The following is a 57,671-nucleotide window of genomic DNA, read 5'->3' as shown; positions in this document are numbered from 1 at the left end:
AACTCTGTAAATTGTCAGATTCACTTGGTGTCTTCAACAGGAAAACACCTAACAACTATTTCAGTTGGTAAAGGGACAGCATCCATAAAAATTGCAACAGCAATGGAAAATGGAGTTCCAGGAGGTTTTGTAGAAGGAACACCACAAGTAACTTTAATTAAGGATACAGATTACAAGATTTCAACTAAAATAGATTTTACAACACAAAAAGTAAATTTTTATAATGATGGCGCATTGGTTTATGAAGGTGCTCCTTTCTTAGAAGCGGCAGAAGATATTGCCAAATTAGATATTCAATTATTGTATATGTATTCTAATACTGGACAATTCTATTTCGATAATATTACTTTTTTTACAAGTGAAGCTCATCAATTATTGTCAGAAGAAATAATTATAGCGAATGCTATGCTAGATACTGCTGTTATTGGTACCAACAGTAGAGAATATTCACAGAATGATTATGATGTTTTTAAAACAGCTATAAATACCGCAATTTCGGTAGAGCAAAACTGTTCTGCTAGTCAATCTGAAGTAAACCAAGCTCTTGAAAATTTAAAAGGTGCAATGGTAAATTTTAAAGCTTCTGCTGTTCCATTTGACGGAACAATAGATATTGATGCTTTAGACATTGAACAAAAAATTGTAATGATGGGTGGAGATATGGAGCGTAATGCTCCTGCCTTATTAGATGCTCCCGATCCACAAGAAATAGTAGACTGGTATTTTAAGGATATTCCATTAAATACTTTTAGAGTTAAATATGATAAAAAACAAGAAATGACTGAGGGTGTTGTTGATATGGATGGTACTTATGCAGAACAAGTTATGAGTATGAAACTGATACTTAAAACAAATCCTAATATTAAATTTTTTGCTACCATGAAATCAGATTATAATGGGTATAGCCAAGGAAACAGAAATAATTTACCAACATTTATTTATGATTATGATGTTACAGAAGGAGTTACTACAGGAACAAAATCATTTGATGGGGTTAAATATGGTCGTTTTTTAGCAGATTATATAGAGTATATGAGTGATAATGAAGTACCGATAAGCTATTTATCAACCTCTAAAGAATGGACACAAGTAATGACGGCAGCTAGAGCTAAAATGGCAATTGAATCTTTAATTAGTAATTTGGCTGCTAGAGGTATTGCTATGCCATTGATTGTAGATTCTGGTGCTTGGTCACTAAATCAAGGTATTCAAACAGTTAATACATATATTTCTAATAATGTAGATCAATATGCTTATGCCTATTCAGCACATAAATATGGAGGAAATAATACATGGTCTCAATATGGCAATGCCGTAAAAAAAACAGGAAAAATGTTTTTTAATGATGAAGCATCTCACGGTGCAGGTGGTCAAATTACAGAATGGGAGGTGCCAATAGCTGGTACTTTAGATAAGTATGCAGACAAATGTGATGGCTATGCAAGTGGTCTTAATGGTGAAATGCTTTTTGAAGTTTGGATGAAAAACACCAACTTTAATCAGTATTACTCAAGGCCAGTAGTTTTTACAGCAACAGAAAGTAGACGTATGAGATCTTATTTTATCTTTAAAAAATTTGCAGAAAATGCTGTTGATGCTAACTATGTAAATCAAGCACTTAATAAATTCGAAGATGTGTCTTCTATGGCTTTTGTTAAAGACAATAAAATGGCACTGTGGATTGTAAATTCTAGCGAATCAGATTATGCTGGTTTTTCAATAAACGTTAGTAATTTAGGGTTAAAAGAAGGAATGATTATTCAGCAAGTTTATTGGGACGATGCTACAGCAATTGAAGGAGCTGAGATTAATATTACCTCGAATGCAAATAACCAGTTTAAAGCAAATATAGCACCTCGTAGTATTAGTTGTTTTGTTATCGATATAAATTCAGAACTGTCTTTAGATAACCATCAAATTAGCAATGTAAATATTTATCCAAACCCTGTTGCAGATAAATTAATGATTTCAGACCCAAATGCTGTATTTAAACAGTATACAATTTACAATCTTAACGGACAGGTAATGAGTAGTAGTAAAATAAATACCAAAGAAAGTGAGGTTAATCTAGCTAATTTTTCAACAGGAATTTACCTTTTAAAATTAGATGGAGATCGTACTTCTGAAACACACAAAATTATTAAAAAGTAACATCCACTCTTATAGAATATTGGAGGCTGTCTATAAAGGTTTACATCTTGTCATACTGAACTTGTTTCAGTATCTCAACTTACTGGAGTTTAATCTTCATAAGAATCTGAAATAAATTAAGATTGACAAATATCTTCCTTTTTAGACAACTTCTTTTTTTGGAATAGAGAAAGAGATATTTTTATTAAAATTGAGAATACTTCCCTCTTTTAGCACTACTTGCAACATTTACATCTCTTAAAAGATAACTTTAAAACTAATAATTAAAATAACTTTGAAGATATAACCTCCAACTAATACTAAAAAATGAAAACAAAAATTACTTTTCTCTTTTTTCTGGTTTTTACACTTACTCAATTTGGGCAATCCAATACTTGTAACAGTGTTGTTAATGATATGTTTGATGAAGCCGGAGCTATACCTACAGAATGGACAGAGTACAATACTACTGGCAATGTAACTGTAGATTCGGGGCAATTAAAGTTTGATTTTAATGCAACACTACCAGCTGCCTATAGAACTTTTACAGCTGTTTCAGAAAATGTAATTTTCTCTTTTGATGTATCGGCAAGTAAAACCTATTCTCGTTGTCATGTAAATTTAATTTCTGCTACAGGTAAGTATTTGTCAACAATAGATGTTGGCGCTAAATCATCAAGTATAAAATTTGCAACTACCATGTCAGAAGGTGTTCCTAGTAGTTTTTCTGATGGTTCATCCAAAATAACTTTAATTAAAAATACTATTTATACACTTTCTGCCAGCGTAAACTTTACCACACAAACAGTAGATTATTATGCGGACGGTGCATTAATAATGTTAGATGTTCCGTTTTTAGAAACGGCTAATGATGTAACTAAAGTAGATATTCAATCATTATTTATGTATAACAATAATGGTAATTTCAATTTTGATAATATTACAGTTTCTATCAGTAATGAAGGCCGATTATTACTTTCAAATGCAGTAAGAAATTCGGAATCTATTCTTAATGCTGCCGTAATTGGTACTGAAGGAGGAGAATATGCTCAAAGTGATTATGATATATTTCAGACTGCTATAAACACAGCTGTTGAGGTAGAAAATAACTGTGCTGCTAATCAATCAGAATTAAGTAAGTCACTTGAAGATTTAAACACAGCACTTACAAATTTTGAAGCTTCTAGTGTTCCGTTTGTACAATCTGTTAGTATAAACGCATTAGATACCAAGCAAAAAGTATTAATGATGGGTGGAGATATGGTTCGTAATGCACATAACATTCAAGAAGCCCCAAATAAAGAAGAAATAGTAGATTGGTTAATTAAAGACATTCCTTTTAATACGTACAGAGTTAAGTATGATAAAACACAAGAATTGGTTGAAGGAAATAAAAAATTAGACAGCGTTTATGGCGATATGATTTTAACCATGAAAATGATGTTAAAAGTAAATCCAGAGCTTAAGTTTTTTGCTCACATGAGATCTGATTATCATGGTTACGGACAAGGGAATAAAAACAATTTACCAACTTTTATTTATGATTATGAATACGTTAGTGCTACAGATAGTTTTTTAGGAACAAAATATTTTGATGCCGTTAAATACGGACTCTTTTTAGCAGATTATGTAGCATATATGAGTGATAATGGAGTGCCTATAACTTATTTGGCAACTTCTAAAGAATGGTCTGTAGTAACCGCAGAAATTGCAAAAACTACTATAGAAACTTTAATTAGCACTTTAGCTGAAAGAGGTGTTGCTATGCCTTTGATAATAGACCCAGGCTCATGGTCTTTAAGTAAAGGAGTTAGTACCGTTAATGCTTATGTTGCTAAGGATGTTAATAAATATGTGTACGGTTATAGTAGCCATAATTATAACGGAGGAGATACTACAACATGGACCGATTTTGGTGATGCCGTAAAAAGTGCTGGGAAGCTTTCTTTTGATGATGAATCTTCCCATGGAGGTGGCGGACAAACCACAGAAGCAGAAGTGCCAATTACAAAAGTATTGTTTCAATATACAGATCGTGCTAATATGTATGCAGGCGGAATTCAAGGAGAATGTTTTTTTGATTTAAGTGTAAAAGCCAATAATTTTAATAAGTATTTTGCCAGACCAATTGTTTATACGGCGTCTCAAAACGGTAGACGAATGAGATCGTATTACATCATGAAAAAATTTGCAGAAAATGCAGTTGATGCAACGTATGTAAGTCAAACCCTTAATAATTTTGAAGATGTTGTTTCCATGGCATTTCTTAAAGATGATAAAATGGTGTTTTGGATAGTGAATTCCAGTGAAACTGCATATTCAGATTTTTCAATAAACATCAATAATTTGGGGTTGAAAGCAGGTATGAATATTCAACAAATTTATTGGGATGATACAGCATTAATTACAGGTAATGAAAATAGTATAGAAGCAAATTCAGACAATCAATTTAAAGCAAATATAGCACCGCTTAGTATTAGTTGTTTTATGATAGACCCAAAAGCGGCGTTATCTACAGAAAATCATCAGATTAGCAATGTAAATATATATCCAAATCCAGTTGCAGATAAATTAATGGTTTCAGATCCAGATGCTGTATTTAACCAATTTACAGTTTATAATATAAATGGACAGGTAATTAAAAGCGGTGAAATTTCATCAGAAAAAGTTGAAATAAATACCAGTAAACTTTCTAAAGGAATTTATTTTCTAAAATTAGAAGGCATAAAAACTTCTGAAACACATAAGATAATTAAAAAGTAACATCCATTCTTATAGAATATTGGAGGCTGTCTAAAAAGGTTTTAATCTTGTCATACTGAACTTACTGGAGTTCAATCTTCATAAGAATCTGAAATAAATTCAGATTGACAAATAACTTCCTTTTTAGACAACCTCTTTTTTTGAAATAGAGAAAGAGATATTTTTATTAAAATTGAGAATATTTCCCTCTTTTAGTACTACTTGCAACATTTGTGCCTCCCATGTGATAATTGTAAAGCTTAGATTTTAATTAATTTTGAAAATATAACTCACTAATATTCAAAATATGAAAGCAAAAATTACTTTTCTCTTTTTCCTTCTTTTTACACTAACTCATTTTGCGCAATCTAATACTTGTGATAGTGCAGTAAATGATACGTTTGATGGTACAGGAGCTTTACCAACCGAATGGACAGAATACAATACTTCTGGAGATGTAACTGTTGTTTCTGGAGAGTTAAAATTCAATCATAGTCAAACAATGCCTTCTGCGTATAGAACATTTTCAGTTATTTCAAACAATGTAACTTTTTCTTTTGATGTTTCTGCCTCTCGTTCTTATTCAAGTTGTCAGGTAACATTACTTTCATCTACTGGTAAGTATGTATCTACCATAGATATTGGTTCTAAGTCATCTAGTATAAAATATGCAACAAGCATTTCTGCAGGTGGTGTTCCTAGTGGTTTTACAGATGGAGCTTCAAAGGTTACTTTACAAACAAATACTATTTATGTAATTACTGCTAATATTAATTTTACTTCCAAAACAATAGATTACTATGCAAATGGTGTATTAATGGCGGCAGATGTAGCGTTTTTAGAAACTGCAACGAATGTATCTAAATTAGATATCCAGTCTTTGTTTATGTATAACAATAACGGTAATTTTAATTTTGATAATATTACTTTATCTACAACAGATGAAAACCGTTTATCCTTATCTAATGCAGTAATCAATGCTCAGAATTTATTAAATTCTGCCGTAATTGGTAGTGCTGGTGGAGAGTATTCACAAAATGATTATGATGTATTTTCAACGACTATAGAGGCAGCAGTTGTAATAGAAAATAATTGTGCTGCAAGTGAATCAGAAATAAACCAGGCAACCGCAGACTTACAAACAGCAATTTCAAATTTTGAAGCTTCTAGTAACCCGTTTGTGCAATCTGTAAGTATTAATGCACAAGATACCAAACAAGAAATTCTAATGATAGGTGCAGATATGGAACGTAATGCTGCTGCCTTACAAGATGCTCCAAATAAAGAAGAAATAGTAGATTGGCTAATAAAAGATATTCCGTTTAATACATTTAGAGTGAAGTATGATAAAACTCAAGAAATGACGGAAGGAAATGTAGATATGTTTGGTGCTTATGGAGAGCAAGTAAAAAGTATGAAAATGATTTTAGAAGTAAATCCTGAAATAAAGTTTTTTGCTACCATGAAATCAGATTATCATGGGTATAGCCAAGGAAACAGAAATAATTTACCAACATTTATTTATGATTATGATAATACAGGAGGTAATGAGTCTGGCTCAAAAGCGTATGATGGTGTTAAGTACGGAAGATTTTTAGCCGATTATGTAGAGTATATGAGCAATAATGGTGTGCCAATTACATATTTATCAACTTCTAAAGAGTGGACAGGTGTAATGACAGCTTCTAGAGCTAAAACAGCTATTGAAAGTTTAATAAGCAATTTAGCTGCTAGAAATATTGAGATGCCATTAATAATTGATTCTGGAGCATGGTCTTTAACAGGAGGTATTAAAACCATTAATACGTATGTTTCTAATAATGTAGACCAATATGTACATGCTTATTCTGCACATAAATATGGAGGAAATAATACTTGGGCTCAATATGGAAATGCTTTAAACGGTGTTGGCAAAATGGGAATTAACGATGAGAGTTCTCATGGTGGTGGTGGCCAAACTACAGAAGCAGAAGTGCCAATTACAAAAGCGCTTTCTTGGTATAAAGACAAGTGTAATAGTTATTCAGGTGGTATACAAGGAGAATTGTTTTTTGAAGTTTTTATGAAAAATAACAACCTTAATAAATACTATGCCAGACCAATTGTTTTTACATCGTCTATAGACGGAAGACGTATGAGATCGTATTATATCATGAAAAAATTTGCAGAAAGTGTACATGACGCTACGTATGTGAAGCAAACGCTTAATAACTTTGGTGATGTAAATTCTATGGCGTTTATTAAAGGCAATAAATTAACCTTGTGGCTAATTAATTCTAGTGAAACTGCTTATTCAGATTTTTCTATAAACATCAATAATTTCGGGTTGAAACAAGGCATGACTGTTAAACAAACAAATTGGCACGAAGCAGCAGTAATTACCGGTGATGAAAAAGATGTTGTTGCAAATGCAGATAATCAATTTAATGTAGATATTGCTCCATTAAGTCTTACTAGTTTTGAGATAGATTTAGACGCTGCATTGTCTACAGAAAATGTTATTGTTAACAGGTTAAATATATACCCAAATCCAGCTTCAGATAAATTAACAATTTCAGATCCAGATGCTTTGTTTAAGCAATACATTATTTATAATATGAATGGACAGGTAATGAGAAGTGGTAAAATGACAACGAATAAAGTTGATGTTACTTTACATAATTTATCAACAGGGATTTACCTATTAAAGTTAGACGGAGACACAACTTCTGAAACACATAAAATAATTAAAAAATAAATTCAAGTTTTTTTTTAAATATAGAGCACCTTTTTTAAGGTGCTTTTTTTGTAAAAACACAAATCGTAACCAATTCAATTGTATTGCCATTTTGCTATGTCTCAATCTTATTTTGGTTAGTTTGCAACATTTTCATCTCTAATTCGAGAATTATAAACTGAATACTTTTAATAATTTTGATGAAATCAATTAGCAACATTTTTTCTTCAATAAAAATAAAACGAAACAAAATGAAAAAACAAAATTACATTCTTCTTCTTCTTTGTCTAATAAATATACAATTTGCCTTTGGACAATATCCAAATCTAATAGAAAATATTCAATTTGAAGATAATATTGATGGGACTTGGACTTTAGGGCTTAACTCAGAATCAGAAGCAACTCTTGCAAGTATTGTAGAGCCTAACTGGCAAAATGTAGATATGCCTAGAGGGAAGGTTTCTGTATCTATTGCAAATGGAATGGAGTCCGTTTATATTACAAGTGACAATAAATTTGTATTACACGCAGGCGATATATGTACTGTTAGATATTACTGTAAATCAACAGTAGCCGGATCTGTATTAAAATCTGTATTACATCGTATAGATTCTCCTGAAGGGGAGGAAACTTCTATTGATATTAGTGAGATGGATTTAAAAACATCTTGGAAAAACGAGCAATTAAATGTTACAATTCAAGAGTCTGGTACTTATGAGCTTAGGTTAAATACGGGTGCAACGGTGGCAGATTATACCTATAATAATATCTCTCTTAAAGTAAAAGATTATGAGGCTGTTGGTGCCCCTAAAATAAATTCATTTTCTATTGCAATAGAACAACAAGGAGGAGAAGGAGAACAAGGAGTTAACCAAATTATAGGACGAGTAGATGCTTATGATGCTGAAGGTGATGATTTTACTTATGAGTATAATCTTATTTATGGAAAAGGAAGCATTACACCAATTGATGAGACTTCATTTATTTACAATAAAGATGGTTTTGGCGTTGTTTATATAAAAGTAACCGTTAAAGATGTCCATGGAAATATTAGAAGTAAAATTCAAGAATATATTGTACAAGGTTTTGAAATTAGCGAACTTTATTTTAATGAAGACGTTTGGGATTTAGTAATGGAAATAAATGGATACAGTAATCATGCTTCCTTTGATTTTCCGGAGAACAATCCAGAATTACCAAATGTATTATTAATGGGGAATTCAGTATCTATAGGATATACACCTTTTGTTAGAGAACAATTAGAAGGCGTAGCCAATGTGTACAGAATTCCTGATAATGGAGGAAGCACTTTAGATATGTTTGAAAACCAAGAACTTTGGTTAGGAGATACACATTGGGATGTAATACATTTTAACTGGGGTCTTCATGATTTAAAATACTTACTTAATAATAATCTTAATTTAAACGGAACGCAAGTTGTTCCGGTAGATGAGTATGCTGTTAATATGGATTCAATTGTAAAAATATTACAACCCACAGCAGATAACCTTATTTTTGCAACTACTTCTTATGTACCATCAGGAGCAGGTGGTAGAAAACGTGGTGATGAAGTAACATACAATACAGCTGCCTTATCTGTAATGGCTAATTACCCAGAAATTCTTATTGATGACCAGTTTACAACAACATTAAACAACTTATCTGAACAAAACACAAATGATGTGCATTTTAATTTAGCAGGTCGTGAACGTCAGGGAATACAGGCTGCAGAAAAAATTAAAGAAGCATTGGCAAGTTTATCAACTAAATCAATAACAAGTGATGCCTCTAATAATTTTTATTATGTAAAAACTAAAGAGGCATTATTGGTAAAAACTAAAACAGAAATTGCAGAATTATTGATTTATAATATCAATGGTAGCGTGGTTAAAACAATAAAAAGTCCAAACAATCAAATAAGTCTTTCTGGTTTGCCTCAAGGGATATTTATTATTGTTGCAACATCTGTTGAAGGGGATGCTATCACTCAAAAAATATTAAAATACTAGTATTTGTTTTTCAAAAAATTATAAGTAAGTAAAAAAAACAGGTTGTATAGCCTGTTTTTTTTTGATATTGATACTTGCTAAATATACAACCAGCTCATTTTTAGCAGGTTTATAGGCTTTTTGTAACGCTGTTTTTAATTATTTGCTACATTTTAATCTCTTATATGAGAATTATAAACAGAAAAGTTTTGATAGTTTTGATGAAATCAATTAACAATATTTTTCTATTGATGATAAATTGTTAGCAGCATTTTTTCTGTTTTTTAAGAAGTCGATAGAGAAGTAAAATAACATATTAACATTATAAAATGTAAACTTATGAAAACAAAAATTACTTTTTTTCTACTACTTTTTTCACTGACTTATTTTGCACAAACCGACCCTTGTGGAAGTATACTAAATGACACTTTTGATACAGCAGGCGCTTTACCAACTGAATGGACAGAATACAGTACCACAGGAAGCGTAACAGTTGCAAATGGTAAACTAAAATTTGAGCATAGTACAGCACTACCAGGAGCGTTTAGAACACTTACTCCAATAACAAATGATGCTACTTTTTCTTTTGAGGTAAATGCTTCTCGTAACTCGGTAAACGGTCAGGTGCATTTAGTTTCATCTACAGGTAAATACCTAACGGGTTTTTCAGTAGGTAAAGGTACAGCATCTATAAAAATTGCTACTACTTTAGAAGATGGTGTTCCTGGTGGTTTTGCAGAAGGAACTCCGGTAGTAACATTAAATAAGGATACAGATTACAATATTTCTGCTAAAATAGATTTTACTACAAAAAAAGTAAATCTTTATAATGGAGGTGAGTTAGTTTATGAGGATGCTCCTTTTTTAGACGAAGCTACAGACATCGCCAAAATAGATATTCAGATATTTTATATGTATAATAATAATGGACAATTCTATTTCGATAATATTTCTTTTTTAAACGCAGCAGAAAACCGTTTAAGCTTAATGAGTAATGTAGGTTCTGCCGAAACGCAAATTTCTTCTGTAAAGGTTGGTGATAAGTATGGTCAATATAGACAATCTGATATAGATACATTTCAGGCAGCAATAAACAATGCTAAAGTAGTACTTGAAAATTGTGCTGCTAACGTTGCAGCAATAGATCAGGCTATAGCAGATATAGAAGCTGCAAAAGTAGCTTTTGAAGCTGTAAAAGTAAATGATCCTGTTTTAAAAATGTATTCAGGTTATGGTTTTTCAGGCGAAGAACACCAAATTTATTGTGGGTATTATAATGGAGGGCTAGGAGTATACGAAGATTGGGCGGTATCTTTTAAATTAGAAAAAGGATATATGGCAACTTTTGCACAAGACGTTAATGGTTTAGGTGTTAGTAAAGTATATGTTGCACAAGATAATGATTTAGCTATTAATTTACCAGAAGCGCTACAGAAATCAATTTCATTTATACGTGTGAGCCCTTGGTTTCCAGTTGGTAAAAAAGGAAGTTTAGGAAATACAAAATGGACTACTGCAGATACCTATAATGTGACCTGGCATTATAACTGGACCTTAGCGGCATCTGATAAAAATTCAGGAACGCAATTTGTGCCAATGTCTTGGACTAAATCTAATAATAATGCCTATATAGAAAAGATGGAAGAGATTGGAAAAGATATGACCTTAAATCACCACATGGCATTTAATGAACCCGATAACTCAGATCAATCTAACTTAACGGTAGCACAAGCTTTAGAAGCCTATCCAAAACTATTGGCTTCTGGTCTTAGAATTGGTGCTCCAGGTGTAGAGAATATACAATATAGTGCAAATAACGATTCATTTAATGATGATGCTTGGATTAAAGAATTTATGGATTCTTGTGTAGTACGTGGTTATCGTGTAGATTTTATTCCAGCACATGATTATGTTCGTCGTTCAAAATCTACTTTTATAGAGCGATTTAAAGCGCTTCATGATAGATATAATCTTCCAATATGGGTAACAGAATACAACTATGGAAACCCAAATATGGGATCTGCAAATATTACCCAAGAAAAGGGGTATAATAATATAAAAAGCTTAACAGAAGCTCTAGAAGAGACAGACTTTATAGAGCGTTACAATTGGTATTATTTCTTCGGGCAAGCTACTGGTATAGGTGGTATGACGGATGGTCAACTAAATATTACAGGACAATTTTATAGAGATCTAGAATCTCCTGCACCTTCATACATTCAAGAAGTATATGAGCAAGGGGTAAACTTAGCAGTAAGCAATTTCGAGAAATCTAATGTTGGTCTTTATCCAAACCCAGTAACAGGTCGTTTATTAACTATTAAGTACACAGAACCTTCTTTATATACAAATGCAATTGTTACGATATATAATGTGTACGGTAAAGAAGTTTTAACCAAATCAAATGGAGCTAATCAAGTAGATGTTTCTCATTTAAGCAGTGGTGTTTATTTAGTTCAAATTGTATCTGGTGATATAAAAACGACTAAAAAAATTATCATTTCTAGTCAAAACTAAAACTTAATAAAATGAGAAATTTACTAAAGTTAATAGTCTTTTTATTCACTTTCTATGGATTTTCACAAACAAATCCATGTGGAACAATACTAAATGATACGTTTGATGAAGCAGGTGCATTACCAACCGAATGGACAGAATATAATACTACAGGTAGTGCAACTTTTGCTAGTGGTCCAACCGAATGGACAGAATATAATACTACAGGTAGTGCAACTTTTGCTAGTGGTAAGTTAAAATTTGAACATAGTACAGATCAGCCATCAGCATACAGAACTTTTAACGCTATTTCAAATAAAGTAACGCTTTCTTTTGATGTATCTGCCAGTCGTTCTTATGCAAGTTGTCAGGTAAATTTAATCTCGGAAACAGGGCAATATTTAGCTACGCTTGATGTTGGTTCTAAATCTGCAAGTATACAATATGCAACAACCATTTTAGAAGGTGTTCCTGGTGGTTTTACTAATGGATCTCCAGAGATAACTTTACAAACAAACACCTTTTATGCAATTAATGCAAACATCAATTTTACTACCAAAACAATAGATTATTATGTAGATGGTGTATTAATGGCGGCAGATGTTCCGTTTCTAGAACCAGCAAATAATATTGCTAAAGTAGATATTCAATCATTATTTATGTATAATGATAATGGACAATTCCAATTCGATAATATTTATTTTTTAAGTGTAGATGAAAACCGTTTAAACTTAATGAGTAGTGTTAGTGTATCAGAAACCTTGCTTTCTGCAGTTTCTATTGGAGTTAATTACGGGCAATATCCGCAAACAGCAGTAGCTACTTTTCAAACAGTATTAAATGAAGTAAAAACAGTACTTGCAAATTGTGAGGCGACTTCTGCAGCAGTAGATCAAGCTTTGGCAGATTTACAAGCAGCAAAAGTAGTTTTTGAGGCTACAAAAAAAGATGATCCTGTTCTTAAAATTTATTCAGAATATGATTTTTCTGGTGATATGCACGAAATATATTGTGGTTTCTACAACGGTACTTTAGCTGCATACGATAACTGGGCAGTTTCATTTACCTTAGATAAAGGATATATGGCAACTTTTGCAGAAGATGTAAACGGCACCGGTGTAAGTAAGGTATATGTAGCGGCAGACCACGATTTAAGAATTAATCTTCCTGCAGAATTACAAAAGAAAGCTTCATTTATTCGTGTTTCTCCTTGGAGAGATGTTCATAAAAAAGGACTTGCAGGTGGAGGTACTGATGTTGCTGTTGCTTTAAATAACTCTTGGTATTACAATTGGAGCAATACTGGTGAAAATTTAGGAGAAATTGAATTTGTACCCAACCAATGGTCTGGTGGTTCCATCTCAAAATCGGTTAGTTTAGGTGAAAGAATGGATATTTCGCATCATATGGCTTTTAACGAACCAGATAATGATGACCAATCTAATATGACAACAGATAAGGCTATAGAAAAATATGAGTTGTTGCTAGCATCTGGTTTACGTTTGGGCTCTCCTGCAAATACAGATGGAGCAAAAGGAGCTACTTGGCGTAATGAATTTATGGAGAAAGCAGAAGCAAAAGGTTTACGTGTAGATTATATAGTAGTACATTATTATAAAAAAACATCTCCAGCTAATTTTTACAATTGGCTAAAAGCAATTCATGACAAATGGCAACGTCCAGTTTGGATTAAAGAATTTAATTATGGCGCTCCATGGGTGTCTAATAAACCAGCAGACATTCAAGCTTCTAGTGATGGGTTAGAATCTTATATAAATATGTTAGATGATACTAGCTTTGTAGAGCGTTATTCTGTATTTACTTGGCAACCAGATAATGCAGAGCGTTTTACCTTTTTTACAGTACGTAGACCTATAGAATTAAATGTTTCTGGCATTATGTATAGAGACCATGTTTCACCTGTTGCGTATACCCAAGAAGTATATGAACAAGGTGTAAACTTAGCGGTAACAAGTTTTGAGAAATCTAATATTAGACTTTATCCAAACCCAATAACAGGTAAAGAGCTTACTATTAATTATGCAGCATCTTCAATAACAAACAATGTTGTTGTAAAAATATTTAATGTCTACGGAAAAGAGGTTTTTAAGAAAACAAATACTCCAAAGCAAATAGATGTTTCTAGTTTAAGTAATGGCGTTTATTTGGTTCAGATGATTTCTGGAGATAAAAAAATTAACAAAAAAATTATAATAACCAATCAATAATAAAACCTAACAAGATGAAAAATTTACTAAAATTTATAGTCATTTTATTTAGTTTCTATGGATTTGCACAAACAGATCCTTGTGGAAGTGTTATAAATGATACTTTTGATACTGCAGGTGCATTACCAACCGAATGGACAGAATACAATACTTCAGGAAGCGTTACAGTTGCTAATGGTAAACTAAAGTTTGAACATAGTACAACAATGCCATCTGCATACAGAACACTTACTCCTGTAACAAGTAATGCTGCTTTTTCTTTTGATGTAAATGCTTCGCGTAACTCTGTAAATGGGCAGGTTCATTTAGTTTCATCAACAGGTAAACATCTTACAAGTATATCAGTAGGTAAAGGTACGGCATCCATTAAAATTGCAACTGTAATGGAAAATGGAGTTCCAGGTGGTTTTGCAGATGGAACACCTGTAGTAACCTTAAATAAGGATACAGATTACAGTATTTCTGCTCAAATTAATTTTACAACTAAAAAAGTAAATCTTTATAATAAAGGAGAATTGGTTTATGAAGGAGCTCCTTTTTTAGAAGAAGCAGAAGACATTGCTAAAATAGATATTCAATTATTGTATATGTATGCAAACAATGGGCAATTCTATTTCGATAATATTGCCATACTTAATGCCAGTGAAAACCGCATACTTTTACAAGGAACTGTAGGTGCTGCAGAAACTTTAATTTCTACTGCAGTTGTAGGTGAAAAGTATAATCAATACTCTCAATCTGGGGTAGATGCTTTTCAAACAGCAATAACCAACGCTAATATAGCACTTGCAAACTGTGAAGCTACTTCTGCAACATTAGATGCTGCTTTGGCAGATTTACAAGCAGCAGAAGTTGCTTTTGAAGCAACTAGAGTAAATGATCCTGTACTTAAAATTTATTCTGAATATGATTTTTCTGGTACAGAGCATCAAATGTATTGTGGTTATTATAATGGTACTTTAGGAGATTACGACAATTGGGCGGTTTCTTTTACATTAGATAAAGGCTATATGGTAACTTTTGCTGAAGATGTAAATGGTACTGGAGTAAGTAAAGTATATGTTGCTCAAGACAATAATTTAAGAATTAATCTTCCGGCAGTATTACAAAAAACGGCTTCTTTTATTCGTGTTTCTCCATGGAAAGATGTACTTAAAAAAGGAATGGGCGCTAAAGGAGATGCTGTTGTTGCAGCATTAAATACTTCTTGGCATTACAACTGGGGTAATGATGGTGAAGCAATTGGAGATGCAGAGTTTGTACCAAACCAATGGGGCGGAGGCTCTATTGATAAACCTATAAGCCTTGGGAAAAGAATGGATATTTCACATCACATGGCTTTTAACGAGCCAGATAATGATGATCAATCTAATATGACTACTGATAAAGCTATTGAAAAATATGAGCTTTTATTAGCTTCTGGTTTACGTTTAGGTTCTCCTGCAAATACAGATGGTGCAAGAGGAGAAACTTGGCGAAATGAGTTTATGACCAAGGCGGAAGCAGCAGGGTTACGTGTAGATTATATGGTGGTTCATTATTATAAAAAAACAACACCAGCCAATTTTTACAATTGGTTAAAAAAGATTTATGATAAATGGCAACGTCCAATTTGGATTAAAGAATTTAATTATGGTGCAACTTGGGTTTCTAATAAGCCAACTACAAACCAAGCAGCTAGCGATGGTTTAGAATCGTATCTTAATAAATTAGATGAAACAGATTTTATAGAGCGTTACGCAGTATTTACTTGGCAACCAGATAGCGAAGTATACTCATTAATGTCAGTAAGATATCCTGTAACATTAAGTATTTCTGGAGAAATGTATAGAGACCATGTTTCGCCTGTAGCATACACACAGGAAGTGTATGAGCAAGGTGCAAATTTAGCGGTAGGAGATGCTGAGGTTGATGCTAAAGTTTTAGTATACCCAACAATTGTAGATAACGGAATCTTAAACATAAAGTATTCAGAAGAGTTTGCTCAAAATAATGTAGCATTAACTTTTTACAATACCATGGGGCAGCAAGTTAAAAAAGTTACTGGTTTAAAGTCTAGAATAAATGTGAGTGAATTGTCTAATGGATTATATATTATTAAGATAAAATCTGATTTAGGAACAAGTACAAAGAAAATTATTATTCAATAAAACCTAAAATAAATAGCTAAAAAGTTTCAGAAAAGCTATTAAGATATAGTCTAAAAAGAGGCGAAATTAACGACTAAAAATGTTATTAATTTTGCCTCTTTTGTTTTGAAAATATACCTTTTAAAAGGTCAGAATAAAATTCTAGTAACTTTTTGTAATCATAAATTAGAAGTGTTTACTATTTGTTTAAACCTTAAGTGAATTAGACAAAAGTGTCTTGTAACCTCTTGTAATCACTACAATTTACCAAAATGCAACATTTGTAGTTATTTGATGCAACAATAGTCTCCAACATTAGAATCTAATATTTTTATATTTGAATTTAGTTCTAGAAATAACCACTCTAGAAAACTTGAATATAAAACTAGCAAAATGAAACGATCGCTTATAGGTGAAATCATACCCCTTATTTTTTTGATAAGTGTCTTTTCCTGTAAAAAAGTAGACCAAAAAATTACTATTCAGTCGTTGTTAAATGAAATGGTAAGTAGAGAGCATATTGCTCAGTTTCCAGAAACTAATTTTAGATTAAAACAAGAAAGTAGTTATAATAGAGCTTCTGTAAATCCTACAGATTCTGTTGGATGGTTCAACAATAAAGATCATAATAACAATAACAAAGACCATAATTTTATTCGTGTTGAAGAAATAAACGGACAAAAAGAATGGGTACTAATGGATCACAAAGGTGCTGGCGCAATAGTGCGTACTTGGATGCCTTTTAAAAATGCTCAAAAACCAAGCACAAACAGTATTATTAAATTTTATTTAGACGGTTCAGACACTCCAGCCTTAGAAGGAAATATGTTAGATTTATTAAACGGAGACGGATTAATTCCTTTTCCGTTAGCGCATAAATCATTGCGTTCTGCAGTTTCTTTTTTCCCAATTCCGTATGCAAAGAGTTGTAAAATTACAGTTACAGAACGTCCTTTTTTCTATCAATTTACCTACAGAGAATACCCTGCTGAAACAGCTATAAAAACGTTTACATTAGAAGATTATCAACAAGCAAAATCAGCAATAGAAGAAGTTGCAACAACACTTTTGCAATCAGAAAATAAAAATGAGTTTGAAAACGCTACAGATTTTCATCAACTAAAACCAAATGAAGAAAAAGTTTTTGAGCTTCAAAAAGGAACAGCTGCTATAAAAAACCTTGCTTTAAAATTAAAAAGTTATCAAGATTCTACAGTTACACGTGGGGTTGTTATCAAAATAAATTTTGATGGAAAAGAAACAGTTTGGTCGCCAATTGGCGATTTTTTCGGAACAGGAGTTGGTTTACATCCTTTTAAAGGTTGGTACAGAACAGTAGCAGAAGATGGTACGTTGTCTAGTAGATGGGTAATGCCCTATCAAAAAGAAGCAAAAATTACCATTCTTAATTTGGGTACAACAGCTATCGATTTTAAGCTAAAAACCAAAGTAGAAACTTGGCAATGGGATGAGAACTCTATGTATTTCCATGCAGGTTTTCGTCAGCAATATCCTGTAGCAACACGTCCTTTTTCAGATTGGAATTACATCACCATAAAAGGTAGAGGAGTTTATGTAGGAGATGCACTTACGGTAATGAATCCGGTTAAAAAATGGTGGGGAGAAGGAGATGAAAAAATTTATGTAGATGGAGAAAAGTTTCCATCTATTTTTGGTACCGGAACCGAAGATTATTATGCGTATTCATGGGGAGGAATCAGTACAGATTTCTATGAACATCCATTTCATGCACAACCTCGTAGCAATGTGTACAACAAGTTCAACAGAAAAACTACCAACGAAAGAAACACTCAAGGCTATAGCACAGAAACAAGAACGAGAGCTTTAGACGGAATGCCTTTTAGTAGTTCTTTAAAACTAGATATGGAAGTGTGGAGTTGGGCAGATTGCGATATGCAATACACATTGGGAATGTATTGGTATGGAGATGCAAATTCTACAGCCAACGTAAAACCTGTGCCAGAACAAGTTTTAATATTACCAAGTTGGTAATCTTTAATAATGCTTAAAAACGAATTTTATATAAATAAATTTTAGAATGAAAAATAGGGTAAAGTTTCTATTGATAATTGCAATTGCTGCCGTTTCTTTTACAAGTTGTAAAACCGTAAAAGAAAATAAAACGGCTTCTATAACTGAAAATAAGGAAGTAGCAAAAAAGCCGAATATCATTTATATTTTAGCTGATGATTTGGGTTATGCAGATATCGGACCTTACGGTCAGACTAAAATTAAAACACCAAATTTAGATAAAATGGCGGCTGAGGGAATGATTTTTACTAATCATTACTCGGGTTCTACAGTGTGCATGCCATCTCGAGCAAGTTTGTTAACGGGTTATGATCAAGGACATGCAACAGTAAGAGGAAATCCAGTTTGGACCAATAGTGGGGAACCTGTCAATTTAAAAAGACATGAAAAAACAGTTGCCAACGAGCTTAAAAAAGTAGGGTATAAAACGGCTATTTTAGGTAAATGGGGTTTATCCGAAGGAAATACCAATGGTAATTTTCCATCAGAACATGGGTTCGATTATTTCTTAGGATACAAAAAACATGCACAAGCGCATCATTATTATGCAGACACGCTTTATTTGAATAATGATCCTTATGTTTTGGAAGGAAACAAGCCTTTATTAAAACAAGGAAAATATACACACGATATATTTGCAAACGAAGCACTAAGTTATATTGAAAGAGAAAAAGACAATCCGTTTTTTCTTTATATGGCATTAACATTACCACATTTAGAAATTACAGTTCCAGAAGATTCTAAAAAACAATATCTAGACTTAGGATGGCCAAAACGTAAAATGAATACAACAGGGCATTACAAAAATGACCCCGAAGGAAATACTAGTTATGCAGGTATGGTTTCTCGAATGGATAGAGATATTGGACGATTATTAGACAAGTTAAAAGAATTAGGAATTGATGATAATACCATTGTTTTCTTTTCTAGTGATAATGGCCCAGAATTTGAAAAAAGAGACAAATTTTTTAACAGTAATGGAGATTTAAGAGGTGGTAAACGCGAGTTGTATGAAGGCGGAATTAGAGTTCCTTTAATTGCGAGATATCCTGGTAAAGTTGCTCCATCAACTAAAAGTGAACACATTTCTGCTTTTTGGGATTTCTTACCAACAGTTTGCGATATTGCAGGTGTTACACCAGAAAATAAAGACATCAACGGGATTTCTTTTGCACCAGAATTGTTAGGGAAAAGAAAAGATCAAAAAGAACACGAATATTTATATTGGGAGTTTAACGAGCGTCAAGGACCAATTCAAGCTATCAGACAAGGAGATTGGAAATTAGTTTGGTTGTTAGAAAAAGAACCAGAATTATACAATTTGTCAACAGACCTTGGCGAACAGAATAATCTGGCAAAACAAGAACCAGAGAAGTTAAAGGAAATGCTTTCAATATTAAAAAATGTAAGAACAGAAAATGCAGAGTTTCCTTTAGAAACAAGAGCATTAGCAATTAAAAAAAGAGAAAATAAAAAATAAAATTATAGATAAAATGAGTAAATATAGCTATCAATTATTAGTAGTTTCGATATTAATTTTTTCCGCTTGTAGTTCTTCTAAAGTAAAAAAAGAAGAAGGAAATGTAGTTGCTAAAAAGCCTAATATCATTTACATTTTGGCAGATGATTTAGGGTATGGAGATGTAAAAAGTTTTAATCCAGAAAGTAAAATACCAACGGTTCACTTAGATGATATGGCGTCTAACGGTGTAATGTTTACAGATGCGCATACTTCTTCTGCGGTTTGTACACCAACTAGATACGGTATTTTAACAGGGCGTTATAATTGGAGAAGTCGCTTAAAAAGTAGCGTAATTGGTGGGTATTCAAAATCGTTAATAACGCCAAATCGTGTTACTGTTGCAGATATGTTAAAAACACAAGGTTATACTACTGCATTTATTGGTAAATGGCACATGGGTTGGGATTGGGCTTTTAATAGCGAAGTAAAAGATAATATAAATAATTTGCATACAATTCAGGATGTAAATTATACAGCACCCATTACAAATGGGCCATCTACACATGGTTTTGATTATTCCTTCGGATTTTGTGGTTCTTTAGACATGCCTCCTTATGTGTATGTAGAAAATGACATGCCAACAATGGTGCCTACAAAAATGACTGTTAATAAAGATGCAAAAGGAACTTGGAGAAGAGGGCCAACGTCAGATGATTTTGTACACGAAACAGTTTTACAAGATTTAACAGATAGAGCAATTACGTATATTGATGAAAAAGCGAAAGGTGAGGAACCTTTCTTTTTATATCTGCCTTTACCAGCACCCCATACACCTATTTTACCTCCAGCAGAATTTGTTGGAAAAAGTAATACCAACTTGTATGGAGATTTTGTAATGCAAGTAGATGATGTAGTAGGTCAAATTAGAAAAAAATTAAAAGATTTAGGGATTTCAGAAAATACATTGTTGGTTTTTACCAGTGATAATGGCTGTTCTCCAAAAGCAAATTTTAAAGAATTAGAAGCATTTGATCACGATCCTAGTTATGTGTTTAGAGGAATGAAATCTGATATTTATGAAGGCGGACATCGCGTACCTTTTATTGTTGAATGGCCAAATCAAGCTTCAAAAAATAGTAGTACAGATAAAACAATTGGTACTACAGACTTTTTTGCAACCTGTGCAGAAATTGCGGGTTATAAAATGAAAGATTCGGAAGGAGAAGATAGTTACAGTATGTTGTCTCTTTTAGAAGGAAAAAACGAAAATGAAATAAGAGAATATATTGTGTACCATTCTATAGACGGAGATTTTTCGATAAAACATGGCGATTGGAAATTATGTACAACACCAGGTTCTGGTGGATGGAGCTATCCGAGAGCAAACGATATAAAAAAGCAGCAATTAGATTTACCAGCAATGCAGTTGTTTAATCTTAAAAATGATATCGGAGAAACTACAAACTTAATTGCTAGCAATCCGGAAAAAGCTGCTGAGTTAAAAGCTGCGCTTAAAAAATTAATTTTAGACGGTAGAAGTACCAACGGAGCAATCCAAACCAATGAAGGAATGGAAGGCTGGAAACAAATTGAAAAGATAATTAACTAAATAGAATCATGAAAAAAATAAGCTGTTTAATTTTTTTATTATCACTAATAAGTAATATTTCTATTGCTCAAAACCCAATTTTACATAAAAATGATACAGGTTTTATTTATGCTGCAGATCCTGCTGCTGAAGTTTTTAATGACAAAGTATATGTGTATACTTCTAGAGATGTAGAGGGAGCAGTTGGTTATAGTACTATGCAAGATTATGCCGTTTTAGAATCATCAGATTTAAAAATATGGATTAATCACGGTGTTGTATTGAAACCACGTGAATATAGTTGGGCTCATGGGCAAATGAATGCGCCAGATGTTGCTTATAAAAACGGCTGGTATTATTTTTATTTCCCATACAACAAAACGGATATTGGTGTTGCAAAAAGCCGCACTCCAATAGGTCCTTGGGAAGAAGCGGTGTCGGATAAAATTACAACCATTTTCGATCCTACTGTTTTTGTAGATGATGATGGACAAGCTTATATTTATGGAAATGACGGTAAAGTTAATATTGGCGAACCTGGAAGACATATTATGGGCGCAAAGCTAAAAGATAATATGATTGAATTAGATGGACCTTGGGTGCAACTGAGTAAAGAACCTGTAAATGAAGCGGTGCATGTTTTTAAAAGAAATGATACCTATTATTTTCATGCTAGAGTTGGTAAGGTTACAAAGTATTGGATGGCAGATTCGCCATTACCACAATTTGCTACTTTAAAAGGAGAATTAGCACCAGATGCACCTAATGCACCAAATCATGCATCGGTTATTGAGTTTAAAAATGAATGGTATTTCTTTTATCACCGAGGTGATGTAAATGAAGGTTCTTATCATAGAAGGTCTACTTGTTTCGATAAAATGACTTTTAGAGAAGATGGCACTATTGAACCAATCATTTATACTTTAGAAAAGAAATAAAGAAATTATAAGAAAAACGAATCAACTATGAAAAAAATGAATAACCTAAAATATATGAATAAAGATATTCTGTACGTCTGTCTAAGCTTTTGTTTTTTGTTGCTTTTAAGTAATTGTGATAAAAAAGTAGAAGAAGCATCATCACTTAAATTGTGGTATAATCAACCTGCAGATGCAACGGTTAAAGATTTTACCAAACCAACAAAAGATGATCCAGAATGGTTAAAATCACTTCCTTTAGGAAATGGATCTTTAGGAGCTATGGTTTTTGGAGGCGTCAATAAAGAACGTATTCAGTTAAATGAAGAAAGCATGTGGTCTGGTAGTGTAGATGATAATGACAACCCAGAAGCATTGCCTGCACAAGCAGAAATTCGCAGATTCTTGTTTGAAGGAAAATATAAAGAAGCTACGGAGTTAACTAAAAAAACACAGATTGCTAAAGGAGCAGGTTCTGGTTTTGGTAAAGGTGCCAATGTACCTTTTGGTAGTTTTCAAACGTTGGGGGATTTATGGATTGATTTTGATTCACAAAGCGAGTATCAAAATTATCATAGAGAATTAGATTTAGAAAACGCAACGGTTAATGTGAGCTATACACAAGATGGTGTAGAGTACAAAAGAGAAATATTTGTAAGTCACCCAGATCAAGTAATGGCAATTAAATTTACAGCGAATAAACCTGGTAAAATTTCTTTTACAAGTTCATTAACTAGACCAGAAAGATATCAAGTATCTTCTAAAGCTGATCAATTAATCATGCAAGGAGCACTTTCTGATGGTAAAGATGGAGATGGTTTAAAATACATGGCGCGCTTATCAGCTTCTAATAAAAATGGAGAAGTAAACTATAGCGATTCAACTTTAGTAGTTAAAAATGCAGATGAGGTAACTTTATATTTAACGGCATCAACAGACTATGTTTTAGAATATCCAACGTACAAAGGAAGAGATTTTGAAAACTTAACAGAAACGTATTTACAGAAAGGAAAAGACTTAGCGTATAATGAGCTTTTAAATCGTCATGTAAAAGATTATCAAAAATATTATAGTAGAGTAGATTTAAAATTAACAACAGCGTTAGATACAATTCCTACAGATGTAAGGGTTCAGAATTTTAAACAAAAACAATCAGATTTACATTTAGTAGAATTGATGTTTCAATACGGTAGATACTTATTAATTTCATCTTCTAGACCAGGATCTTTACCTGCTAATTTACAAGGAATTTGGGGAAACAAAGTACAATTACCTTGGAACGGAGATTACCATACAGATGTTAATGTACAGATGAATTATTGGTTGGCAGAAACGGCCAATTTAGGAGAAATGCATTTACCTCTTTTCGATTTAATGAGTTCTATACAAAAACCAGGTGGAAAAACAGCTAAAGTACATTATGATGCAAGAGGTTGGGTAGTGCATCCTATAACCAATGTTTGGGGTTATACTTCTCCAGGAGAAAAATCTAGTTGGGGAATGCACGTTGGTGGTGGTGCTTGGTTAGCAACGCATATTATGGAGCATTATTACTTTACGTTAGATAAAGAATTCTTGAAAAAAGAATTCCCAGTTCTTAAAGGTTCTACGCAGTTTTATATGGATTGGTTAATACCGAATCCTAAAAATGGAGAATTGGTTTCCGGACCTTCAGTGTCTCCAGAAAACACCTTTTTTGCACCAGATGGTAGTGAAACACAAATTTGTATGGGACCTGCACATGACCAACAAGTTATTTGGCAATTGTTTAAAAATTATATTGATGCAGCTACTGCTTTAGGTGAAAATGATGAATTTTTACAACAAGTAAAAAGCGCACAAAAACAACTGACTGGACCAAAAATTGGTTCTGATGGTAGATTGATGGAATGGGACGAAGAGTTTAAAGAAAAAGAACCAGGACACAGACATATTTCTCACCTTTTTGCTTTGCATCCAGGATATCAAATTGATGTGAATAACACTCCAGAATTGGCTAAAGCAGCTAGAAAATCGTTAGATTTTAGAATTCAACATGGTGGTGGTCATACAGGTTGGAGTTCGGCTTGGTTAATCAACCAATATGCACGATTAGGAGACGGAGAAAATAGTGAGGTTAGTTTACATAAACTGATGTCAAAAAATATCAGTCCAAATTTATTTGGCTTACACCCACCTTTTCAAATTGATGCTAATTTTGGAGCAACTGCCGGAATCGCAGAAATGCTAATGCAAAGTCAATCTGGTGTAATTAATTTATTACCTGCAATTCCTAAAAGTTGGGCAAGTGGATCCGTAAAAGGATTGTCTGCAAGAGGAGGATTTGATGTAGATATTTCATGGGAATCAGGAAAGTTAACCGCAGTAAAAATACTTTCTAAAGCAGGTGGAATTTGTAAAGTTCTGTACAAAGATCAAGTTGTTGAAATTGAAACAGAAGCGAATCAAGTGTATCAACCAAAATTTTAAAAAAAGATGAAAAATAGCTATGGTCCCTTTAAATTAATAGTATTACTAGTTGTTATTTTCTTTTCTTGTGATAAAAAACAAGAGCAAAAAAGTAAACCGAATATCATTCTTATTTATGCAGATGATTTAGGGATTGGAATGTTAGGTCATGAAGGGCAAAAAATTATAAAAACGCCTAACATAGATCAATTAGCAACTGAAGGAATGCGTTTTAAAAATTCGTATTCTAGCATGCTTTGTGCACCTTCTAGAGCTTCTTTAATTAGCGGTAAAACAGATACACACGCAACAGCTTTTGAAATTTCTAAAGGAGGAATTTATAAAAAAGCGGGACAAGAAAATTTCTCACCAGAAGAAATTGAAGCTAAAATTAATAAGATTCTAACACCTATTCCAGAAGAAGATTTATTTTTAGGAGAAGTTGCTCAAAAAGCAGGCTATGTTACAGCGCAATACGGAAAATTAGAATGGGGATTTGCAGCTACACATCAGCAAATGAACCGACATGGATGGGATCATTATTTTGGTTATTTAGACCATGTAAGAGCACACGGATTTTATCCTCCTTATTTATTCGGAAATCAAGGCCTGATAAAAATTACAGGTAATACGCTATTAAACTGTGCAAAATCTATAGAACCAGAAACTCCAGAAGCGTATAAAGAGCGATGGGATATGACAGGTAAAAAAACCTACTCGCAAGATATTTTTATGGATAGTATTACCACATTTATTAGAAAAAATAAAGACAAACCATTTTTCTTGTATTTCCCTACACAATTACCACACGGACCAGTTTCTATACCTAAAGTTCATGACGATTATATAAACGACAGTAGATTAACTCAGATAGAAAAAGAGTATGCTTCTATGGTGAAGTTATTGGATGATAATGTCGGTGAAATTATGGAAGAGCTGAAAAAAAATGGATTAGACGACAATACCATCGTAATTTTTTCTGCGGATAACGGACATGAAATTTATTATGCAAAAGAAGGACGAATAGATAAAAAATACACCAATAGATATACAAAACAGCGTTTTGATGATTATGATAGAAAATATTATAGTGAATTAGCAGGTGATGTTTTTGACGGAAATGGAGGAAGAGCGGGGATTAAGCGAAGTAATTTACAAGGCGGTATTAATGTTCCGTTAATTGTAAGATGGCCTAATAAAATAGCAGCAAAAAGTGTCAGTAAACGCTTGGTTGCGGGTTATGATATTTTACCAACGGTTGCAGAAATTACTGGTTTTTCTAAAGAATTAAAAGTAGATGGAGTTTCTTTTTATGATGAATTATTAGGAAAAAAATCTAAAGCTGAACATGATTATGTAGTGTTTTCTTCCTTTATAGGACCAACGTTAATTACAAATGATGGATGGAAAATTAGATATTATTATAATAAAAAAGCCTTTAATTTATATTATTTACCAGAAGATTTTAAAGAAGAAAATGATCTATCAATAGAACATCCAGAAAAATATAATTCATTAAAAAAAATGCTTTTAGAAGCTTGTGATGGTGATTACAACAATGGTTTTTTTAAATGGGCAAAAATTATAAACATTAAGGAGTAATAAACTAAAAAAATAAAAACATGATTACAAAAAAAGTTTTTAAGCTGATGTTAATTATGTGTTGGCTGTTTCTTTTAAATGGAAACTCGTATGCACAAGAAACAAAAGACAAATATGATGGAAGCTGGGAATCTCTTCAGAAAATGGAAGTTCCTGCTTGGTTTGATGATGGTAAAATAGGAATTTTTATCCATTGGGGACCTTATTCTGTTATTGGTCATAGAAAAGGAGATAGAGGTTATGCAGAACATGGACCAAAGATTTTATACGAAGATCCAGCCTATTATTATCCGTATATGAAAGAGCGTTGGGGAGCAAATCCACCAGAATTTGGATATAAAGATATTATTCCAGAATTTAAAGCAGAAAACTGGAATCCAGAAGAATGGGCTGAACTATTTGCAGAAGTAGGTGCAAAATATGTAGTGTTAACAGCAGAACATCATGATGGTTGGGCAAATTGGGATTCTGATTTAACGCCATGGAATTCTGTAGATATGGGGCCAAAAAGAGATATTGTTGGAGATTTAGGAAAAGCGGTTAGAGAAAAAGGTTTAAAATATGCGCCTTCGTATCACAGAGAAAGACATACTGGTTTTTTTGCAACAAAAAAATATGTGGTTAATGCTGATCCAAGAGCAGATATTGTAGAAGAAATAAAACGCATGCCAAAAGCAAAATTACTTTACGGACCTTTTACTTATAGCAAAGAGTTTGTAGATGATTATGTTGCACGTTGGAAAGAAATTCAAGATAAATACCAACCAGATTTTTTATGGATTGATGATATTCCAATTTTTACAAGAGATGGAAACAATGCTGCTAAAGGACAGTTTAAACCAGAAATTCAATATTATTATGATCAGTTACGATTAATGATTACTGATTTTATGAATAATGGAGCTGCACATGGTCAAGAAGTGTATTTGAACAACAAAGGAGGAAATAGAAACTGGCCAGATGGTGTTGGTGCTTTAGAGAAAGACAATTTAAGATTAAAAGTAATCGGTCCAAAATGGCAAAGTTGTACCACTTTTGGTACTTCATTTGGATATTTAGCAGCAGAAGAAGACCCAAATTATCCACATAAAAAGAAATCGGTAGAAGAGGTTATTCACGAAATGGTAGAAATTATTAGTCGTAATGGAAACTTTTTAATAAATATTGGACCAAAAGCAGATGGAACCATTCCTGCATGGCAAGTAGAACGTTTAAAAGCAATGGGTGCTTGGTTAAAAATAAATGGAGAAGCTATTTATGATTCTCGTTATTGGAAAATAACACATCAAGACAACGAAAACTTATCTTTTACAACAAACGGAAAAAATTTATTTGCAATTAAAACAACTAAACCTTTAAAATCATTTGTAATTGAAGGAACTAAAGGGTGGAAAAAAAGAGATGTAAAAGCAGTTTCCTTATTGGGGAGTGATGCAGAAGTTAAATATAAAATGACTTCAAAAGGACTTTTTATTACGCCTCCAAAAAACTTAGGTAAAACTACCTATGCTTGGTCTTTTAAAATAGAAACTAAAAAAGAGCAACATCATGCTAATGTAATTCAAAAAGACGCTTCAAAAGCACTAAAAGGAACCAAAAAAGTAGATTTAGACGGGTTTGATAAAGATTAAAAAAACACCCAGAAAAGTTAGCTAAGTTAATAAACTTATTTGAAAAATATGTAGACGATTATAGAACTAGGACAGGGAAAAAATTACTAATGATAGTAAAATTGATATTAGAAAAACGTATTTGAATTATAGAAAAAAGAGTTAATAGAATAAAATTAAGAATGCTTAAACAATTTCAATTATATAATTATATCACACTCGCTATAATCAGCAGTATGGTTTTGCTTTTTGTATGTAAATCTAAGAGTAGTAAAATAATTGAGAAAAGTGCACCTGTAGGATTATCTGTAGAATATATTCGGCAACCACAAAACACTCTAATTATAGACTTAAAACCAGAATTTGCTTGGGAGTTACCAAGAGCTGCAGTGCAACAATGGTCGTATCAAATATTGGTTGCATCTTCTAAAGAGTTTATTGAAAATGATAATGGAGATATTTGGAATTCAGGAAAAATAGAAAGCAGTAATTCAGTAAATATTGCGTTTAATGGAGCGACTCTAGAAGTAGGTGAAACTTATTTTTGGAAAGTGAAAATTTGGGATATAAATCAAAAAGAAACTCAATTTTCAGAAATTCAAAGATTTAAAACGGGTGTTAAAAAAGGTGTAATTACAAGTGCAAATAGTTTTCAAATTGATAAAATAAAACCTACAAAAATTCAGAAAACAAGTAATAATTCTTACTTCATTGATTTTGGAAAAGATGCTTTTGCAACACTTAAATTCAATTATAAAACAGCTACAAAAGACACCCTTGTTTTTCATATTGGAGAACAATTGATTCATGGTGAAATAAACAGAAATCCGGAAGGGACAATCCGTTATCAAAAAATAAAAGTACCCGTAATCCCAAACATTGTAGAGTATCAATTAAAAATTACACCAGACAAAAGAAATACAAAATCGATTGCTGTGGCGTTACCAGATTCTTTTCCGGTATTGATGCCTTTTAGATATGTTGAGGTAGAAAATGTTAAATACGCTATTACTGCAGATAATTTTACCCAATTGGTATACCGCAGCTATTGGGAAGATGATGAAAGTTATTTTAAAAGCTCAGATTCTATATTAAATCAAGTTTGGGATTTATGCAAATATACCATTAAAGCAACAACATTTGCTGGTTTGTATGTAGATGGAGATAGAGAACGTATTCCGTATGAAGCCGATGCGTATTTAAATCAGTTAAGTCATTATACAACCGATAAAGAATATGCTATGGCACGCCAAACTATAGAATATTTTATGGAGAATCCTACATGGCCAACAGAATGGCAATTGCATGTAGCATTGATGTTTCATGCAGATTATATGTACACTGGTAATTCAGAATTAATTGAAAAGTATTATGATGAGTTAAAGCATAAAACATTGATGGAATTAAAGCGTGAAGATGGATTGATAAGCTCTTCTAAATCAACTCCAGAATTCATGAAAAAATTGGGTTTTAAAAATAAAAAAACAAAATTAAAAGACATTGTAGATTGGCCTCCAGCTCAAAAAGATAGCTATTGGAAACTAGCAACTGCAGAAGGTGAACGTGATGGATTTGTTTTTACTCCAATTAATACGGTTATAAATTGCTTGTATTACAGAAATGTAGAAATAATGGCAGAATTTGCTCAACTACTTGGTAAAACAGCAGAAGAAAAAGAATATCGTGCTTTAGCAGCTCAGGTTAAAACATCTATAAACAATAAATTGTTTGATAAAAGCAACCGTTTTTATAAAGATGGTGAAGATACAAACCATGCATCATTACACGCTAATATGATGGCTTTAGCGTTTAATATTGTGCCAGAAAAACATGTTACATCTGTAGCAGAATTTATTAAATCGAGAGGAATGGCATGTAGTGTTTACGGAGCTCAATATTTGTTAGAAGCACTTTATAACGCCAATGAAAGTGAGTATGCATTCAGTTTATTAACATCAAAAGAAAATAGAAGTTGGTATAATATGATACAAATAGGTGCTACGATGACTTTAGAATCTTGGGACATGAAGTACAAACCAAATTCTGATTGGAACCATGCTTGGGGTGCAGCTCCTGCAAATATAATTCCTAGATATTTATGGGGAATAAAACCGTTAACACCTGGTTATACAATCGCTTCCATAAAACCACAATTAGAAGGGCTTAATTCAACCTCTATTATTGTACCAACCATAAGAGGAAAGATAAAAGCAGCGTATGCTTTGGAAGAAGACAATATAGAAAGATATGTTATAGAAATTCCTACGAATATGAAAGCTGAATTTGAAGTAACACCAACTTCAACAGTAAAAGTTAATAATGAATTAAAACTTAGTAAAACAGGTGTTTTGCACTTACAATCGGGTGTAAATAATATAGAAGTATATAATTGATAAAATAATGAAAGAATCAAATTTATATAAAAAAATAGGAGTTGCAATTTTAATGTTGTTGGGTGTTTTTTGTTGTGATGTAAGTGCACAGAATACAAGTAAATCGTCTTTAATTTTAGACATGGTACATCATAATCCGGGAGAAGCTCCTTATAAAACGGATTATAATGATCCGTCAGTAATTAAAGAAATGGGTTATAATGGAAAAGTGTATTTCCTTTTTGAATCTCCCGCTTTGGCAATTAATTGGGAGTCTGTAGATGAAGATATTTTACCAAAAGGCTCTAAAGAACGTACTTGGGTAGATGATAAAGCGATGCAAATAAAAAAAATGCATGCGGATTGTAAAGCACAAGATATCGCTATTTATGCCATGACAGATTTGGTTTTGTTCCCAAAGAAACTTATTGAAAAATTTAAGATTCAAGATACTTTTGGAGACCCAAATAATGCCATAACAGAAAAATTAATTCGTGCTCAAATTAATGAAATGTTCAACCAATTTCCAGATTTAGATGGTTTGGTTGTGCGTATTGGAGAAACTTATTTACACGATGCTCCTTATCACCAAGGTGCTATAAAAGACAAGTCAAATCCGCAAAAAACCATCATTCCGTTAATGAATATTTTACGTGAAGAGATTTGTGTAAAGCGTAATAAGCAACTTATTTTTAGAACTTGGGTTGCTTTCGATCGGAATTTAAAATCTTATTTAGAGGTAAGTGATGCCGTAGAACCGCATCCAAATTTAATAATTGGTATTAAGCATTGCGAAGGAGATTTTCATAGAGGTCGCCCGTTTAGTAAAATAATCGGAGAAGGGCGTCATCGCCAAATTATAGAAGTTCAGTCGGCTCGTGAATATGAAGGAAAAGGCGCGTATCCTAATTATATTGCTAATGGAGTAATAGAAGGTTTTGAGGAACATGCAAGAATGCCAGAAGATAAAATAAACAGTATTCGAGAATTTGCAAGCCAAAAACCAGAATTATTTGCAGGAGTTTGGACTTGGTCTCGTGGAGGTGGATGGGAAGGTCCGTATATAAAAAATGAAATGTGGTGCGATTTAAATTCGTGGGTTATGGCACAATGGGCTAATGATACACAACAGACAGAAGAAAGTATTTTTAATAGATATGCTATAGAAAAGTTGCACCTTAAAACTAAAGATGTTGCTAATTTTAGAAAACTATGTTTGCTTTCTGCGGAAGCGGTTGTAAGAGGAAGAAACACCACTTTTTTTGATATGAATCCTTGGTGGACAAGAGATCAAGGAATTGGATGGCCAAATCCAGCAAAAACGGCAATTGGACAGAAAAGAAATCTTCAACAAAAAGATGAATCCGTAAAAAAGTGGAAGCAAATTGTAAAACTAGCAAAAGCGATAGACTGGAATAATGAGGAAACAAAAAACTTTTCTATTGGTTCTGCAGAATATGGATTAAGATTGTATAAAATTTATAGAACATTGGTTTATATGTCTGATGCAGTTTCTAAAAATGATCAAAAAGCAATTCAAAAATGGATTATAAAGTATGATAAGGCTTGGGAATCTTATAAAAAAATTCCAGAAGAATTTAATTCAATAGCAACCTTATATACACAAGAATTTAATAGGCATATAGAAGTTAATGCAGATAAAAAGGTAGATAAACTTAGAAATAAATAATTAGAAAAAAGGAGTTGTTATGATGTATAAACTAAAGAAAAAAAGAATTGTTTTTTCACTTTTATTAGGATTTGTTTTCTTGATGAATGCTTGTTCTAAAAATGAAGAAATAAAACAAATTAAATCACCAAATGCAGCTGTACAATTAAGTTTAGATGCTGTAGACGGAAATTTAATTTATATGTTGAATTGGAATAATGAAATGGTTGTTGATGCATCAGTTTTATCAATTAAACCAAATTCTAACATTGAAATTATTAAAACCGAAACCAAAACTTTAAATAGTACTTGGAAACCAGTTTGGGGACAATTTAGCGAAATTCAAGATCATTATAACGAGCTTGTTTTAACCCTAAAAGTTGATGAAATTCAAGGAAAACTATATGCAAGAGCGTATAATGAAGGGATTGGTTTTCGTTTTGAATTGGATAACGTAAAACCAGAAAATCAATTCAATTTTTATAGCGAATATAACCTGGCAAAGAATGATGTTATTTATTATCCGTCAGGAGAAGCTCCACCTAAAGGGCCTCTTAAAATACAGAATTTAACCTCTACAGAGAATAAAAAACAGAAATTCCACATACCAATTGTTGTAGAAACAGCTTCTCAAAAACACCTTTCTATTTTAGAATCAGATTTGGTTTCATCCAGAGGGTTTAAAACCATGAAAGTAGATTTTGATAATAGTACAGAGAAACTAATTTCTGTAAGTGAAATTAAAAATCAAAAAGGAAAACTTATTACGCCTTGGAAAGTAATTTTAGTGGGAGAAACAGCTGGAGATTTAGTTACCAATTCTGTAACATTAAATTTAGCAACACCTAATAAAATAGAAAATACAGATTGGATAAAACCTGGTAAAACTTTGTGGGATTGGCGTGTACATGGTTATACAGCAAAAGATGGTTTTGTATATGGTGTAAACACCGAGAGTTACAAGCGTTTTATAGATTTTGCTGCAGAAAAAAAGATCGAATATTTTTTAATTGATGCCAATTGGTACACAAAAACAAGCAAAGGGCATTTTGAAATTGCTAAAGAATTAGACTTACAAACTGTAGTTGAGTATGCCGCAGAAAAAGAAGTAGAATTGTTACTTTATTATGACAGGCATAAAGGAAATTATGGGGATGATGCATTGTTTCCATATTTTAATTCTTTAAACATGAAAGGGATAAAATATGGCTTTATGGGCAATAATCCAGATTTTTCTAGAGATGCTATTATTAAAAGTGCAGAGAATAAATTACTCATCGATTTTCATGACAGTCCTGTGCCTTACACGGGAGTTAGCAGAACGTATCCGAATGCAATTACAAGAGAGTATTGCCACGCGCAACAAGATTCTAGAAAAGCATTTACGCCAGAAACCTTTATTAAAATGGCTTTAATAAATGCGATTCAGGGCCCTTTAGATATGAATAATGGAAATTTCGATTTGTTAAATATCAACAGTGGAAAAAGACAAAAAGGACCGAGAAAATCAAACACTTATTTTTCTACAGTTACGTCAGAAGTTGCAAGAACCTTGGTTATTTTCAGTGGTTTAGTTTGTATACCAGATGCTCCGGAAGCTTATGCAGCAAAAGAAGATTTGTTTGAATTTATTCAGAAAATGCCAGTAGGTAAATGGGATGAAACTAGAATTTTAAATTCTGCAATGGCAAAAAATATAACTACAGCTAGACGTCATGGAAAAGAATGGTTTATTGGTAGTGTCATAGATCGAAAAGGAGGAACACTTGATATCAATTTAGATTTTCTAGAAGAAGGCATCAATTACGAAGTAACTTATTATGAAGACACACCAGAAACGGATTGTAAAACAAACCCAGAAGCGTATCAAATAAGAAAAGGAATGGTAACAAAAGGAGAATTGATTCAAGCAAAATTAGCTCCTGGAGGCGGACATTGTATGTGGATCCGCCCAGAAATAAATCAATAAAAGATAAAATCAAATACTAAAAATAAAAGAACATGAATATACATAAGTTTGCAATAATTGCATTGTTAATAAGTTTAAATTTTAGCTGTAAGAGTAAAATTATAACACCTAAAACACCTCAGAATACGTATTCAAATAAAATGAAATTAGAATATATAGGTGTTGCTGCAGAGCATAAAGGCATGCATGTTTGGGGTTCTTCTCCTGTAATAGACAAAGAGGGTAAAGTGCATTTGTTTGCAGCACAATGGTCTATGGATACTCAAAAAGATTTTAGTGGCTGGTTTAAAGATTGTGAAATAGGGCATTATGTTAGTGATAGTCCAGAAGGTCCTTTTAAATATGTTGGTGTTGCGGTAGCAGATAAAGATGGGTTATTTAATTCACCACACAATCCAACAGTTAATTATATTGATGGTAAATATGTGCTAAATTTTATTGTAAATGAAAACAATAAATTAAAAACACAACGTATTGTAATGTATGTAGCAGATGATCTTAATGACACCTGGAAACCCGCAAAAGGAGCAGAAGCAGACGGAACAATTTTAAGAAAACCCAAAGATTCAACAATATGGAATTATAAGGCAATATTAGGGGTTTCTAATCCGTCGTTAATAAAGTTTAAAGGCAAATATATGTTGTATCATAAATCGGTTATTCCTAGGGAAAAAAGAGGAGGAGCATATACATACGGAGTTGCAGTAGCAGATAAATTAGAAGGACCTTATGTTATTCAACCCAAAAAAGTAACGCCTCCGAACATGGCGTTAGAAGATGCATTTGCTTATACCGCAAACGATTCTGTGTTTATGATAAGTCGTGATTTTGGAAGCACATTCGGAAATAGTGGTGGTGGTATTTTATGGAGATCAGCAGATGGATTTATTTTTCCTAAAGAAAACGCTAAAAGAGGTTATGAAGATTTAGCACATTATTTAGGTAAAGAAACCTTAGAAAAAGGAACAGCATACAGAGGTAAAAAAGATGGGCATTTAGAGCGTGCACAAGTATTGATAATAAATGGTGTACCAGCTTACCTTTATTTAGCAACAGGTGTACAAGTAAAAGAAGGTTTTGGTAGTAGCTCTCATGTGTTTAAAATTAATTTTAAATAATACTGATTTTATAAAATAATTATAATGAAACAAGTAATAAGCAAACTACTACTTTTTTTTATCCTACTTGTAGGATTTGAAACACTAAATGCGCAGACTAAATTACCTTCTATTTTGTCTGATAATATGCTTTTACAACAATCTGCTGATGTAAAAATATGGGGTTGGGATGCACCAGGGCAAAGTATTGTTGTGAATCCATCTTGGACAAAATCAGTAAAAACAACAACGAATAAAGAAGGAAAATGGCAAGTATTAGTAAGCACACCTAAAGCAGCTAAAACAGGAAAGTTGAAAATAACTGGTTCAACAAAACTAACCATCAATAATGTTTTATTCGGAGAAGTTTGGTTGTGTTCTGGGCAATCGAATATGGAAAGACAATTGGGTTTTCAGAATCATCAAAAACCGATTGTAAATTTCTGGGAAGAATCTCAAAAAGCAACATATCCAAGTATTCGTATGTTTTTAGTAAAGAAGAAAAAATCGAATACTCCCTTAGAAGATTGTGAAGGAGAATGGGTAGAATGCGCACCACAAACGGTTTTAAATTTTTCTGCAGTTGGTTATTTTTATGGAAAACAGTTGGTAGATAATTTAAAAATACCAGTTGGATTAATTCAATCTGCATGGGGAGGAACCAAAGTAGAACCTTGGACGCCAATAGAAGGTGTAGAAAAATCAGCTTTAGAAAACGGAGGTCAAAAAAGATTCTCTAATTTGTACAATGGTATGATTTCGCCTATTATCAACTATAAAATAAGAGGCGCAATTTGGTATCAAGGAGAATCGAATGTATCAAACTGGAAAGAATACAAAACGCTTTTTCCGAATATGATAACAAGTTGGAGAGCACAATGGAATATTGGTAATTTTCCTTTTTATTTCGTGCAAATAGCACCTTATAATTACCCGGATAAATTTGGAGTACCGCAAATTGTAGAAGCGCAATTAGAAGCCTTGAAGTTACCAAATACAGGTGTTGCTGGTACCCAAGACATTGGTGCCATTTATGATATTCATCCGCCAGAAAAAAAAGAAGTAGGGCGCAGATTAAGTTTAGTTTCCTTACATAAAACGTATGGTAAAAATGATGTTATTTATTCAGGACCTACTTTAAAATCGTACAAAACAGAAGGGCAAAAATTAGTGCTAAATTTTGAGACCTTAGGATCTAAACTACATTCTGTTGGTGCTGCAATGGGTAAAATTTCGGCATTTTATATTTCTGGGGAAAACAAAACGTTTCACAAGGCAAATGTAAAACAAGAAGGAAACAAAATGATATTGAGCTCACCCAAAGTATCAAAACCTGTTGCGGTAAGATATAACTGGTCTAACAATGCCAATGGAACTCTTTATAATAAAGAAGGCTTACCGGCACTTCCTTTTAGAACAGATAATTGGGATGAAGTGTTCTATGCAGAGTAATTTTTTAATAGACTAACTATGAAACATAAAAAATCATATAGATACCGTAAAATTGGAGTTATAGGATGCATGATTTTATGCATTGCATCCTGTTCTTCTAAAAAGAAAACTGAAGCGGTAAAAGAGACGCTTTCAAAAGGTTCAATAAACAAACTAAATAAAAATAAAAATATGACAACGTATGCAGATGATGTTTCTTTCATGGAAAGTTATATCGATTTAATTCAACTTTCTAATGCTTCAGGAGATTCTAAAGTAGCTATTTCTGCAGCTTTACAAGGTAGGGTAATGACGAGTAGTGCTTTTGGAGAAAGCGGAAGAAGTTATGGTTGGATTAATAAAAAATTATTTGAGTCAGAAGAAATTCAAGAACATATAAATGTATACGGAGGAGAAGAACGTTTTTGGTTAGGACCAGAAGGCGGACAGTATTCAATCTTTTTTAAAAAAGGAGATGAGTTTATTTTAGATGATTGGTTTACTCCAAGATTGATTGATTTAGAACCTTTTGATGTGAAGAACAAAACTTCAAATAAGGTAATTCTCACCAAAGAAGCATCGTTAAAAAACTATGGTGGTTTTCAGTTTGATTTAGGAATTGAGCGTGAAATTTCAATATTATCAAAAGAAAATTTACAAAAAGAGTTGGGTTTAGATTTGCTTGACGAAAGCATTAAAACGGTAGCTTATCAAACTAAAAACACACTTACTAATTTAGGTGATTCTGATTGGAAAAAAGAAACAGGATTACTTTCTATTTGGATGTTGGGTATGTACAATCACTCTCCTAATACCACGATTATGATCCCTTATATTTCTGGGGAAGAATCAGAGTTAGGTATTCCAGTAAACGATACCTATTTTGGTAAAGTACCAGTAGATCGTTTGATAGTAAAAGAAGGCATTATTTATTTTAGTGGAGATGGTCAGTACAGAAGTAAAATAGGATTATCTCCAATGAGAGCTAAGGATGTTGCAGGTTCTTACGATTCTGAAAATGGTGTTTTAACCATTCTAAAATACAACAAACCAAAAGACGAAACGGACTATGTAAACTCTATGTGGGAGATTCAAAAAGAACCTTTTTCGGGCGATGTAATTAATGCTTATAATGATGGAGAACCAAGTCCAGGTGAAAAACCATTAGGTCCTTTTTATGAATTAGAAACATCTTCACCAGCAATGGCTTTAAAGTCTGGAGAAAGTGGAATACATATACAATTAACGTGTCATTTAGAAGGAGGTATTGATGCTTTAAACCCAATTATAAAGAAGGTGTTTGGAGTAACAGCCGAAGACATTAAAAAGGCTTTTTAATAATAAATAATGACACATTCAAATTTTAAAAAAAAAATAAGTCTATTTGTTTTTATAGTAATAAACCTTCTTCTTTTAACAAGTTGTAAAACTAAAAGTGAAGAGAAACCACAGACAAAAGAAAGTATTGAAAAAGTTTCTAGTTCTCAAAACATTAAATTTACGTATCAAGAAATTACCGGTATTGGTAAAGATTCTTTGTACAATAGAAGAGATAATAGTGATGTTGTAAAAGTTGGCGATACCTATTATGTTTGGTATTCTAAAATGGTGAGTCCAACAATTTCGGGATATTGGGCAACTATTTGGTACGCTACTTCTAAAGATAAAGGATATACTTGGCAAGAGCAAGGTATGGCACTAGATATTGGTAAAGAAGGTGGGTTTGATGATCATTCCGTTTTTACGCCTAATATTTTAGAATATCATGGAAAATATTATATGTATTATACAGGTGTAAAGCCAACACCAGGTAATAAAAAAGGAGAGTTTGAAAATAATTCCAAAAATGATATTACTGCAATAGGACTAGCAGTTTCGAATACTCCAGATGGACCATTTGTTCGTGTTAAAAATAACCCTGTTTTAACCATTAGTGATGTTGCAGAAGATTTTGATAGCTACAGAATAGATGATGCTAGTTTATTAGTAAAAGAAGATAAAATATGGCTGTATTACAAAGGTAGATCTATTGTTCACGGAAATAAAGGAGCACATTTTACACAAATGAGCGTTGCTATTGCTGATTCTCCAGAAGGACCTTATGTAAAACAAACCAAACCTCTTTTAGACAAAAGTCATGAGGTTTTAGTATGGAAAACGAAAGAAGGAATTTCTTCTTTAGCTTCTATAAATCATCGTATAAGTACTGCTTCAGATGGGCTTAATTTTAAACCTCATTATCAAAATTTAAAGAAAGTACCAAAAGCGCCAGGGTTGTTTAGATCAAGTTTATCAGATACTAATAGTTTTGATGAATTGCCTAATTGGGGAATTGCAATGATTCAAAAAAAAGGAGTTGCTTATTTGTTGAGGTTTGAAATAACAGCCGAATAAATTATCAGTATAGAAAACTGAACAAAACACAAATTATTATGATAAAACACATTAAGAACACACTACTCTTATCAGCATTAGGCTTGCTTTTAGGATGCAATTCTAAACCAGAAGTGGCTAAAGAAACATCAAACACGATTCCTAGAAAACCAAATGTCTTATTTATTTTGGTAGATGATTTGGGTTATGCAGATGTAAGCGTAATGGGAAGTAGATATTACGAAACGCCAAACATCGACAAAATAGCAAAAGCAGGGACTGTTTTTACAAACGGATATGCAGCTTGTACCGTTTGTAGTCCATCTAGAGCAAGTTTAATGACAGGGCAATTACCGGCAAGACATGGAATTACGCAGTTTGAAGGAAATAATTTAAGTGGTGAAGCTTGGAAAACGCGTAAACGTTACACAAAATTATTACCACCAGAATTTAAACATCATTTAGACTCTAGTACGGTAACCATAGCAGAAGCTTATAAAGAGCAGGGTTATGCTACTTTCTTTGCAGGGAAATGGCACTTAGGTAGTAAAGAAGAAAAATCGTTACCAACAGATCATGGTTTTGATGTAAACATAGGAGGAAACGAAGCAGGAGGTCCAAGTGGAGGTTATTTTTCTCCATATAAGAATGCTAATTTACCAAATTTACCAGAAGAAAAAGGACTGAATTTATCAATGAAATTGGCAAGAGAAACAAGTAAGTTTATCACTAAAAATAAGGATAGTCACTTTTTTGCATACCTTTCTTTTTATGCGGTTCATGGTCCGATACAAACTACCAAAGAAAAATGGACAAAGTATAGAGATAAAGCAGAAAAAAAGGGAATTCATGAAACAGGTTTCGAAATGGAACGTGTTTTACCAGCTAGAAAATACCAAGACAATCCTGTGTACGCAGGTTTAGTTGAACAAGTTGATGAGGCTATTGGTACAGTAATAAAAACTTTAAAAGAGTTAAATTTAGATAAAAATACTATTGTTGTTTTTACTTCGGATAACGGAGGAGTTACCTCTGGAGATGCTTTTTCTACCAATCAATTGAGTTTAAGAGGAGGAAAAGGATATCAATGGGAAGGCGGAATTAGAATTCCATATTTTATTGATGTTCCTTGGTTAAAGCAAAGTGGAGCAAATATCAATGTTCCGGTGTCAGGGGTAGATTTATTTCCAACATTATTAGACTTATCTGGTTTGCCATTAAAACCAGAAGCACATAAAGATGGAGTGAGTTTAAAACCACTTTTATTAGGAGAAAATATTGATAAAAGACCTCTTTATTGGCATTATCCACATTACGGAAATCAAGGAGGAGAACCAAGTTCTATCATTAGAAAAGGAAAGTGGAAACTGATATATTATTGGGAAGACAACCATACAGAATTGTACAATTTAGATGCCGATTTAGGGGAGCGTACAGATGTTGCAGAAAGCAATCCAGAAATTGCAACACAGATGAAAACGCAGTTGTTAGATTGGTTAGAATCTATGGGAACACATTATGCAACCAAAGATGCTTTATGGGACAAAGCTGCTCGTAAAATCTGGTTAGATAATCAGAAAACAAAAAGATTACCTAGTTTAGAAAAGCAACGTAAACAAATGCTTTCACCAGATTGGAAACCCAATAAAGATTGGTGGGGAAGTGAAGTTGAAACTAAATAATTTATAAAATGAAATCAAAATATATAGCAGTAACTTTTTTATTATTTATCTGTTCAATTTTTACTATTGGAGCACAAGATATAAAGCCAGATAAAAAATTATTGTACAAAGTAATTGATGGAGATAGTTTGTATTTGCATGTGTTTCAACCCAAAGAAATTAAAACCCCAACAGCTGTAATTGTCTTCTTTTTTGGAGGTGGTTGGGTTGGTGGAAATCCGAAGCAATTTTATCAGCAAAGTGACTATTTTGCTTCTAGAGGAATATTGGCAATTTCTGCGGAATACAGAGTGAAAAATGCACACGGAACTACTCCTTTTGAGTGTGTAGAAGATGGTAAATCTGCCATTCGTTGGGTAAGAGAACATGCCAAAGAGTTAAATATTAATCCAGATAAAATTGTGGCAAGTGGAGGTTCTGCAGGAGGTCATGTAGCAGTTTCTACAGCGGTGATTGATGGTTTTGAAAATGCAAATGAGAATTTATTAGCGAGCTCAGTACCTAATGCAGTTATTGTTTATAACCCTGTTTTAGACACCACAGAAAAAGGCTATGGAGCAAAAAAAATGGTCGGTAGAGAAACTGAAATTTCACCTGTAGATCAATTGAAAAAAAAGCTGCCTCCTATGTTATTGTTTCATGGAACAAAAGATAGAACGGTACCTTTTGAAAATGCTTTTCGTTTTAATGAAAAAATGAAGGAATTAGGAAATGACAGTAAATTGGTTGCTATAGAAAATGTAGATCATGGTTTTTTTAATGGTGATTTTTTTAGAAATGGTTTCGGAAATAAATACTACAATTTAACATTGTATGACACCGATGTTTTCTTAAAAGAGTTAGGTTATTTAAAAGGGAAACCAACAATTTCTAGAGAGTTAAAACAAGTTTCTTGTATTGGAGATAGCAATACTAAAGCACAATATCCAAAATTTTTACAAGAGTATTTAGAAGCTAGTTATGAAGTTAAAAATTTTGGAAAAGGTGGTGCAACTTTAATCGACGGAACTTTTTTTCCGTATGATAAAACAGATGAATACAAGAAATCGCTGAAATTTACACCAGATATTGTGTTGCTTATGTTTGGTACAAACGATGCAAATCCTAAATGGTGTTTAGATTCTGCAAGAAAAACAGATTTTAAGGGTACTCCGCAAGAAGAATTTAAAAGTGAGTATGTTAAATTGATAAATGCTTATAAGAAGAAAAATAGCAAAGCAGAGATTTTTGTGTTAACGCCTTTACCTGTTTGGGCAAAGAAAAATCTAGAAAAGGAAAATATTGTTGAGCGTAAAGAACAGTTAAATAAATGGGTAATTCCGTTGGTAAAAGAAATTGCAGCAGAAGAAAATGTAAAACTAATAGATGTACATCAGCTAATGAAAAACAGTTTTAAATATTCTAGAGATGGTGTGCATCTTACAAAAGAAGGATATAAGGTTTTAGCAAAGAAAATATCAAAAGAAATAAAATAGTTTTAAAATGAAGAATTTATATATCGTAATACTTTGCGGAGTTTTATGGTCTTGTAATACCAATAAACCCGTAAAAAAAGACAGTAAACCAAATGTGATTGTCATTTTAATTGATGATGCTGGTTATGCAGATTTCGGCTTTATGGGTTGTGAAGACTTAGATACACCAAACATTGATAAACTGGCTAAAAGTGGAGTTGTTTTTACGGATGCGCATGTAAGTGCAACGGTTTGTGCACCAAGCAGAGCGGGTTTAATCACCGGAAAATACCAACAACGTTTTGGATTTGAAGCCAATGATACAGGAGATAAAGCTTCTGGTGATATTGGCCTTTCAGATGATGTGGTAACTATTGCAGATGTTTTTAAGAAAAATGGTTATAAAACAATGGCATTGGGTAAATGGCATTTGGGAAAAGAAGAATCTGATTTACCAAACAATCGTGGCTTTGATGAGTTTTATGGTTTTTTAACCGGAAGTAGATCTTATTTTCAATATGAAAATCCGAGTAAAGCGAAGATGCTACAACACAACGGAAAACGTGTAAAATTTGATGGATATATGACTGATGTTTTAGGAGATCAATCGGTGAAATATATTGAAGAGAATAAGGATAATCCGTTTTTTATGTACTTAGCCTACAACGCGGTTCACACACCAATGGAGGCAAAAAAGGAGCATTTAGAAAAGTATAAAAATCATCCAAGAAAGCAATTAGCGGCTATGACTTGGTCTTTAGATGAAAACGTTGGAAAACTTCAAAATAAATTAGAAGAACTGGGTATTGCAGATAACACGATTATTTATTTTTTAAGTGATAATGGCGGAGCAGCAAATAATTCATCGTCCGGAGGACCTTTAAAAGGTTGGAAAGGAAATAAATTTGAAGGTGGACATAGAGTTCCGTTTGTGGTAAGTTGGCCAGCACAGATTAAAGGAGGTCAGACTTTTACAGGATTGTCTTCTTCTTTAGACATTTTTACGACTTCTATGGCAGCAGCTAATATTCAAAAAGAGAAAGATTTAATTTTAGATGGAGTCAATCTTTTACCATATTTAAAAGGTGAAAAAAGAGGAGATCCACACACTCAATTATTTTGGAGAAAATTAGAAGAAGCAGGCGCAAGAATCGGTGATTATAAAATGGTGCGTTTGCAAGATTACGGAGCAACTTTGTACAATGTAGAAAATGATTTAGGTGAAATGAACGATCTTCAAAATTCTAATAAAGAAGAGTTTTATCAACTAGATACGGCTTTAAAAAACTGGGAATCTCAAATGATGGAACCACTTTGGGGAGAACCAAGAGATTGGATGGATGTTACGCATCATATTCACCAACGCTTAATGGAAAATAAGGAAGTATTGTATTCAGATCCTGGTAAAATGAAACGAGTATTATCTAAAGAAAATAAATAATAATATGAAGTATTTATATCTCGTTTTTTTAGGAGTAATGTTGTCTTGCACAACACAAAATTTGGTGAAATCAGAATCTAAACCAAATATCATTTATATTAATGTGGATGATTTAGGCTGGATGGATACAGAAACCTACGGAAGTACGTTTTATGAAACTCCGAATATTACGAGACTAGCAAAAAGCGGTATGCTATTTACAAATGGGTATGCTTCTGGGGCAAATTGTGCACCAAGTAGAGCGTGTTTAATTAGCGGACAAAATACGCCAAGACATGGTATTTATACCGTTAGTAATTCTGATAGAGGACACGAAAAAACGAGAAAAATAATTCCTACTCCCAATACAGAAGATTTAGCAGACGAGAATGTTACCATTGCAGAAATGCTGAAAAAAGCAGGATATACAACCGGTACTTTTGGGAAATGGCATTTGGGAGAAGATCCTAAAACACAGGGTTTTGATGTAAATGTTGCAGGAGCAAATAATGGAAATCCGGGAAAGGATGGATTTTTCAGTCCGTATAATGTGAAAAATATTGTTGATAATAAGAAAGGTGAAAACCTAACGGACAGATTAACGCAAGAAGCCATTTCATTTATAAAAGAGAATAAAGAAAAGCCATTTTTTCTGTATTTGCCATATTATGCAGTTCATACACCTTTATCAACAACAAATGCTTTAGAAGAAAAATACAAAGAAAAAGGAGGGAACTCTTTTCAAAATAAGGCAGTTTATGCAGGTATGATTGAAGCGGTTGATAGAAATATTGGTTTGATTTTAGATGAAATTGAAGCCCTAAATTTAAAAAATACACTTATAGTTTTTACTTCGGATAATGGTGGAATTAGAGATATATCTAATCAAGACCCATTAAGAGCAGGAAAAGGTTCTTATTATGAGGGCGGTATTAGAGTGCCTTATATTATTTCTTGGGATGGAATTATAAAACCAAACAAGGTTTCAAAAACACCGATTACCAATTTAGATTTTTATCCAACTTTTATGGATATTTTAAATGTAGAGATGCCAAATAAAATAGTAGACGGAACTTCTATTTTAACAGCTTTAAAAGGAGAATCAATAAAAGATAGAAGTCTGTATTTTCATTTTCCTATTTATTTGCAAGCGTATAATTTTAAAACAGATGATGGTAGAGATCCTTTTTTTAGAACAAGACCAGGTTCTGTAATTATTGATGGCGATTGGAAATTGCATCAGTATTTTGAAGATAATGGACTCGAATTGTATAACCTAAAAACGGATGTTGGCGAAAGAAATAACCTTGCAGAAGTTCATCCAGAGAAAACAGCAGAATTATTACAAAAATTAAACAGTTGGAGAACGGAAATTAATGCACCAATTCCTACAGAGTTAAATCCGAAGTATGAGGCTAGTTTTATTCCGAATAAATTTAAATAAAACAAAAAATATGAAAAATAAAGCGGTAATTCTATTTTTGTTTTTAAGTGGTTTTTTGTTTTCGCAAAGTAACATAGAGCAAATCAATGTAGAACTTCATCCTGATGTAGAATTCCAGACCATACATAATTTTGGTGCATCAGATGCGTGGTCTGCTCAATTTGTAGGAAAATGGCCTTTAGAAAAAAAGGAAGCCATGGCCGATTTATTATTTAGTACAGAAAAAAACGCTGACGGAACTTTTAAAGGAATTGGTCTTACAACATGGCGATTTAATATTGGTGGAGGAAGCGCCCAACAAGGAGAAGAAAGCAGTATTAAAGATGAATGGAGAAGAGCTGAAGGTTTTTTAAACGATGATGGTTCTTATAATTGGAACCGACAATTGGGGCAACAATGGTTTTTAAAAGCGGCAAAAGAAAGAGGAGTTTCGTCCTTTATTGGTTTTGTAAACAGTCCGCCTGTGCAATTTACAAAGAACCATAAGGCCTTTTCTTCGGATGGATTATCAACCAATTTAAAAAGGAATAACTATGCAAATTATGCGATTTTTCTAAAAGATGTAGTCACACATTTTAAAGATAGTTTAGACCTTCATCTTAATTATATCAGTCCGTTTAATGAACCACAATGGGATTGGAAAAACGGAAAACAAGAAGGTTCTCCTTGGAATAATGATGAATTATCAACAGCTACAAAAATTATAGATTCTGTTTTTGTAAAGCATCATTTAGCTACAAAATTAGAAGTATCAGAAGCAGGACAAATAGACTATTTAACATCCATAAAAAAAGGAAAAGAAAATAGAAGTAATCAAGTTGAGGTCTTTTTTAACCCTTCAAGCGAATTGTATATTGGAGATTTAGAAACTGTTTCGCCAAAATTTGCAGGACATAGTTATTTTACCACTTGGGATATTTCTAAATTAAAAAGAAAAAGAGAAGAAATTAAAGAAAAGTTAATCAAATACCCAAATTTAGAATATTGGATGACAGAATATTGCATTCTAGAAAACAATACAGAAATTAGAGGCAGAGGGAAAGGATTACACATGAAAACGGCTTTGTATGTGGCCAGATTAATTCATGCAGATTTAACCATTGCAAATGCAAGTTCTTGGCAATGGTGGTTGGCAATGACTCCGTATAAATACAAAGACGGACTAATTTATCACGATAAAAATAAGGAAGATGGTACTTTTGAATCCTCAAAATTATTATGGGGATTGGGTAATTATTCTAGATTTATAAGACCAGAAGCAAAACGAATTAAAATAGAGTATAAAGATAAAAATTCTCTTGAAAATTTAGAAAAGGGAGTTTTGGTTTCTGCGTATAAAAACATAGATAACACTATTGTTGTGGTTGTGGTCAATCAAAAAGAAGAAGCTGTTAAATTAAGTTTTAAAAGCATTATAAAACAATTGTATGTTACTGATAAAGATTTTGATTTAAAGTTGATAAAGGGTAATATTGGTGAAAAAGATATTGAAATTTCTGGGAAATCAATTAACACTTTAATTTTATAAAGTTTTCAAAAAGGAAGATTCATTTTGAAACCTTTTTAGAACGATAATTACTCTCACTATTAAATAAGTATTCATAATTTTACTTTCTAACAGAATTAACTAATCAACATAGAATCACATGAGTTTAAAAAACATCATTTTTAAAATTCTCTTCTTGTCTGTCTTTATAATGACGAGTTGTAAATCAGAAAAAACAGCAGAAAAATCTATAAATACAAGTAAAAAACCAAACATTGTGGTTATTTATTTAGACGATTTAGGCTACGGAGATTTAAGTGCTTACGGAGCAACAGAAATTCAAACGCCTAATATTGATGCTTTAGCAAACGGCGGAATTAAGTTTACAAATGGGTACGCTTCTTCAGCAACGTGTACACCAAGTAGATATGCGTTGTTAACAGGTGTGTATCCTTGGAGAAATAAAAAAGCAAGAATTTTAGCCGGTTCTGCTCCTTTAATTATTGATGTTGCGCAACAAACATTACCAAAAGTGTTAAAGAAACAAGGCTATCAAACTGCAATTGTTGGTAAATGGCATTTAGGTTTAGGATCTGGGGATGTTAATTGGAACGGAAAAATAACTCCGGGTCCTAATGAAGTAGGTTTCGATTCTTCTTATATTATGGCGGCTACGCAAGATAGAGTTCCAACGGTTTATATAGATAATGGGCATGTTGTTGGTTTGGATAGAAATGACCCTATTGAAGTAGATTACAAAAAGAATTTTGAAGGTGAGCCTACAGCAAAATCAAATCCAGAAATGACGACTATGAAGTGGCATCACGGACATAACAATAGCATTGTAAACGGAATTCCTAGAATTGGTTTTATGAAAGGTGGTGAGGCTGCAAAATGGACGGATATTGATATGGCAGATCACTTTTTAGGAAAAGCACAAGAATATGTAAAAACGCATAAAGAGCAACCTTTCTTTTTGTATTATGCGATGCAGCAACCACACGTACCAAGAACTCCACATCCTCGTTTTGTAGGTAAATCTGGAATGGGACCAAGAGGAGATGTAATTTTAGAAGCAGATTGGGTAGTTGGTGAATTTATAAATACTTTAAAAGAAGAAGGACTTTTAGAAAATACGTTAATTGTTTTTTCTAGTGATAATGGCCCTGTTTTAAATGATGGGTATTTTGATGATGCAGTAGAAAAATTAGGAAAACACGACCCGAAAGGAGGTTTAAGAGGTGGAAAATACAGTTTATTAGAAGCAGGTACAAGAGTGCCTTTTATTACCTATTGGAAAGGAACTATTAAACCAGCGGTTTCTGATGCGATTGTTTGTCAGATGGACTTATTAGCTTCTTTGGCAAACTTAACAGGAACGTCTGAAGAAACGACAGATAGTAAAGATATTTTAAGCGCTTTTATAGGTGATGCTGATAAAGGTAGAGATCATCTACTAATAGAAGCAAATTCTAAAACAGCCTTAAGAAGTGGAGATTGGTTAATGATTCCGCCATACAAAGGATGGGAATTTAATAAAAAAGTAAATACAGATTTGGGTGTTTTACCAAAACTTCAATTGTATAATTTAAAAGAAGATGTTGGTCAACAAAAGAATTTGGCAGAAACAAATCCTGAGAAATTAGCAGAAATGATTCAAGTTTATGAATCTTTAAGAGGTGAAAAAATAAAAGAAATAAAATAGATTTTACTTTATTTATTATTAAAAACCATCTTTAAGGCTTGTCTTTTAGATGGTTTTTTTGTGTAATTTGTTTTAAAAGAACTAAAAAATCAAGTATTTGTCACTTCGACGAAAGGAGAAGTCTCATGAAAGTGATACGAGGAGTATGAATAAGCTTTATGAGATTTCTCTCTGCGATCGAAAAGACAAAAATGTATGTTTTATTTCTGGTAGGATGCTGAAATAAATTCAGCATGACAGAAGATTTACCACATAGTTTACATAGCCTATGTTACTATGTAAAAAAACACCTAACAATCAATTGTTAGGTGTTTTTTCCTTGTAAGTAGGTTTGGCTACTTGAAAATAGATTAGGTTAATATCGACTTGTTTGTCGTACTTATAGTACTACAAATTTTGGTTATAAGTATGATTTCATCATTAATGCAGCACCTAAGGCACTTTCATTTTTGCATTCAGAAATTTTAATTACAATGCCTTTCTTTAATAAGGTTAAATATTTGATGAATATCCTGTTTTTATTAAATCCGCCAGAGATATAAATGTTTTTAATTGATTTGTCTTTATCTGTTATTAAATTAATACCAGCAATTACTTTTTTAGCAATTTCAAATGTTAATTGATAATAAGCAGTTTGATAAGAACCAAAATGTTTTAATAAATCTTTATTAGCTTCAAAATTGGTATCAATACCATCTGCTAGAAAAATTTGTGCATTTTCGGCAATTAATTCTTGACATAATTTGTCATCTAAAGGAAGGTTTAAGTGTTTATCTACATGAACATTAAAATATTCGCTTAATGGATCTAAGTACACTTCGTGTATGCGTCCTAAAAACTGCATAGAAGATTTTACTTGTTGTTTTTTAGGTGTCATAAAACACAAACAATTATTAGTTAATTGGTGTTGTGTTAAGGTTTCTGTACTAAAAGGATTCATGGCAATAATCCAAGTTCCTGTAGAAAGAAGTACAAAGTCGTTGCCTTTTTCTTTTTCTAAAATAGGAATTATAGAAGAAGAACTGTCATGCAAACCAGAACCAACAGCAACTTGCTGTCCGTTAATTTCTGTAGAGATTGCTTTTTCTCCGTTTACAGGTTCGGGCAGGTTAATATTTGCAGCTTTTAACCAAGGATGATATTCCATTTTATCGAAATTCCAGGTAGCTGTATGTGCGCCAACAGATGTAAAATCTGCGGTAATTTCTTTTGTAAATAAGTAGCTTAAATACTGTGGATAATGTAAAATAGATGCTACATTTTTCCATACTTCTGGTTTGTCTTTTTGCATCCATTGCATTTGCAAACCAGTGTTTAACATTCCGTATGAAGGAGATGCTGTTGTTCTAGAAAACTCTTCTACACCTCCATTAGATTTATAAAAATCATCATAATTTTTAATGTCTAAGGGTTTTAGGTAATTGTATAAAGGGGCAATTCTGTTTCCTTGTTTGTCTAAATAAACAAGAGATGCACCATGTGTAGAAAAATTAATCGCTTTTAAATGGAAATCAGGATTATTTTGAACTTGTTTTATTTGTTCTAAAATCCAATTTTCTATAGACTCTAGGTCATCACAAGGAAAACCATCATCATCTAATACTTCTTTGAATTTGGTAGAATTTTGTAAACAAACGTCAAATTTTTCATCAAATAAAAATATCTTTTTATTCGTTTTTCCAATATCTATAACTGCGATTACGTTTTTCATTTTATTGAAGCTTAAAAAGGATAAAGTTTGCTTTAACAATTGTATAGGCTTTAAAAGAAGCAACTTTATCAGTATAAAAAAGAATTGGCATCTTAACAAATAATTCAAAAAAAATTAAGAGCCAATTCTTATTAAAAAAGTGTTTTATTATTCTTTGAAACCATATAAAGGTCCGTAATTATCACATGCTCTATAATCTGCACCTTCTAAGTTTTCACCGAAAGCAGACCATGCGCTTGGTCTAAATACATCATCTTCAGAAACATTGTGCATGTTTACAGGGATACGTAACATAGACGCTAATGAAATTAAATCTGCACCAATATGTCCGTGAGAAATAGCACCATGGTTTGCTCCCCATTTCGCCATTACTGTATATACATCTTTAAAGAATCCTGTACCAGTTGTTCTAGGTACAAACCAAGTTGTTGGCCAAGTAGGATCTGTTCTGTCATTTAAAACATTGTGTACATCTTCTGGTAACTCAACACTCCAACCTTCTACAATTTGTAAAACAGGTCCAATTCCTTTAATTAAGTTAATTCTACACATTGTTAAAGGCATTTCTGCTTTCGTTAAGAAATTAGAAGAGAATCCTCCTCCTCTAAAATATTCTACAGTAGCAGGTGGCCATTTTGTATTGTCTAAACATCTTTGAACATCATCTTTAGTAATGTCCCAGAATGCTTTCATTGTTGCGTTTCCTTCAGCATCTTGTTGTTGTGCTGTAGCATCTAAAGTTGTAGAACCAGAATTAATTAAGTGAATAATTCCGTTTTCTGCCAATCCAGTTAATTTTTTACCAGTAACTCTTTCTACAGATTCTGGACTCCAGTATGTTCTTACATCAGAGAATAACTGTGCTTTATTAGTCAATAAGTGACCAAATAACATAGAAATTGCATTTAAACAATCGTTTTCTGTTGCAAATGTATATGCCTGACGAATTCCATTCCAGTCGAAAGAAGAGTTTAAAATAGACTCTGTAAAATCTGCGTTTGGTTGGTAATCTGTCCACTGACGTTGTCCTTGGAAACCACCCATAATAGCATTTCTTCCTTTAGACTCTTCACCAAATCCCATTTCTTTCAATTTAGGATTTCCGTTCATTAAATCTTTACAGATTAAAGTCATTTTCACAACTTTTTCCCACTCTGCATCTTTTTGCTCGCGTGATTTTTGTGCTTCAGGATTGTTTCTGTCTTCTCCTTCAATACAGTTTTCTTTTGTCCAAGCTAATGCTTTTGCATATTCTTCTTGATCAAAAATACCTTCATCTATACGTCTTAATAACTCAACAGATTCTACAAATTCTGCTCTTACGCCTAAATAGTCTTGTAAAAAGTTTACATCAACCATAGAACCAGCAATACCCATAGAACTATATCCAATAGATAAATAAGATTTTCCTTTCATTTGAGCAACGGCTAAAGCACCTTTTGCAAAACGAATAATTTTTTCTGAAACATCTTGCGGAATGGTTTGATCTCCACCGTCCTGAACTTCTTTACCATAGATACCAAATGCTGGTAATCCTTTTTGAGAATATCCTGCTAAGGCAGCAGCTAAATATACAGCTCCTGGTCTTTCTGTTCCGTTAAATCCCCAAACTGCTTTAGGCAATAATGGGTCTGTATCCATCACTTCTGTACCATAACACCAACATGGCGTTACTGTTAAAGAAACTTCTACACCTTCTCTTTTAAATTTATCTGCACAAGCAGCAGCATCTGCAACACCACCAATAGTAGTATCTGCAATTACACACTCTACTTTTTCTCCACTTGGGAAACGTAATGTTTCTTCAATTAATTTTGCAGCCGCTTTGGCCATGTCCATAGTTTGAACCTCTAAAGATTCTCTCACTCCTAATTCACGTCCGTCTATAACAGGGCGAATTCCTATTTTTGGTAATCTACCTATAAGTCTACTCATTATATATAAATTTTTTAAGTCCTATGTAAATTGTTCTAATTCTGTTAATTGCTCGTTAGATAAACCTGCTGGTTTAAAACCTGCTGCCCAACACATCATTAACATTTTTGCTCCTTTGTTAGCTACATCTAAAAAGTCCCAAGCTTTCATTACATCTGGTGCTGTAGAAGTTGCTCCGTGTTTTTCCCAAAGAGAAACGTTTCTAGTTTTAAAAGCTTCCATAGTTACTTCTGCTAAAGCTGCAGTACTAGATAAAGCGTAAGGAGTACAGTGAATTCCTTTAGGTACAAATACTTTTACCTCCGGACACATCATCCAAATTTGTCTGTTTAATTCTTCTTCATTGTCAAATAAATCATGATGACTCATACAGATTAACTCAAGAGGGTGTGTATGTACAACCGCTAAGTTTTCTGGGTGATGAATAGAATTGAATAAATGGATACTTGCATGAGAAATTAACTCACAAGTTGGTCCAAAATTAGGTCTTTTTCCACCCCAAATAATAGAATATGCTGTTGCAGTTTCGTTAATGTAAAGGATACAAGACACGTTTTCTAATTGGTCTACTAAATCTCTTAAATAACAACCTGTACCTGTTATATAAATAACAAACCCAGCTGATTCTTTAGGAAAATCGAAAGGTACCTCTGTTCCAATTCCTTGTACTTCTTCTTTTTTAAAGAATGAAGTTAAGTTCATTGATATGTTTCCAGCATTTCTTTCTGCCCATTCACGTTGCCATAAATAACCAGCAACGGTTGATACTTTTTTTAATTCTATCTCTACTTCTGATGGAAGGCTTAATGTTTTCATAATATTTAGTAAATTTGATATCACAAAGATATTTACTCAAACGATGAAATTAAATATTCAAAATCTGTATTTTTGTATCTAATTTAAACAATTCACTTATTGACGTTTTCAAAAAAAATAGCATTAGGAGACCCTTCTTCCAATTATCAAAATTTTATTGATTTAAAATTGAAATTGTTGTGTTGTAGGTATTGGTTGTTAAATTTATGGGATTGTCATGATATGATTTTCCCTTTTTGGAGAATTTATTGGAATAGAAACGAAGGCGGAGAATTAATTCATTTAGAGGATGTCTATAAAATGACGCCAGATACTTTGTATATAATTCCACCTTTTACTTCTTTTTCCTCTCGTTTTTCTAAAAAACATGTTTATAACGATGGCATCCATGTTTCTGGTAGGCATTTAACAAGTGATTATGAAGAAGAAGATTATTTAGAATCCTCTTTAATTCATTTTTTTATTCATTTTAATTTAGGGGTTCCTTTTGATAACGTGTATCCGGGTATTATAGAAATTGAAGTAACAGATTATTTAAGAGATCGATTAGAGTATCTTACAGAAAGATTAAAAATAGAAAACAAAGATTTTAAATTGACCTTTAATTTAAAATTGCAGGCATTTATTAAAGAAGTATTAACCAATATTGGTCCAGAACTTTGGAAAGCAATTAATATAGATGACCGTGTTTTAAAAGTGATTCGTTTTATTGAGGCGAATATCAGTAAGAAATTAACAAATACAGAAATTGCAGCTATTGTTAATATGGCACCTAACTCTTTTGCACGTTTGTTTAAGGAGGAAATGCACATTACGTTGCACAACTTTATTCAGAATAGAAAAATTGCAAGATCTTGTGAGTTGTTTGAGCATACCAATAAAACAATAGAAGATGTTGCTTTTAATTTAGGCTTTTCAGATAGATATCATTTTTCTAGGGTATTTAAATTGGTTACAGGTTTAACACCTGGAATTTATAAATCTGGTAAATATACATAAATAGATAAGTGGTTTTATTTACAAGAGAGTCTTTGTCTCTTGTAAATAAAGGGTTAGGGTGTTTTTTTTTATTTCCATTTTACTGTTATGTTTAAATTATACATTTTATTGCGTAATATGGATAAAATTTTTAATCAGATATATTTATAAGTTTGCCTATTGGTTTTAACCACCAATACTACTAAGGCGAAAGAAGTACAGAAATTCACCAAGATTTTCTCTTATTTCTTGATTAAAAATACCACTAACTAATAAAATATTTTATGCAGCAATTTGAACAGTATATTAACGGAAAATTTGTAAAATCGACTTCATCAGAAGTAACAGAAGTTTTAAACCCTTGTACAGAAGAAGTTCTTTCTACGATACCACACGGTAGTGTAGAAGATGCTAATAATGCATTAGATGCAGCTCAAAACGCGCATCATGCTTGGAAATCTCTTCCTGCAATTCAAAGAGCCAATTATTTAAATAAAATGGCAGATGTTATTCGTGAAAACAGAATATTTTTAGCCAAAACTTTAGCTTCAGAGCAAGCAAAAGTAATTGGTTTGGCTCAGGTAGAAATAGATGTTACCGCAGATTATTTTGATTATTATTCAGGTTTTGCAAGAAGAATAGAAGGAGAAATTATACAAAGTGATCGTAGTAAAGAACATATCTTTTTACACAAAGCTCCAATTGGGGTTGCAGTAGGTATTTTGCCATGGAACTGGCCGTTTTTTGTTATGGCAAGAAAAGTAGCAGCATCTTTAATTACAGGAAATACTTGTGTAATTAAACCAAGTTGTATTGCTCCAAATACCATAATGGAATGGGCTAAAATGATTCAAAAAATTGAATTGCCAGCAGGTGTTTTAAATATCGTTTGTGGTTCTGGTCCTATTGTTGGAAATGCTTTAAGTAAAAGTCCTACAACGGGTATTATCAGTTTAACGGGTAGTGTTTTTGCGGGTCAAAAAGTTATGGAAGCAGCCTCTGCAAACATTACAAAGGTTTCTTTAGAGTTAGGTGGTAAGGCACCAGCAATTGTTTGTGCAGATGCTAATTTAGAATTGGCTGTAAATGCAATTGTTACTTCTAGAATTACTTATAGCGGACAAATTTGTAATTGTGCAGAACGTGTGTATGTAGAAGAATCTATTCACGACCAATTTTTAGAAATGGTAACTGCTAAAATGAAAGCGGTAACAGTAGAAGATGCTTTTTCTGATAACAATCCAGATATGAGTGCTTTGGTTTCTAAAGACCAATTAGATAAAGTATCTGAAATGGTAGAATTTGCCAAAAAAGAAGGTGCAGAAGTATTGGTTGGTGGATCTAGATCTCCACAATTTAATAAAGGGTATTTTTATCAACCTACTTTATTAACCAATATAAGACAAGACATGCAAATTATGCAAGAAGAAGTATTCGGTCCTGTTTTACCAGTGATGAAATTTAGTACTTTAGATGAAGCAATTGCCTTGGCAAATGATTCAGAATTTGGATTAACATCATCTATCTTCTCTGAAAACTTTAACAAAGTAATGCATGCTGCAGAAGAATTACAATACGGTGAAACGTATATAAATAGAGAACATTTTGAAGCTATTCAAGGTTTCCACGCAGGTTGGAAAAAATCTGGTTTAGGTGGTGCAGATGGTAAACATGGTATGGAAGAATATCTTCAAACTAAAGTTGTGTATGCACAATACAGATAAATCATTTTTATAATAACTTTATAAAGCACTTTTATTAAATCGAAATTTAGATTTATTAAAAGTGCTTTTTTTTATTCAAAAAAACAAAATATTATTTATGGCTGAAGCAAAAAAGACTCCGTAGCTTCCAAAGCGATTTTAGTTTCTTTTATTTTTGCCTATTTTAGCCCTCTTTATGGATACAAAGCCATGAAAATTTATAAATAAAATGACAAAATATTGTTTCGCTTTAGATCTAAAAGATGATGAAAAACTGATAGGTGAGTATAAAAAAACGCATCAAAAAATATGGCCAGAAATCACTAAAAGTATTCTTGATGCAGGTATTTTAAACCTAGAGATTTTTAATGTACACAATCGCTTATTCATGATTATGGAAGTAGATGCTTCTTTTTCTTTTGAAGAGAAAGATGAACTTGATAAAAATAATGTAAAAGTACAAGAATGGGAAGCTCTCATGTGGAAGTATCAGCAAGCTCTTCCAATTGCTAAAAAAGGGGAGAAGTGGGTTTTAATGGATAAAATATATCAGTTGTAAAAAGGTAAGATATTTTTATTACTACTTATTTTGTTAGTATTGAGATGTTTTGTGGGTTTTAAGTCTGTTCAGATTGATTTTTTTTTCTTTTAGAATTATTCATAACTATATGTGCTAGATGCTCTATTTCGCTGTGTGTATACACGATATCTTTATTTTTTTTTATTAAAACTTACTCTTTGGAGAACGAGCGAGACGCTCGCACTAGCGTTTGTGTGTTATTGTTAATTGTGTAGGATTATTCTCGATATAAACTTTTTCGCTATCACGAGCGTCCCGCTCGTGTATACATGATACCTTTATCTTTCTTTTTTAAAACTCACTCTTTAGAGAACTAGTGAGACGCTCTGACTAGCTTTAAAAAAAATATTATCACTTGTGAATATTGAATAAAAAAACCTCAACTATTACAGTTGAGGTTTATACTTTGGTTCTTTTTTACTTTGATATTAAAGTAATCGAATTTCTAATAATGCCATCTTACAAATGCTTCCATAGCTGCGTAATGAGACAATCCTAATTGGTCATATAATTCTGCAGTTTCTCTATTTCTGTCTTCTGCACGTTGCCAAAACTCTCTACTATCTGCTCCTTGAAAAACAACACCATCTTTTTGAGATTGATGTTTAAAAATCCCTTTTCTTTTCTCTAGAACTTGGTCTGGACCCATTGGTACCGCCATTTCTATTTCATCAATTCCCCATTCTTGCCATGCACCTCTATATAACCAAACCCAACAGTCTTTCATAAACTTTTTAGGTTTTAGTTCTCTAACAGCTGCAAAAATGGCATCTAAACACACTTTGTGAGTTCCGTGTGGATCTGCTAAATCTCCAGCAGCATAAATTTGATGCGGCTTAATTTTTTCGATTAGGTCTGCGGTTATTTGTACATCTCCAACTCCAATTGGGTTCTTTTTTATGGCTCCGGTTTCATAGAAAGGTAATTCCATAAAGTGGATTTGGCTATCTGGTAAACCTATAAAGTGACTGGCTGCCCTTGCTTCTCCTTTTCTAATTAATCCTTTAATGTATCTAACTTCTGGAGTATCTATTTCACTCGCTTTTTTATTCTTTAAAAAATCTGCTGCTTTCTTGTAGATTGCATTTGCTTCAGAATTATCAATTCCAAATTTGTCATTATAATCACACACAAAACTAGCAAAACGTAACGCTTCATCATCTGCAACGGCAATATTACCAGAGGTTTGGTATCCAATATGCACTTCATGCCCTTGCTCGTGTAATCGCTTAAAAGTACCACCCATACTAATGACATCATCATCTGGATGCGGACTAAAAATTAAAACACGTTTTTTAGCTGGCTCAGCTCTTTCTGGTCGTTTACTATCGTCTGCATTTGGTTTTCCACCTGGCCAACCGGTAATCGTATTTTGTAATTTGTTAAATATTTTTATGTTAATGTCATATGCAGGCCCAGAATCTGCTAACAAATCGCTCATTCCGTTTTCTATGTAATCCGCATCTGTTAACATTAAAATTGGTTTCTTCAAATAAAGTGCTAAACTTAAAACTGCTTTTCTTGTAAGCGTATCTGTCCAAACTACTTTTTCGACCAACCAAGGCGTATTGATTCTTGTTAATTTTGAAGCTGCTGCTTGGTCTAAAATAAAAGTTGCATTTCTATGTTCTTGCAAATAAGAAGCTGGCACTAAGCTAGTAACCTCGTCTTCTACAGAAGCTTTTATAATATTAGATTTGCTTTCTCCCCAAGCCATTAAAATGACTTTTTTAGCTTC

The 57,671-nt window shown here is 32.6% G+C and carries 34 protein-coding genes (1 of these 34 running past the window's edge); 30 read left to right on the top strand and 4 right to left on the bottom strand.

Annotation, left to right across the window (positions count from 1 at the left end):
* The 27 genes from GQS57_RS04080 to GQS57_RS03950 form a co-directional block, all read left to right on the top strand.
* Positions 1–2,151, top strand: partial view of a T9SS type A sorting domain-containing protein gene (locus GQS57_RS04080; RefSeq protein WP_165731316.1) — the 3' portion only. The gene continues 270 nt to the left of window position 1, outside the view; 2,151 of the gene's 2,421 nt are visible here — the last part of the coding sequence; its start codon lies off the left edge, out of view; it ends in the stop codon at positions 2,149–2,151.
* A gap of 306 nt (positions 2,152–2,457) precedes the next feature.
* Positions 2,458–4,893, top strand: coding sequence for a T9SS type A sorting domain-containing protein (locus GQS57_RS04075; protein ID WP_165731315.1), 2,436 nt, complete (start codon positions 2,458–2,460; stop codon positions 4,891–4,893).
* 286 nt (positions 4,894–5,179) lie between these two features.
* On the top strand, positions 5,180–7,609 hold the full coding sequence (locus GQS57_RS04070; protein ID WP_165731314.1) for a T9SS type A sorting domain-containing protein: 2,430 nt from the start codon (positions 5,180–5,182) through the stop codon (positions 7,607–7,609).
* 230 nt (positions 7,610–7,839) lie between these two features.
* Complete coding sequence (locus tag GQS57_RS04065; protein ID WP_165731313.1) at positions 7,840–9,597, top strand: T9SS type A sorting domain-containing protein; 1,758 nt, start codon at positions 7,840–7,842, stop codon at positions 9,595–9,597.
* A 318-nt stretch (positions 9,598–9,915) separates the two neighbouring features.
* On the top strand, positions 9,916–12,093 hold the full coding sequence (locus GQS57_RS04060) for a glycosyl hydrolase (protein WP_165731312.1): 2,178 nt from the start codon (positions 9,916–9,918) through the stop codon (positions 12,091–12,093).
* An 11-nt stretch (positions 12,094–12,104) separates the two neighbouring features.
* Positions 12,105–14,300 carry a glycosyl hydrolase gene (locus tag GQS57_RS04055; protein WP_165731311.1) on the top strand — a complete coding sequence of 732 codons (2,196 nt, stop codon included), beginning with the start codon at positions 12,105–12,107 and terminating at the stop codon, positions 14,298–14,300.
* Between the two features lie 14 nt (positions 14,301–14,314).
* Positions 14,315–16,450, top strand: coding sequence for a glycosyl hydrolase (locus GQS57_RS04050; protein ID WP_165731310.1), 2,136 nt, complete (start codon positions 14,315–14,317; stop codon positions 16,448–16,450).
* A 372-nt stretch (positions 16,451–16,822) separates the two neighbouring features.
* Complete coding sequence (locus tag GQS57_RS04045) at positions 16,823–18,442, top strand: glycoside hydrolase family 172 protein (RefSeq protein WP_205860205.1); 1,620 nt, start codon at positions 16,823–16,825, stop codon at positions 18,440–18,442.
* Positions 18,443–18,488: 46 nt separating this feature from the next.
* Positions 18,489–19,961, top strand: a complete 1,473-nt coding sequence (locus GQS57_RS04040) for an arylsulfatase (protein WP_165731309.1) — start codon at positions 18,489–18,491, stop codon at positions 19,959–19,961.
* Positions 19,962–19,974: 13 nt separating this feature from the next.
* Positions 19,975–21,552, top strand: a complete 1,578-nt coding sequence (locus GQS57_RS04035) for an arylsulfatase (RefSeq protein WP_205860204.1) — start codon at positions 19,975–19,977, stop codon at positions 21,550–21,552.
* A gap of 8 nt (positions 21,553–21,560) precedes the next feature.
* Positions 21,561–22,469, top strand: coding sequence for a family 43 glycosylhydrolase (locus tag GQS57_RS04030; protein WP_165731308.1), 909 nt, complete (start codon positions 21,561–21,563; stop codon positions 22,467–22,469).
* A gap of 27 nt (positions 22,470–22,496) precedes the next feature.
* Entirely contained in the window at positions 22,497–24,917 is a 2,421-nt protein-coding gene (locus GQS57_RS04025; RefSeq protein WP_205860203.1) for a glycoside hydrolase N-terminal domain-containing protein, read from the top strand.
* A gap of 6 nt (positions 24,918–24,923) precedes the next feature.
* On the top strand, positions 24,924–26,498 hold the full coding sequence (locus GQS57_RS04020) for an arylsulfatase (protein WP_165731307.1): 1,575 nt from the start codon (positions 24,924–24,926) through the stop codon (positions 26,496–26,498).
* A gap of 20 nt (positions 26,499–26,518) precedes the next feature.
* Positions 26,519–28,129 carry an alpha-L-fucosidase gene (locus tag GQS57_RS04015; RefSeq protein ID WP_165731306.1) on the top strand — a complete coding sequence of 537 codons (1,611 nt, stop codon included), beginning with the start codon at positions 26,519–26,521 and terminating at the stop codon, positions 28,127–28,129.
* 215 nt (positions 28,130–28,344) lie between these two features.
* The gene (locus tag GQS57_RS04010; RefSeq protein WP_205860202.1) at positions 28,345–30,501 is read left to right on the top strand and encodes an alpha-L-rhamnosidase C-terminal domain-containing protein; all 2,157 of its coding nucleotides are present in this window, start codon (positions 28,345–28,347) and stop codon (positions 30,499–30,501) included.
* A 7-nt stretch (positions 30,502–30,508) separates the two neighbouring features.
* Positions 30,509–32,170 carry a hypothetical protein gene (locus tag GQS57_RS04005; RefSeq protein WP_205860201.1) on the top strand — a complete coding sequence of 554 codons (1,662 nt, stop codon included), beginning with the start codon at positions 30,509–30,511 and terminating at the stop codon, positions 32,168–32,170.
* 19 nt (positions 32,171–32,189) lie between these two features.
* On the top strand, positions 32,190–34,118 hold the full coding sequence (locus GQS57_RS04000; protein ID WP_205860200.1) for a glycoside hydrolase family 97 protein: 1,929 nt from the start codon (positions 32,190–32,192) through the stop codon (positions 34,116–34,118).
* Between the two features lie 32 nt (positions 34,119–34,150).
* On the top strand, positions 34,151–35,236 hold the full coding sequence (locus GQS57_RS03995) for a glycoside hydrolase family protein (RefSeq protein WP_165731304.1): 1,086 nt from the start codon (positions 34,151–34,153) through the stop codon (positions 35,234–35,236).
* A gap of 24 nt (positions 35,237–35,260) precedes the next feature.
* Positions 35,261–36,667, top strand: a complete 1,407-nt coding sequence (locus GQS57_RS03990; protein WP_165731303.1) for a sialate O-acetylesterase — start codon at positions 35,261–35,263, stop codon at positions 36,665–36,667.
* Positions 36,668–36,685: 18 nt separating this feature from the next.
* Positions 36,686–37,984: a DUF6786 family protein gene (locus GQS57_RS03985; protein WP_205860199.1), complete on the top strand. Its 1,299-nt coding sequence runs from the start codon at positions 36,686–36,688 to the stop codon at positions 37,982–37,984.
* Between the two features lie 9 nt (positions 37,985–37,993).
* Positions 37,994–39,040, top strand: a complete 1,047-nt coding sequence (locus GQS57_RS03980; RefSeq protein WP_165731302.1) for a family 43 glycosylhydrolase — start codon at positions 37,994–37,996, stop codon at positions 39,038–39,040.
* A gap of 38 nt (positions 39,041–39,078) precedes the next feature.
* The gene (locus GQS57_RS03975) at positions 39,079–40,701 is read left to right on the top strand and encodes a sulfatase (RefSeq protein ID WP_205860198.1); all 1,623 of its coding nucleotides are present in this window, start codon (positions 39,079–39,081) and stop codon (positions 40,699–40,701) included.
* Between the two features lie 8 nt (positions 40,702–40,709).
* Positions 40,710–42,176, top strand: coding sequence for a GDSL-type esterase/lipase family protein (locus GQS57_RS03970; protein ID WP_165731301.1), 1,467 nt, complete (start codon positions 40,710–40,712; stop codon positions 42,174–42,176).
* Between the two features lie 7 nt (positions 42,177–42,183).
* The gene (locus GQS57_RS03965; protein ID WP_165731300.1) at positions 42,184–43,596 is read left to right on the top strand and encodes a sulfatase-like hydrolase/transferase; all 1,413 of its coding nucleotides are present in this window, start codon (positions 42,184–42,186) and stop codon (positions 43,594–43,596) included.
* 4 nt (positions 43,597–43,600) lie between these two features.
* Positions 43,601–45,019, top strand: a complete 1,419-nt coding sequence (locus GQS57_RS03960; RefSeq protein ID WP_165731299.1) for a sulfatase — start codon at positions 43,601–43,603, stop codon at positions 45,017–45,019.
* Between the two features lie 10 nt (positions 45,020–45,029).
* Positions 45,030–46,547 carry a glycoside hydrolase family 30 protein gene (locus GQS57_RS03955; protein WP_165731298.1) on the top strand — a complete coding sequence of 506 codons (1,518 nt, stop codon included), beginning with the start codon at positions 45,030–45,032 and terminating at the stop codon, positions 46,545–46,547.
* Positions 46,548–46,665: 118 nt separating this feature from the next.
* Complete coding sequence (locus GQS57_RS03950; protein WP_165731297.1) at positions 46,666–48,210, top strand: arylsulfatase; 1,545 nt, start codon at positions 46,666–46,668, stop codon at positions 48,208–48,210.
* Positions 48,211–48,610: 400 nt separating this feature from the next.
* Here the strand turns inward: GQS57_RS03950 and GQS57_RS03945 are convergent, their stop codons facing one another.
* The 3 genes from GQS57_RS03945 to rhaD all read right to left on the bottom strand — a co-directional run bounded on the left by GQS57_RS03945 (position 48,611) and on the right by rhaD (position 52,672).
* Complete coding sequence (locus GQS57_RS03945; RefSeq protein WP_165731296.1) at positions 48,611–49,921, bottom strand: FGGY family carbohydrate kinase; 1,311 nt, start codon at positions 49,919–49,921, stop codon at positions 48,611–48,613.
* 147 nt (positions 49,922–50,068) lie between these two features.
* A complete protein-coding gene (locus GQS57_RS03940; protein WP_205860197.1) occupies positions 50,069–51,856 on the bottom strand; it encodes an L-fucose isomerase in 1,788 nt (595 codons plus the stop codon).
* A 21-nt stretch (positions 51,857–51,877) separates the two neighbouring features.
* Positions 51,878–52,672, bottom strand: coding sequence for a rhamnulose-1-phosphate aldolase (gene rhaD, locus GQS57_RS03935; protein WP_165731295.1), 795 nt, complete (start codon positions 52,670–52,672; stop codon positions 51,878–51,880).
* A gap of 99 nt (positions 52,673–52,771) precedes the next feature.
* Between rhaD and GQS57_RS03930 the strand changes: the two genes are divergently transcribed.
* The 3 genes from GQS57_RS03930 (at position 52,772) to GQS57_RS03920 (ending at position 55,912) form a co-directional block, all read left to right on the top strand.
* The gene (locus GQS57_RS03930) at positions 52,772–53,671 is read left to right on the top strand and encodes an AraC family transcriptional regulator (RefSeq protein WP_165731294.1); all 900 of its coding nucleotides are present in this window, start codon (positions 52,772–52,774) and stop codon (positions 53,669–53,671) included.
* Positions 53,672–53,934: 263 nt separating this feature from the next.
* Complete coding sequence (aldA, locus tag GQS57_RS03925; protein WP_165731293.1) at positions 53,935–55,374, top strand: aldehyde dehydrogenase; 1,440 nt, start codon at positions 53,935–53,937, stop codon at positions 55,372–55,374.
* A 208-nt stretch (positions 55,375–55,582) separates the two neighbouring features.
* Positions 55,583–55,912, top strand: coding sequence for an L-rhamnose mutarotase (locus GQS57_RS03920; RefSeq protein WP_165731292.1), 330 nt, complete (start codon positions 55,583–55,585; stop codon positions 55,910–55,912).
* 466 nt (positions 55,913–56,378) lie between these two features.
* Here the strand turns inward: GQS57_RS03920 and GQS57_RS03915 are convergent.
* On the bottom strand, positions 56,379–57,671 hold a 1,293-nt coding region (locus GQS57_RS03915; protein WP_165731291.1), incomplete at its 5' end, for a PIG-L family deacetylase.

The sequence above is a fragment of the Polaribacter sp. 20A6 genome, assembly GCF_011378915.1.
Classification (GTDB): Bacteria; Bacteroidota; Bacteroidia; order Flavobacteriales; family Flavobacteriaceae; genus Polaribacter; species Polaribacter sejongensis.
This window is presented reverse-complemented; position numbering and strand designations above follow the sequence as displayed.

Excerpts from the sequence above, each read along its gene's own strand:
- GQS57_RS03990 (WP_165731303.1), top strand. The coding sequence starts at position 35,261 with ATGAAACAAGTAATAAGCAAACTACTACTTTTTTTTATCCTACTTGTA.
- GQS57_RS03920 (WP_165731292.1), top strand. The coding sequence starts at position 55,583 with ATGACAAAATATTGTTTCGCTTTAGATCTAAAAGATGATGAAAAACTG.
- GQS57_RS03975 (WP_205860198.1), top strand. The coding sequence starts at position 39,079 with ATGATAAAACACATTAAGAACACACTACTCTTATCAGCATTAGGCTTG.
- GQS57_RS04050 (WP_165731310.1), top strand. The coding sequence starts at position 14,315 with ATGAAAAATTTACTAAAATTTATAGTCATTTTATTTAGTTTCTATGGA.
- GQS57_RS03980 (WP_165731302.1), top strand. The coding sequence starts at position 37,994 with ATGACACATTCAAATTTTAAAAAAAAAATAAGTCTATTTGTTTTTATA.
- GQS57_RS03940 (WP_205860197.1), bottom strand. The coding sequence starts at position 51,856 with ATGAGTAGACTTATAGGTAGATTACCAAAAATAGGAATTCGCCCTGTT.
- GQS57_RS03960 (WP_165731299.1), top strand. The coding sequence starts at position 43,601 with ATGAAGTATTTATATCTCGTTTTTTTAGGAGTAATGTTGTCTTGCACA.
- GQS57_RS04065 (WP_165731313.1), top strand. The coding sequence starts at position 7,840 with ATGAAAAAACAAAATTACATTCTTCTTCTTCTTTGTCTAATAAATATA.
- GQS57_RS03970 (WP_165731301.1), top strand. The coding sequence starts at position 40,710 with ATGAAATCAAAATATATAGCAGTAACTTTTTTATTATTTATCTGTTCA.
- GQS57_RS04005 (WP_205860201.1), top strand. The coding sequence starts at position 30,509 with ATGAAAGAATCAAATTTATATAAAAAAATAGGAGTTGCAATTTTAATG.
- rhaD (WP_165731295.1), bottom strand. The coding sequence starts at position 52,672 with ATGAAAACATTAAGCCTTCCATCAGAAGTAGAGATAGAATTAAAAAAA.
- GQS57_RS03965 (WP_165731300.1), top strand. The coding sequence starts at position 42,184 with ATGAAGAATTTATATATCGTAATACTTTGCGGAGTTTTATGGTCTTGT.
- aldA (WP_165731293.1), top strand. The coding sequence starts at position 53,935 with ATGCAGCAATTTGAACAGTATATTAACGGAAAATTTGTAAAATCGACT.
- GQS57_RS04025 (WP_205860203.1), top strand. The coding sequence starts at position 22,497 with ATGAAAAAAATGAATAACCTAAAATATATGAATAAAGATATTCTGTAC.
- GQS57_RS04010 (WP_205860202.1), top strand. The coding sequence starts at position 28,345 with ATGGTTTTGCTTTTTGTATGTAAATCTAAGAGTAGTAAAATAATTGAG.
- GQS57_RS03985 (WP_205860199.1), top strand. The coding sequence starts at position 36,686 with ATGAAACATAAAAAATCATATAGATACCGTAAAATTGGAGTTATAGGA.
- GQS57_RS03945 (WP_165731296.1), bottom strand. The coding sequence starts at position 49,921 with ATGAAAAACGTAATCGCAGTTATAGATATTGGAAAAACGAATAAAAAG.
- GQS57_RS04030 (WP_165731308.1), top strand. The coding sequence starts at position 21,561 with ATGAAAAAAATAAGCTGTTTAATTTTTTTATTATCACTAATAAGTAAT.
- GQS57_RS04070 (WP_165731314.1), top strand. The coding sequence starts at position 5,180 with ATGAAAGCAAAAATTACTTTTCTCTTTTTCCTTCTTTTTACACTAACT.
- GQS57_RS04055 (WP_165731311.1), top strand. The coding sequence starts at position 12,105 with ATGAGAAATTTACTAAAGTTAATAGTCTTTTTATTCACTTTCTATGGA.
- GQS57_RS04020 (WP_165731307.1), top strand. The coding sequence starts at position 24,924 with ATGAAAAATAGCTATGGTCCCTTTAAATTAATAGTATTACTAGTTGTT.
- GQS57_RS03995 (WP_165731304.1), top strand. The coding sequence starts at position 34,151 with ATGAATATACATAAGTTTGCAATAATTGCATTGTTAATAAGTTTAAAT.
- GQS57_RS04060 (WP_165731312.1), top strand. The coding sequence starts at position 9,916 with ATGAAAACAAAAATTACTTTTTTTCTACTACTTTTTTCACTGACTTAT.
- GQS57_RS04015 (WP_165731306.1), top strand. The coding sequence starts at position 26,519 with ATGATTACAAAAAAAGTTTTTAAGCTGATGTTAATTATGTGTTGGCTG.
- GQS57_RS04045 (WP_205860205.1), top strand. The coding sequence starts at position 16,823 with ATGAAACGATCGCTTATAGGTGAAATCATACCCCTTATTTTTTTGATA.
- GQS57_RS04075 (WP_165731315.1), top strand. The coding sequence starts at position 2,458 with ATGAAAACAAAAATTACTTTTCTCTTTTTTCTGGTTTTTACACTTACT.
- GQS57_RS04040 (WP_165731309.1), top strand. The coding sequence starts at position 18,489 with ATGAAAAATAGGGTAAAGTTTCTATTGATAATTGCAATTGCTGCCGTT.
- GQS57_RS04035 (WP_205860204.1), top strand. The coding sequence starts at position 19,975 with ATGAGTAAATATAGCTATCAATTATTAGTAGTTTCGATATTAATTTTT.
- GQS57_RS03950 (WP_165731297.1), top strand. The coding sequence starts at position 46,666 with ATGAGTTTAAAAAACATCATTTTTAAAATTCTCTTCTTGTCTGTCTTT.
- GQS57_RS04000 (WP_205860200.1), top strand. The coding sequence starts at position 32,190 with ATGATGTATAAACTAAAGAAAAAAAGAATTGTTTTTTCACTTTTATTA.
- GQS57_RS03955 (WP_165731298.1), top strand. The coding sequence starts at position 45,030 with ATGAAAAATAAAGCGGTAATTCTATTTTTGTTTTTAAGTGGTTTTTTG.